This window comes from Microcoleus vaginatus PCC 9802 (assembly GCA_022701275.1).
Taxonomy (GTDB): domain Bacteria; phylum Cyanobacteriota; class Cyanobacteriia; order Cyanobacteriales; family Microcoleaceae; genus Microcoleus; species Microcoleus vaginatus_A.
On sequence record CP031740.1, the window covers coordinates 5,842,399 to 5,900,069 of the forward strand.

The following is a 57,671-nucleotide window of genomic DNA, read 5'->3' on the forward strand; positions in this document are numbered from 1 at the left end:
CGATTTTAGAACCTGCAAAACTCCCTGCAAATCCATTAGCAAATTTTCCAACACCTGCGGGGCCAAATCAATCGCTTCATCCATCCATTCATCCATCCATTCATCCGTCTGTTTCGGCGAGCGTCTCAGATTTCGGGAATTTTTCAACGCTGCTAAAAGCTTGTCAAGCGCTCTCTAGTGAAAGAGAACTCGATCGACTGATTGCCAAACTGATGCAACTGGCGATGAAAAATACAGGAGCTGACAAAGGAGCGCTGATTTTGCCCAACGGCAATCAATGGGATATCGCCGCTACCAGCGCGCTCGACAATTCGGGACTCGAGTGGGCGATCGACTTATCATCGGCAACACTCGATGAAAACAGAGATATCTTGCCCCTCAAAATTGTTGACTGCGTTAAAAATTTATTGAAACCTGTGATTATTCGGGATCTCGCTCAACAACGTGATTGGGATTCCGACTCCTACATCCTCAGATACCAACCGCAGAGCCTGTTGTGTTGGCCGATTCTCGATCGGGGCAACTTAGTCGGCATTTTGTATCTGGAAAATCGCTTAACCGCAAGAGTTTTTACCCGCGATCGCCTGCAACTTCTCAATCTCCTGTGTTCCCAGGCAGCCATCTGTTTGCAAAATGCTCTGCTATATAAAAAATATCAGGATTACAACCAACAATTAGAGCGATCGCTAGTAAAAATTAGCCGAACCGAAGCTCAGCTTGCCGATCAGAAGAAAATGCTCCAAGCGATTCTTGATGTCGCTCCGATTTGGATTTGGATGGTGAATCCCAGTGGTAAAGTACAGTTTTTGAACAAGACATTTTCTCAAGATGTGGGCGTGCCTCTGAGCGATTTCCTAGCTGTTGAGCATTATAAAGATATACTGGGGGAAAATGCAGCGGGCTGTCTGGTTTCCGATGCCGCCTGCCTTGCTCAAGATTTGCCGCATTACTCCAGCGAAATTCTCAGACTTGTTGATGGCAAACTACACGATTTAGAAATCACGAAAGTGCAGTTAAAAAATTCCCAGGGCGAGACGATCGGGATTATTGGTTTGGGTGTTGATGCCACTGAGCGCAAGCGAGCCGCCGAACTTTTGCAAGAGCAAAATCAACAGCTAGAACGAACTTTAAAAAATTTACAACAAGCACAACTGCAAATCGTGCAAAATGAGAAAATGTCGGCATTGGGTAATTTAGTCGCGGGAGTCGCACACGAAATTAACAATCCGATTGGGTTTATTTCTGGCAATTTAAGCGAAGGTAAAAGAAGTTTGGAAGATGTTATCGAACACTTAGAATTGTATCGCTCCGCTGCATCGCAATCCGAAATAGCAGACCACGCGGAAGAGATAGACCTCGATTATCTTTTGGAAGATTTACCGAAGATGATTGATTCAATGCAACTCGGATGCGAGCGCATTTGCAGCATCAGCAACAGTTTGCGTACCTTCTCCCGAGGCGACAAAGACTACAAAGTTCCTTTTAATATTCACGAAGGCATTGATAGCGCTATTTTAATTTTGAAACACCGCCTCAAAGCAAACGAACACCGCCCGCAGATCGAAGTGATAACTAAATACGGCAATCTCCCTAAAATCGAATGTTTTCCCGGTCAATTGAATCAAGTTTTTATGAACCTGCTTGCCAATGCGATCGATGCCTTAGAAGAGTCAAATATAGGACGCACTTTTAGCGAAATTACCGCCAATCCCAACCGCATCACGATTCGCACGGATATAGTCGGCGAAGGGTACATTAAAATTAAAATTGCTGATAACGGCACTGGGATCAAAGAGGAATTTAAACAGCAGATATTCGACCATTTGTTCACGACGAAAGGTGTCGGCAAAGGAACAGGATTGGGGCTGGCAATTGTCCACCAGATTGCGGTAGAAAAACATGGCGGAAGCATTGAGGTGAATGGCGAGCCTGGAGTGGGCACTGAGTTTGCCATAGTTTTGCCTGTGAAGGAATAAATTTGAATTAAAATTCAATGTTTTTTGGGCGATCGCGTAATAAGATATACTGACTTTGATTGGGGTCTTTTTTTGAAAGCCTTGGCATAACTCTTTTAAAGTAGCATCAATTTTTTGATCAAGCAGTCTGGTTTACAAGCTGTTGCTACTGTACTTAATGAACCTGGAATCTGCTGTATTTTAGACACCCTATAAGAAGTGAGCGCGCCACCAATTTTTAGTTGGGAGACGTCTATTATACAAAAAAAATTAATCACCAAGGCTTCGCCCTACAAAAATTTATCTTAAATTTAACCAATCTTGAATTTCTTGCGCTAACCAAGCCGCCTCAACCTCTTTCAAATTTGTTGCTAAAGTATAAAAGTAAGTTCCCCTCTCGTTACCTGAACGAATCCTGATTTGATTTCCCTGATAAGTATGGTATAGAAAAGCACCCAAAATCTCAGAAACTTCCCCCCTTTGTCCTAAATAACTCCAACCAAATATCTGATGTTCCAGTTTAAAGTAGTTCCGGTTAAATGTAATTTTAGTACCATTGCCCAAAATCTTAAGTAACATACTTGCTACAAGCGGAAAAAATCCTAATCCCATACTGACATTTACTTGCAAATATGCTAAAACTATCGGCCAAGATAGCAGTATAGTTAATATTCCTATAAAAGCACCTAAAAAAGGCTTTCTGGCTAAAGTAGACGGAATTTTAATGTTTAACTCCGCTGCTGATTTGCTAACTTGAATGCGACTGTGAGGTGGTTTAGCAATTTTCCAAACAGTCGGAATTTGAAGATTAGCCCCTTGTATTTTTCCCGATTTCAAAGCTGCTAAAGCCTCTCTAGCCTTGCTGAAACGCTTTTCTAAGGCGATTTCCGTCATCTTCTCAATCCAGCTTACCAAAGTGGGATTCACACTCACGCGATCGCTAAACTGAATCCGAGAATCTTTCTGTGGCAAATCCGCAGGAGTCATCCCCGTTAACAAATGAATTAAAGTAGCTCCCAAAGCATACAAATCCGAAGCCGCCACCGCCCGCCCCCAAAACTGTTCTAAGGGTGCATAGCCACTCGTTCCTACCACTGTAAACGTTACACCTGTCACCGCCGCTTGAGCTTGTACCGCCCCAAAATCTACTAGATAAACGTGCTGATCTTCCCCCCAAATTAAATTACTCGGCTTAATATCTCGGTGCAAAACAGGGGGGCTTAATTCATGCAAATAAATTAAAATTTCCAGCACTTCAGTGGCAATTTTGCGTACTTGTTTTTCTGAAAATTTCTTGCCTTTTTCTAACAATTCCTGAAGTGAAAATCCCGGAATATAATCTTGCACTAACCCAAACCAAGGCAATCCTGCTCCGGCTTCCCGCTCTAGGGAAAAATAATCTCGATAGCAAGGAATGCGGGGATGATTTAGCGCCTGCAAAACTTGTGCCTCTCTTTCAAAAAGCTTGAGTTCTTCCCAGTGCATTTCGGGGCTGAAAGCTAACATTTTCAGCGTCACCTGTTCTTGAGACTCTAAATCCACTGCTAGCCAAGTTTGATGACCGGCCGCTGTGCGTCCTAAACGCTGTTGCAATTGATAACGTTCTTGTAAAATTTTTCCTGTATCTAACACAGCATTGCCCTCCAGTTGTGAATGCTACAAAATGGCCTTAACTATTAAATTAATGACGGCTCTCCTACCCAGCTTATTTTTACTAATAATTGTTAAATCACAGGGTGGAAGATTAACTCTTTTGGCGACAGCCTTAAATTGCTACTAGAAGTAATTACCCGTGCATTTCTCCATTCGGCATAATTGTACCGCGCAATTGAGCACCCGCTAAATTAGCCGTGCTCAAGTCTGCCCTAATCAAAGTTGTGCGGTGCAAATTTGCCTCCCGCAAATCTGTTCTAGCCAGGTAAGCATCAGTCATATCAGCTTCACTCAAATTTGCCTGATTAAAATTAGCTCGACTCAAATCAGCCCGCACCAAATTAGCTCGACTCAAGTCAGCCATAATTAAATTAGCATTGCTCAACTTAACATCAGTCATAAATGCACCGCGCAAATTAGCGCCCGCCAATTCAGCATCAAGTAACACAGCTCTTTCCAACTTAGCATTGGCCATTACAGCCCAGGAAAAATTTGTTTCTACCAAAGTTGCTTCAGTCAAAAATATGCCATCTAAAATAGCTTCGCTCAAATTTGCCTGAGTCAGATTTGCTTCTCCCAGAAATGCTTCAGTCAAATTAGCGTGACTGAGATTAGCTTTAGTCAAATCTGCACCTTGTAAATTGACGCCCCGCAAATCTGCACCTTGCAAATTTGCACCCCGCAAATTTGCACCCTCAAAAAGCCGCAGCTCCTTCCGCAAATTTGCACCCCGCAAGCACGCACCGCGCAAATCTGCACCCTGCAAGTTGACACCTCGCATATCTGCATCGCTCAAATTTGCATCAATAAAAACTGCCAAAGAGATGTTAGCTTTGCGAAAGTCTGCACCTTGCAAAGTCGCTCCGTGGAAGTCTGCATCGGACAAATTTGCTCCGCTCAAGTTTGCCTGATTTAAGTTAGCACCGCAGAGCTTTGCATTAGTTAAATTGGCGCGCTGAAGGTTAATTCTGCTCAGGTACGACATCGCTAAGTTTGCACCCCAGAGGTCAGCACTGCTTAAATTGACGCCAATTAAATCGGCACCGCTCAGGTATACCCCTCTGAGATTCATACCTTGAAAATCTAGTTCTCCTGATGTATATCGCCTTAAAATTTCGCTGGCATTCATATTGGTTTTTGTTGTTAATTAGGTACAATCTGCTATTTCTAGACTTGTTAAATGTCTGTTCGCGCAAGCGGACTTAGTTTTTGTAGCGCCAGACTTGAGTCTGAGAAATTTGATGAAATTTCTTGAATTTCAGTTGACGCAAGCGGACTTAGTTTGTGTTACCCCAGACTTGAGTAGGGCATTTAATGAGTTTGATTGACAAATTCTTGAGTCCAAAAGACTGTTTTATTACCTAACTGTCGCCCGTGAATTTTCACATGAGTAAGATATTTTGATTTTAAAGTACAGAGTTTTTTGTGAATGTATGTAGCTGTCGCCTGTTGGTTTGGTACTTCAGCAGACTCTAGAATCACATGGAGCCAACCGTCTTTAAATCCCGCTGTAGCAGCAATTCCTTTAGGCTGTAGCAATTGATTAATCAATTGGGCGATCGCCTTTGGTTTGCCTTGTTTTGCCATTTCCAGAAGCTGATACTGATTTGCTTTATGGGTAGAGTTTTCCTGCGGTATGTCTGAAATATTGTCATCCAGGTTTTCTGTGATTTCAGAAGGATATTTACCGCTTTCTTTTGACTCCAATTCGATCAAAATTTCCAGCATTTTATCGGTAAACTTCTGAACTTTTCCTACATACTCTCTGAGATTTTTATATTTCCAGTACAAACGCTCCTCTGGACTTCCCGTAGAAAATTTTCCGTTCAAAGCAGCTTCTAACTTGGTGAATATATTTTCTATTTGCGCCGTTGCGGAGTTAGCACTTTGACTGACTAATTCTGTCATTTCTTCTTCCAATTCCAACTTGCGTTTGATGGAATCGCTAATATTTATAATAACAGGAGCCGCCGGTTCTAAAGTTTCGATAATAGTCGGCATTTCTGCAACGGGGAATGTTTCTACCATTTCCGGTCTGAAATCGGTAGCATAATTATTGCTGGTTTCGGGTTCTTTAAACGGTACATTTTCTGCCGTGTCCGGCACTAAATAACTCTTTTGGGGGTCATAATGATAGTGAGATGGAGCAGCTTGAAGGATGTGAGTAATCTCGCCTGGATCAAAATAATCGCTGCGTCTGTCCACCAGCTCCCTCTCTTCATAAACACTGTTGTTTAAATGTGTCTGATCGTAATCTTCACTAGCCGAAGATTCGGCTTCATCCGGTTCTTCCTGTTGCATTTTTGCGTAACAATGATTCATCGCTTTGATGATTACGCTCGCAGCTTGGTCGTTTTCATCTCTGTTGTCGAGATTGCTAGCAGTTCTGTACAACTGAGATTCCAGTTCGGCTAGGCTGCCACAGACATTAAACAGTTGTCGCAGTAGATTGTCAAGTTCTTGAGTTTTCAGCAGGAGCCAATCGCGATCGCTAAAAGTAAACTCGTGATAAAGAGTAGAAAAAATTAGGATCTTCGCCCTTAGCGGATTTGTTTGCTGCAAAATTTTTTGTCGGACATCAAATAATTTGCCGGGGTTTCTTGCACTTTCTTCGCTGCTGGGTATTTCCGAACTAAAGTGCTCTTCAAATGCGGGAGCTTCCTGACCGCCAAAACTCGATATGTTTATTTCTAATTTGGTGAAATCTTCAAATTCATACAGCCTGCTAAGTTGACAGACTATGAGGTCTGCTACTAAAGCATACTCGGTTTTTTTATTAACCTTAGAGACTATACTATTTAAAACTGCTTCAATATCTTCTAACCTGCTGTATTTGGCGCACAGTTCTTCAATTAAAATCCTTAGATCTGCGCTGGCGAGTTGGGCCGGATCGTTTTCCCAGGACTCTTTACAAGCAAAAAATATTATTTTTTTAATGCGCGAGATATTGAGGTCTTGTTCTAATTCGCGAACAACTTCATCTAAAATAGATAAAGCTTTCATAGTTTTCCTCCCATAAAACTACCCTGTCAACAGTAAGTAAGAAATAATACAATTATACCATATTTGATAAATGCAAGACTTTGATGCGATCGTAATTGGCAGCGGTATTGGCGGCTTAGTCGCCGGCTCGATGCTAGCTCGCTACGGCAAGCGGGTGCTCGTCTGCGAGAGCCACACAATAGCGGGCGGGGCAGCTCACAGCTTTTCGCGCCGGGGATTTCACTTTGATTCGGGGCCTTCTTTTTATTGCGGTTTGACTGACCCCCGGTCGTTCAATCCTTTGCGGCAAGTTTTTGATGTTTTGGAGGAATCGATCGCAGCAATTTCCTACGATCCGCTGGGGCATTACCATTTTCCAGAGGGAAGTTTACCGGTTTATGCTGATGCGAGAAGTTACTTAGATGCTATAGCTAAGTTCGCACCGCAAGGTGCTGTAGAATTACAGCAATTTCAACAAAACTTATTAGTTTTGTATGAAGCTTTGCGTGGAATTCCGGCTTTAGCGCTGAGATCCGACTGGCAGTTAATACCTGTTTTGCTGTCTCGGTACTCGCCTGCTTTGCTGAAGCTGTTGCCGCTAGTAGGTGCGATCGCGGGCTCTGCCGGTTCCTTGATGGATCGGGATGTGCGCGATCCTTGGGTGCGGCGTTTGATTGATTTGGAGTGCTTTTTGCTGTCGGGTTTGAAAGCGCACGGAACTGTCGCGCCGGAAATAGCTTTTATGATTGGCGAACGATCGCGCTGTGCGATCGAATATCCTGTAGGTGGCAGCGGTGCGATCGTCGATGCTTTAGTGAGAGGTTTGCAGCGCTGGGGAGGAAAGTTGCGCCTGGGAACTTCTGTCGAGCAAATATTAGTTGAATCCGGCAAAACCACCGGCGTTCGCTTGCAAAATGGCGAAGTTATCAGCGCCCCAATTGTCATTTCAAATGCCACAATCTGGGATACTTATACAAAATTACTGCGACCTGAAGATTTGCCGGAAAGCTACCGAAAAAACGCTTTGTCGATGCCCGCAGTAGAGAGTTTCATGCACCTGCATTTAGGAATTAAAGCCGAAGGACTCGAAGGTTTGACCGGCCACCACGTCGTCGTTCACGACAGCAAGATTGACATTACAGTACCCGGAAATACTTGCATGATTTCGATTCCTACGGTGTGGGATGCAACTCTGGCGCCGCCCGGACATCACGCCGTTCACGCTTATACATTGGAACCTTACGAAGGTTGGGAATATGGCGAATTGTATCACCAGAAAAAGCAAGAGCGATCGCAATCTCTGTTTCAAGCTTTAGAAAGAATTATACCGGATTTGCGATCGCGAATAGTTTTAGAGTCGCTCGGCACACCGCTAACCCACGCCCGATTTTTGCACCGATATCAAGGAACTTACGGGCCTGCAATTGCCGCCGGAAAAGGCACATTTCCCGGGCCGCAAACACCAGTCAAAGGCTTGTATCGGGTGGGAGACAGCACCATGCCGGGAATTGGCGTCCCCGCCGTCGCAGCATCGGGTATTTTGTGCGCGAATACTTTGGTAAATTCGGATGTGACAGCACAATTTTTGTAAATTGGTAGAGGAAGCGGGCGGGTTTTGCCCAAGATATTTCCGGCAACTCAACAAATAGATAAACCCGCCCTCTCGGAACCAGTAAACTGCTTGCTGGAGCGCTGATGAGTGCTAAAGACTGATTATCCACCAGCGGCAAAAGCGCCCAGAATTGCGATCGACAAAGCCAAACCGGGCAACAGCAGCAATCCTAACATCAAAGCATCGTGTCCACTCATCACTTTCTCCTGATATTGACGTTCAACATTATACTCTATAAACTGCCCTCTTGCCTCGGCCTTAATAATTAAAACCGACATATAGATTCAGGATTGACAGGGCAAATTTTATTAACAATGGGATTCCCGCGCAAGTCCAGTGTAGTTAACTTTTGCAAAGATTGCAGGGAACTGATATCAGAGATTTGATTGTTGTACAAGTCTAGCAAAAATAAATTATTTAAAGCTTGCAGCGCGCTGGTATCGGAAATCGGATTGTTGAACAGATAAAGTTCAGTCAAATTAGTTAACGATTTCAGCGGGCTGATGTCGGATATTTGATTGTTACCGAGGTTTAGTTCAATTAAATTAGTGAGCGATGTCAAAGGACTAATATCAGAGATTTGATTTTGGAATAAAACCAATTTATTTAAGTTAGTTAGCGATGCCAGCGGAGTAATGTCAGATATTTTATTTCCGAATAGAAAGAGCGTAGTGAGATTTTTTAAAGAACTAAGCCGGGTTATATCCGATATTTTATTATTGTAAAGGTATAGTGTATCGAGGGCAGTCAAATTTGTCAAAGGAGCGAGATCAGAAATTTGATTGTTGTAGAGGATCAGCGCATTTAAGTTCGTTAAAGCTTGCAACGGAGTGATGTCGGAAATTTTGTTGTCAAACAAGACAAGTGCGGTAAGATTAGTTAGACCTGCTAGGGGACTGATATCTGAGATTTGATTGGTATCGAGAACGAGTTGACTCAGATTTATTAGAGATGAAAGCGGGCTGATATCTGATATTTGATTAACATCCATAATCAAAGTTTTCAGATTGGTTAAAGATTGCAGGGGAGCGAGGTCAGATATTCGATTGCTGCCGAGGATAAGATTAGTAAGTTTAGTGAAAGATGAGAGGGGACTGATATCGGTAATTTGAAGATTTTTGAGGTTAAGTTCTGTTGTATTAGAAAGCAGTGCGTTGGCTCGATCGCACTCGGGAGTATCTGATATTTGCAACAGTATTTCTACCGTATGTTTAGCATCAAGCGAGAGATTCTCTTTTTGCTTGCACAAATCGGGAAAGTTATTATAAGTTGTCATGGGCTGTGCTGCCTTAATCGATTTTAGATGCGAGATTTTAAATTTTAGATAAGTATAGCAATTCTATTTCATTTGTGAATGACATTTTTTTCGGCTTTTGAGAAATTTCGGCAAAAATTGTGTAAAGTAATCTTAACATCCTTAATTGAATTGCATTCGCAGGAGCCAAGAGCCAACTATGACACCAGAACTAATTTTTAATGTCGGTAATCTGTTCGTTGTGCCTTTCTGGGCAATTATGATTTTATTACCAAACTGGGGAATTACCCGAAAAGTGATGAATTCCTTTATTCCGTTTGCAGTGCTAGCCGTTTTGTACATATATTTGTTTGGTAGCAGTCTGACTGCGGAAAATGCGGCTGCTTTGTCCAATCCCAAGCTAGCAGATATTGCTAAGTTTCTGGGGGAGGAAACGGCGGCGGCTACGGGATGGATACATTTTTTAGTGATGGACTTGTTTGTCGGGCGCTGGATTTATTTGGAAGGACAGCGGACAGGAGTTTGGACGGTTCATTCTTTGGCTTTGTGTTTTTTTGCTGGGCCGATGGGATTGCTTTCTCATATTGTAACTGCTTGGATTACTCAAAGGTTTTTCCCGAGTTCTGAGGCGGCGGAAACTGTTACTTCATCGGTTTAGGCAGAGGGTTTTTAATACCTTGGATGTTATATCGCATCCGGTTGCATCGGAATGATTAAACCGCGAAGGCGCAAAGGACACGAAGGAAGAGAAAGAAGAAGGTGCAGTTCTTCCTTCGCGCTATGAGCGTCTTCGCGGTTCATTTAATCTTACGACCTAACAGAACTCGATCTAATACAAGTCCGAATCAAACCGAGTTGATATCAATTATCCACTCTTGGACGCAGAACCTAATTATGTAGCGTGCACCTGAAGCACTTTACCGCTAGAAGTTAGGTAGGGGCTGGTTTATAAGTACCTCGTATGTGAATTACAGATTGGGGTGAAATCGCCGGTACAGAATTTTAAGAATGGGCTAGGGGCAGCACCAAACGAGCCACAATTAAATTGTTTTCTAACATTTCTATAGAAAAGTTTCCCCCCATTAAGCGTACCGCTCGCTGATAAACTAAGAGATTTTGCACGATCGACCTATTGGAAGTAGAAACGGCTAATATGTCCGGCCCGGAACCGCCGTTGAAGGCAGCAATTAACTGTCGATCGCACGCGCCGCTATCGCTCACAGACAATTCTAGCCAATCTTCTCCCAACAACTGAGAGCGAATCTCAATCTTGGCGCCAACAGCAGAGCGCCTGCAAGCCGCCGCGAGCAATTCGCACAAGATCAAATCCAGCTTGATGCTGTCGCCGCGAACGCTCAAAGTCTGACCCGCAGGCATCGACACAGCAATTTCTCTGTGCACTTCCAGCAAGACTTGCGACTGTTTGACCAGGGAGGCCGTTCGATCGAGCGATCGCCTGAGCCAAGCGCTCACAGGCACCGCATCTTGTCCGAATTGCAGCCGCCACTGTTCCTGTTTCAGCAGCAAATGAGTTGACCCCAAAGCATTGCCAATTTGCCGCAAAACCTGTTGGTAGCGCAAAATTTTCAGAGCATCCTTTTGCTCCTTCGCCGACTGCAAAATCGACTGACTCAACTCCCCCAACTCCTTCACCCCCGCTCCCACAGTGCGGTAAAACTCCTCAAAACGGCGCTGTTTGTACCAGTTGAGCAGCTCCAGATCCAATCGCTGCGACTCCTGGGCCGATTGCACCGCCAAATACCTGCGCCACCAAGCCAACTGAGACGCCATCGAGCTGAGTAAACTCACCGACAACTCCGACCACTGGCGGCCCGGAGCGTCCGCAGCCACCACAATGCCCGCCGGAGCGTGTTCTGGGGCAGTCCGCAGCGCCACCGTCAGAATCTCGCCAATTCCCGGACTGCGGAGCCACCGCTTCGTCGCCAGCGGCAGTTGGCTCGTGCTCTGTTGCAGCACGCCCGCTTCTGCCAGGGTTTGTTGGATCAAGGCATCTGTTTTGACAGGAATCACCGCCTCGGGATTGAGGGCAAATACGGGATTGGCAGCTACCGTCGCCACGATGGAACCTTCCTCCTGACCGGGATTCCAAGTAATTAGGGCTACTAAAGGACAGGAAAGTGTCTGGGAAACGTGTTGAGCAAAGTTACGATCGAGCTTTTGTAGCGGCAACTCTGGGAACATCGTCGGTGAAGCAGCAGATATCTCTTGCTCAGATTGCTCATCAGGAGAATGGTGCAAAACCGCCAAACCCGATTTGAGCAATCGCTCAAAGTGCTGATATTTGTCGATTTCCGCACTCTGCTGCCAGGAGTGCAGGATCAATCCTAGCTGTTGGCCCACTAGCCGAACTAATTCTTGCTCAGATCGCCTCCAAGTGCGAGTTGCATTGTGTCCGACAACCAGCAAACCCTCGATCGATTTTCGATTAGCGATTTTCGATTTTAGATTCGGGTTTTCTCCCTCTTTCTTTTTCCCCCTCGTGTTCGATGCCAAAAGCGATCGCACCCCCGCCTCCCCCAACACTTCCCGCCAAGCACCCAACCGCCCGTCTTCCTCCCAATTTTCAATCGCCACAGGTTCGCTTTCTTGCAACAGCCCCACGTCAGCCACATCGAGGGCGTTGAGTGGCGACGGCACTGATCTGCGGTTGCGGGGCAGATTTTGGCAGACAATTTCAAAGCGATTTTGTTCTTCGCCGTACAGCAGCAGCAAAAAGTATTCGCATTTGAGCCGCTCGCACAACTGTTCGGCGGTATTTTTCAAAGTCGCCTCCCAGTCAGCATCGCTGTAGATGGCGTGAGCTATTCCGGCAGTTAAATCTCGATCGATCTCAGTTTGCTGAATCCTCTCCTCCATCTCCGACACCGGAGCCGTCAGAGCCACTAACTGCGCCACTCCCTGCAGGTAATGCTTTTCATTGTCTTGCCAAATCCGGGGCTCGCCGGCTTCGACTGCCAAAAATCCCAACAATTCCCCTTCTGAAACAATCGGCGCAGCCAACAGAGAGCGAGCGCGGATTTGCTGCATCAACCGCCCCGTCAGCTCAGTTTTCAGAGAACTTTGAGATTCACCGATCCAAACCATTTCTTCTCTGCCCAAAGCCTGATAAAATTCGCCCAAGTCTTGAACGGTGATGCCCGAAGCCGCTCGGCTCGGCCCGCCCAAACCCGGAGCAACTTCGCGGTTGCTGACTCGGCGCCAAAAATAGCGTCGCTCTCGCTCAAACCAATAAACATTGGTGCGCGTCGGCTCGATAAATTCATGAGTTTGTTCGACCACCGCTTGCAAGTATTGGTCGAGCGATCGCAATTCTCCCAACTGCGAAAGCAGCGCTAAAAGAGACTCATCTGGGTGTTTAACTTGTTGTCGCTGCCAGTCTTTTTCTATTTGATAAAGAGCAGTTGCCAGCGCTCCAAATACGATCGCCAACTGGGTTTTTTCCCCCGACTTTGGCGACGCTCCCCACAGGTCTGTGCCGAGCAAAATCACGCCGTAGCAGCGGTCTTTGTAGCGGAGCGGAAACAGAGTCGTGCCTTGAATATTGAAAGTTTGAGCTGCTTTGCGCCATTCTCCGGCTCTACTTTCCGATCGCAAATCCGGGACTCCCACCGGCCGGAGCTGAATCACCACTTGTTCGAGCAAATCCCCCGGACTGAGAGCAAAGCGCTGTTTGAGAAAAGACAGGTCGCCGTTAGGAGTCATGCCGCCTTTTCCGAACAATCGGTGGGCCTGTCGATCGTACAACCCGATCCAAATCAACCGCCAGTCAAATTCCGTTTGCAAGTAACCGAGTGTGGTCGAAAGTAGCACTTCAACGTTCTCCTCTTCTCGGAGAGTCTGGAGAACGCGCTCCAAGGTCGCGATTTGTTCGTCTAAATCCTTTGGTCTTTGCTGCTGCCCCATTTCCAAGCTTCCCCGCACCTTTGTCTAATTTAAAATTACTAACTTAAAAATTCAAAAAATTAAAATGCAAAAGAATCAACTTATAATATAATCGTCTCACTTATCCCTCAATCTAAAACATTGGATAAAGTCGATCGAAGTTGAAGTAAAAACTTCGCCTTCACTGTCTGCTCCTGAATATTTTTATTTCCCTTCTCATTTCTAATTTGTAAATTGCCCCAGTACAAATCATTGGATATTTATCAATCAAGTGTACGCCCGCTGTTGTTTTCCGTATTGAAAACCGATGCCGAGTGGCTGCACAACCGCACTCTCCAAGTTCTCGAACTCGCAGCCAGAACCCAGTCAAACCCCGCAACCAGCCAAATGCTCTGGCGATTGCAGAAATCTTTGGGAGTTCAAGATTCTCGCCTCGAACAATCTTTGTGGGGACTGAGCTTTAACAATCCTGTCGGCTTAGCCGCCGGATTTGATAAAAACGGCGTAGCTGCCGATATTTGGGCAAATTTTGGCTTTGGCTTTGCCGAACTCGGCACTGTCACTTGTCAACCACAGCCGGGAAACCCCCAACCTCGCTTGTTTCGATTGACTCAGGACAGTGCAGCCCTCAACCGCATGGGATTTAACAATCAAGGAGCCGCGGCAATGGCAGCCCGGTTTCAGGCAGCACAGAAACACTCAAAATTCGATGCCTCGCGCCCCATGCCTCAGTCTCGATTCCCCTTGGGCATCAATCTCGGTAAATCTAAGGTAACACCGTTAGAGCAAGCCGCAGCCGACTATTTGGAGAGTTTTAAGCTGCTGAAAGATTGGGGCGACTATTTTGTAGTGAACGTTTCCTCTCCGAATACGCCTGGGTTGCGATCGCTCCAAGATGCTGCTGGGCTAAGCACAATTTTGGAAATTTTGCAACAAGAAAATCAGGGAAGCAAGCCAATTTTAGTCAAGATTGCGCCGGATTTGGAGTCGGAGGCGATCGTATCAATCCTCGACTTAGCAAAAACCTACCAACTAGCAGGAATTATCGCCACAAATACCACCATCCGCCGCGATGGATTGAAAACACAAATATTGCGAGAAACAGGCCAACCAATCGCCGAAGAAGCCGGGGGAATTAGCGGACTTCCTGTGCGGGAGCGATCGACAGAAGTAATCCGATTTATCTGGCAATATACAAAAGGCGAATTACCCATAATTGGAGTTGGCGGCATTTTCACCGCCGAAGATGCTTGGGAAAAAATAGCCGCCGGTGCGAGTTTAATTCAAGTTTACACCGGTTGGGTTTACGAAGGGCCTTGGATGGTGCGCCGGATTCTACAAGGGTTGTTGCAAAAGTTAGAAGAAGGGGGATTTAGTTCTATTTCTGAGGCAGTAGGTTCGGACAATCAATACACATAGGAGTGAAAAGCAAGTCTTGGGCAGGCAGGATGCCTGCCCCACAAGAATTGTTGAAGAAGTCTCATAAATTCTGGCAGGAATCAGCCATTGAGGGGTTTGGTTAATTGCTTGTGCTTTTCCTTTCCGATCGTGATAGTGAGCTTATCCAACAGCTAACCAGCTTTGGCAGTCTCGTCTAATATCCATGAGTTCGCCCAGAATCTGGCTCACAGTGCGATCGCTAAAAACACTATCAGGCGACACCCTACCAACAGTTTCCTAACATTAATAATACAAGAAATCTTCTTTTTTCTCTATTTCAATCAGTATTACATCCAAAGTAAATTGGTAATCTAAATTTTCCACAGTCTTAACAATTCAATTTATATAACACGCATCTAATCAAATATTTGTGCTAATTTCAAAGCATTAACTTGAGCTTGAGCTTTATGCAGCGATTCCTGCCATTCCCTTTCTGGATCGCTATCAGCAACAATCCCTGCACCCACTTGTCCCCAAACAATTCCCCCGGTCGTACCGTCACTTTTTGGGGCATATAAAAGGGTGCGAATCAAAATATTTAAATCCAGGTTGCCGCGCCAGTCCAAATAACCGCAGGAACCGTAAAATAAATTGCGCTTCACGGGTTCCAATTCTTCGATAATTTCCAGACAGCGCACTTTCGGACAACCTGTAATCGTACCGCCCGGAAATACCCCTCGAATTAAGTCGATCGCGTCACAATCTCCTCTTAATGTACCGATAACATTACTGACGAGGTGCATCACGTGACTGTAGCGTTCAATCGTCAGAAATTCGTTAACTTTTACCGAGCCCCATTCACACACCCTCCCGATATCGTTGCGCTCTAAGTCAACTAACATAATATGTTCGGCTCTTTCTTTGATATTCTCTATTAATTCCTGTGCTAACTGCTCATCTTGAATGCCGGTTAAACCTCGCGGTCGCGTTCCCGCGATCGGTCTAGTATCCACTTTTTTTCCTAATAATTGAACGAGTCTTTCCGGCGAACAACTAACTATGGCCCCCCACGGAGTTTGCCAATAACTTGCAAAAGGCGAAGGATTGATCCGTTGCAAAGCGCGGTAAATTGACCAACTACTGCAATCTGTACGGGCTTCAAACCGCAAAGATAAATTAGTCTGAAAAATATCGCCGGCATGAATATACTTCTGAGCTTTTTGCACTATTTCTTTATACTGACTCTGAGATAGGTGAAAAATAGGAGTAGCGGAATTTTGTTGATAATTCTCCGGTAAATTATTCTCGATTATTTCTCGATCAGTTTGCTCTAATTGATGCTGCATAACATCGAGGTGAGAAGGTTGACTCGCAGCCAACCAGAGAATTTGCGTTTGACCGTCTAAAACCGCAAAAGATTCTGGTTCGTACCAACAGCTAACCGGGAAAGGAAGCGGATCGGTATTGAGTTGGGGCAGGTGTTCGATTTCCCATGCTAAATCATAACCTAGCCATCCCAACCAACCCCCAGTAAAAGGAATTTCCGGCGGTACATTCACTGCTAAATTTTGCTTTTGAGAGTCCAAAAGAGCGCGTAAAAAAGGTAAAATTTCACCGACTGGCGGTGTCCATAGCTGAGATTGACCATCAATTATCCGGGGAGAACCTGCACAAATAGAATATCGTGCCAAGTTAGTAGAAGATGTAACTGGACTTTCTAGCAGAACGGCCATATCGCGGGGGACACAATCCGATATTGAGCCTGCACGGTGGGCAGTTTGACCGAGAAATAAAATTTGAAAAATCTCAGATCCGCTGCGCTGATTTAGGGGAAGCTTTCGCCAATACCAAGGTTGTATTTGTTTCATAATATATTGCACTCTGGTTAACACTTTCAAGACTTACGCAACGAGTCAATTTTGACACTATCTGTAGTAGTAATGTGCAGAGTTTGCACGCTACTAAAATCGATTGAAAGCGTTATCTCAGTCATTACTGACAACTTTCCAAACATCTCGGATTACTTCTTTTTTGAGGCGTATCCAACCCCTAACGGAGTTAATGAGAAATAGAGTTTGGGTACTGTGCAAATCATCTAAGGTAATTAATTCTTCTCTGATTTTTCCCTCCTCTAAAAGTTGAGAACGAAACGTCCCCGGTAATAAACCGCACTTGACGGGAGGTGTGATTAGACCTGCGGGTGTATCGATCACGATATTGGCGATCGTGGATTCGGTGATAACTCCATCTTGATTCCACAGAAAGACATCCTGATATTCGGGCTGCGACTCCAAAGCCATTGTATAAGGCAATCGGTAAGTTGTCTTGTGGTAAAGAAATGGGTTTTGAGAATCGATCGGTTTGCGGGCAATTCCCACAGATGCACCGATTTTTAAGATACCGCTATCTAGTGTCTGAGCTTGTAATGTTATGTTTCCCTCACAAGATATTGTTAACCGTATTTTTTGTTTGACTAACCCGCAAGTCATACTTAATGCTTGTAAAGCTTTGCTTGCTTCTGTTAGCGATAGGGGGAAATTAAAATAATCAGCCGATAGCTGTAATCTTTGAAGATGTCTGTCTAGCAAAAAATAGCCGTTTTTGGGTTCCCATAAAAGTGATTCCAGCAATTCAAAGTTTTGCTGTTGTTGAATCATATTTTTGTCAATATAATGTAAATTAGGTAACTTGATAATTTTTAGACCCGCGAAGGTTGCTGTTTGTGTAATTATATAGGAAGTTAACTTGAATTTATGTGGCCTAAATCCTTTATATTTCAATGGCGCCTTGCCATCGGGCTGTTAATATTAACCTCAGTGCTCACACCCCTAGCCCTCAACTACTACGTCCGACTTGTTACCCGCAACTACCGCCACAGCGATATAGCTAACGTGCCTGCTGAATCCATCGCTATAGTTTTTGGTGCCGGAGTTTGGGAAGACGGCACTCCAACCCCAATGTTAGCCGATCGAGTCCAAGCAGGCGTCGATTTGTACAAAGCGGGGCGAGTGGACAAACTTTTGATGACAGGAGACAATAGCAGCGTCGATTACAACGAAGTCCAAGCAATGCAGGACTACGCCGAAGCACAGGGCGTACCGACTAATAATATCATTCTCGATTATGCCGGATTTAGCACCTATGAAAGTTGCTACCGGGCGAAAGAGATTTTTGGCATAACCCAGGCTGTTTTAGTTACCCAAAACTTTCACTTAGCCCGCGCTGTTTATACCTGCCGCCAGTTGGGCGTAGAGGCGATCGGCTTAGGAACGCCAGATTGGGGCAAATTTCGCCAAAATAGCATGATTCGCTACAGTTTCCGCGAATTTCTGGCAGTCCTCAAAGCGCTTTGGGAAGTGCGCGTTACCCGTCCAGAACCGACTTTTTTAGGGCCGTTTGAAGGAATTAAAGAAAAGTTATGAGTGCTCTGTTGAAAACTTTAGTCCTTGCTTTAAGGACTAAAGTTTTCACTAAAAACGGATTTTCTTACAACTAACCTGACATCATGTAAGTCGGGGAGTTGTAAGTTTTGTTTAACTCAAAACTTACAACACAACTCACAAATCATAACTCGCCCGTTGCGGTAGGGTTCTATAACTTACTCGCGTTTGGAAAGCCCCGCCAGCGACCAAGTTAGGCTCACCATCATTAAGCGCCCTAGAGCCTTCAAACGGTCTTCGGCGTTATTTTCAACCGTTTGAGACAGAGTTTCAGACTTAAGATTTATCGAGAATTCTTCAGCGGTTTCTGCTGACTTTTCCAACTGAGGTTGTTCAGAAGATGTCTCAAGGCTGACTTGTGGCTGCTGATTTTTTTCTTCGGTCATTTTCTGAGTCACCTCCTGGAGTTATTGCATACATAATTCTTACTACAAATGTAATTTGTTTGTATCCGGGATTTGGGGAGTCAAGTTTTTCTTACCCGACAATCGCAGTTACCAACTGACTTAAAAGTTTTGATTTCAGTTGTTAGCTATCTTAAATAGCACTTAGCCAATTTTCCGCAGAAAGCCGATTTATTCACAGATAGGTCGTCCTCCACCCATTTTTTGTAAGAAACGGGGTTTCTGAGCCTAAGTCCTGTTAAATTCAAAACTCACGCACTACTACCGATGATGCACATCACTGAAGTGTTATATTTACTTAACAGTAATATTTCCGAGATTCTGATATTGTTAAAAATTAACAATTAATTTCGCTCGGATTTATATCAATCTGCAAGCAACCATCTGGGAAATATTAACAAACTGAAGGTGTAGAGCTGATGGCAATTTATGTGGATACTGCAATTGTAGCGGAAGCCGCACGGGCGAGCAAGTTCGGATGGATAGGGGGAATTACTACTAATCCGACACTTTTGGCAAAAAGCGAGTTATCTCCTGAGCAAACCCTTAAACAACTGGCACAACTGATTCCTGGGGAAGTGTATTATCAGCTAATGGCATCTGATGTTGATGGCATGGTAGCAGAAGGAAAAGCCGCTTTTGAGTTGATCGGGCGGCAAACAGTTTTGAAAGTTCCAGCAACGGCTGCGGGTTTCCAAGCAGTAGCGCATTTGTCACCGGAAATTCCTTGCGCGGTGACGGCGATATACAGCGCATCACAAGCAGTTGTCTCAGCAGAAGCGGGGGCTAAATATGCGATCGCCTACGTGAATCGCGCCACCCGACTCCTAGGAGACGGTTTTGCCTTAGTGCGGGATATGGCAAATGTGTTGCAGAGAACTAATACTGAGATTTTGGCAGCTAGCATTAAATCGCCCGAAGAAGCGGTGAAGACTTTATTAGCTGGAGCACATCATTTGACACTGCCTTTTGACCTGTTGCAAGCGATCGCAGTTCATGAATTATCGCAGCAAACAGTTGATGAATTTGCCAAAAACGGCCGGGGAATATGAGCAGGGCTATCTTGTCTGCTGTGGGTAACATTAGGAAATCTCCAAACTTGTACTCTTAAATGTGAGGGCTTATGACCATTACTCCCGTCTCTGTAGACTCAGCAGGCAATCTGGGGAACCGTGGCTCCTATAACCCCTCCATCTCAGCCGACGGGCGGTTTGTGGCGTTTTCTTCTCTTGCCTCCAACATAGTGCCGGGGGATACTAACAATAGCTTCGACATCTTCGTGCGGGACACGCTTACCAATACCACCACCCGCGTCTCTGTAGACTCAGCAGGCAATCAGGCGGATCGTAACTCCGGCAGCCCCTCCATCTCAGCCGACGGGCGGTTTGTGGCGTTTAATTCTGATGCCTCCAACATAGTGGCGGGGGATACTAACAATACCTACGACATCTTCGTGCGGGACACGCTCACCAATACCACCACCCGCCTCTCTGTAGACTCAGCAGGCAATCCGGGGAACAGTAACTCCACAACCCCCTCCATCTCAGCCGACGGGAGGTTTGTGGCGTTTTCTTCTCTTGCCTCCAACATAGTGCCGGGGGATACTAACAGTAGCTACGACATCTTCGTGCGGGACACGCTCACCAATACCACCACCCGCCTCTGTTTTGACTCAGCAAACAATCAGGGGAACAGTGGCTCCGGCAGCCCCTCCATCTCAGCCGACGGGCGGTTTGTGGCGTTTTCTTCTTTTGCCTCCAACATAGTGCCGGGGGATACTAACAGTGAGTCACACATCTTCGTGCGGGACACGCTCACCAATACCACCACGCGCGTGTCATTAGACTCAGCAGGCAATCAGGCGGACCGTTTCTACTACAACCCCTCCATTTCCGCCGACGGGCGGTTTGTGGCGTTTTCTTCTCTTGCCTCCAACATAGTGCCGGGGGATACTAACAATAGCTTCGACATCTTCGTTCGGGACACGCTCACCAATACCACCACCGGCGTGTCAGTAGATTCAGCAGGCAATCCGGGGAACCTTCAGTCCGGCAGCCCCTCCATCTCAGCCGACGGGCGGTTTGTGGCGTTTTCTTCTAATGCCTCCAACATAGTGCCGGGTGATACTAACAATAGCCGAGACATCTTCGTGCGGGACACGCTCACCAATATCACCACTCGCGTCTCTGTAGGCTTAGCAGGCAATCAGGGGAACATTTTATCCAGCAGCCCCTCCATCTCAGCCGACGGGCGGTTTGTGGCGTTTTCTTCTAATGCCTCCAACATAGTGCCGGGGGATACTAACAATACAGACGACATTTTTGTTGTGGACACCAGCCGCACTCCAAACGTCATCAACGGCACGGACGGCAACGACAACCTGACTGGCACCAGTGGCAACGATATCATCAACGGTTTGGAAGGTGATGACGTGCTGACCGGTTTGCGGGCTTCGGATCTCTTAAATGGCGGCGACGGCAACGATATCCTTTATGGCGGCAAAGGTTCTGACACTCTCAACGGCGGTTTGGGCAACGATAATCTAGTCGGCGGCGCGGGCAACGATGTATTTGTTTTAGGTGCAGGGTTGGGATTTGATACAATCTCTGATTTCGCCAACTCTCAAGATACCATTCAATTAATCAATGGCTTGACCTTCGGACAGCTATCAATTTCCCCTGGAACTAACGGCACATTAATTAGAGTAGCCAGCAGCGGTGAAGTTTTAGCTTCTTTGACAGGCGTTGCTCCCAATCTCCTCGGTTCTGAAAATTTCATCTCTCTCTAGAGATAGATGGTAAACTGGTCATTTGTTAAATCACTTTTGCTCAGAGGAACATCATGATTAAACTTGGCAAACCATCACTCGCATTAATAGGCACATTTCTTGCAGTTTTGCAACCAGCATTTACCGCTCATTCACAAGAAAGCAACAGCGAATTTAGCAAACTTCAATCCTTATTAGAAGCCAAAAAATGGTACGAAGCCGATCAAGAAACAGTCTCTCTGATCCGCAACAACTCCGCCAATCTGTCTTGTCCGAACCTCCGCGCGATCGATCAGATGTGGATGCAATCGAGCAATGGCAAATATGGATTGACTCCGCAGTTAGAGATTTGGCAGAAAGTGGGCGGTTCTAGCTGTCGAACTTGCGAAGGTCAAATCCAAGAATTTAGCAAGCAAGTAGGATGGAACATGAGCTCCCAAGTAAGTCCTATACCAGGGGAGTTTCCTGCCCAGTATCCAACTGTTGCTTCATTAAGTTGGCAAAGTTATGTGGACAGCGATAAAAGCATAACTAGGTACAGTCTTTTTGCTGGCGCCCAGACATGGCAAGCGTGGAGAGTTACAGAATTTAACCTGTTTTCTACTTTTGCCAATTGCGGCAAGTAACAGTTGTAGGACGGGCAATGCCCAGACTTCCACCTCGGAGTCGGGATGGGATTTCTCGCTCGCCTCGACTCTTCAATCTAAAATCTAAGATCTAAAATAGTAGGACTATGGCATTCGCCAAATCTTAATAGTGCGATCGGGACTGCCGCTCACAAAAGTCTTGCTATCTCTGCCAATAGCAACAGAACTCACAAACTGACTGTGACCAGGAAGAGTGCTTCTTTCTTTTCCCGTCTTCAAATCCCAAACTATAATATCTCCGCCCCCGCTGATCAAAGTGCGGCTGTCCGGGCTAAAGGCGATCGTCCTCACCCAGCCCGAATGCCCTTTAAAAGTGCGGGTGCGCTTCCCGTCTTGCACGTTCGACAAACGGATCATATTGTCGGTGCTAGCACTAGCGACAATTTTCCCGTTCGGGCTAAAAGCCACAGCAGTAACCGGGCCCCCGTGCCCTGTGATAATTCTTCTGACTTCTCCGGTGCTGAGATTCCACAAACGCAGAGTCTTGTCATCGCTGCCACTAGCCAGAGTTTTACCGTCCCGGCTCAAAGCGATCGCGTTTACTCCTCCGGCGTGGCCGCTCAACGTCCGCAACCTGCTGCCAGTTCTGACATTCCACAAGCGAACAGTTTTGTCATCGCTGCCGCTAGCGAGAGTTTGACCGTCCCTACTAAAAGCGATCGCGTTGACGGAGGCTTTGTGAGCGGGAATCGTCCGTCTCCGTCGCCCCGTCTTCAAATCCCAGATAATCACATTATTGTCGTCGCCCCCGCTGGCCAAAAGCGAGCTGTCAGGACTCACCGCCACCGTATTGACCGATTTTTGAGAATGCACCGACTTGAGAGTCTGCTCCCGTCCCGTCCTGAGATTCCAAATTCTAATCGTCCCAGAGCTTGCGCTCACCAAAGTTTGACCGTTAGGCGACAGGGCGATCGCATTTACACTCCCGGCATTATTTAAACTTTTTTGCAATAAATGAGTGCTAGGTAAAGTAGAAAGCAGCCACACCGGGTTTGCCGGAAACACCCCGTAACGCAGCGAACCGTAAATTTGAGACGCGCCAATACTCACCATCAAAACAGCGGTACCCGCCAGCAACTTCTTTTTCCAATCAAAAACATCTTTCTCGGTCTTGTTCAATCCCGAATTCAGAGGTCTGAGGCGGTTTATGGAACTCTGCTTTTTCGCCCCAGACGCCCCGGCAGTTGCGCGAAGTTTAGTTTGCCCCGTCGTCGGCAACTGAGTCGGCAACTGACTTTCCGCGCCATCGAGTTTAATTTCCTCCAAGCACTGCAAAACCATCTGCGGACTTTGAGGTCGATTTCCCGGAAAAGGCGCCATCAGATAATCGATTACATTAGCCACGGCGTCGGAAACCTGAGGAGCTCCTTTGCGCCACATTAATCTGCCCGTGCGCGGGTTCTCTGGAAACGCAGTCGGGGGCTTTCCAGTCAGCAAATAAACAAAAGTGCGCCCCAGAGCAAAAAAATCTGACTGCGGAACAGCCTTGCCATTAGTTTGTTCCGGTGGCGTGTAGCCGGGGGACACAATACCAGTCACATTTTGCCCCTGGCCCACCTTAGCGAAATAAGTCGCCGACACTTCCCGAGCAGTCCCGAAGTCAATCAGCACTAACTGCCCGTTTGGCTTGCACATAATATTGTGCGGCTTGATATCGCGATGGAAATAGTTGAGGCGGTGAACTTGGTCTAAAATTTCCGACAGTTGTTTGAGCCAGTTCACAGCTTGTTCTTGGCTAATCGGGCGGCCCCGATGTTTCAGCCAGTCTTGCAAATTGGCCCCAGCAATTTTCTCCATCACCAGACAGTGAAAAGACTCTGTGCTGTGAGCGGGCGTAAATATAAAATAACCGTCGCGATCGACTTTTGGAATACCTGGATGTCTGAGCCTGACCAACACGTCGGCTTCTTGCTTAAACAGTTCTACAGCTTTGGGATGTTCTTTGAGGAGGACTTTGAGCACTCTTCGGGCGCCGTTGTCGTCCACTTCAAATGTTCTGCCAAAGCCGCCGCCTCCGAGAGGCGCGACTAGCCGATATCGACCTTGCAACAAAAGTTCTGACCCGCAGTGGATACACGCGGATTTGCCAGAGTTGGCTGGATCGGAGGGATTCGGGCATTTGGGATTGAGGCAATAACTCACAGAAGCCACATAACCCTGATTGAGGTTGCTCTATCAAGTTTTACTTTGACACTGCTATACAAAACTTGGCTAAACTTATCTAAGCTTCACCATTCAACTAGAAGTATTTTCTAGAGGGTCTGATTCCTGCTTCTGCCAAGAGAGTCGGCTCTTACTTGTCCACAGGCGTAAATTCGGGTGGAGCAGCACCCTATTTTTGAAGTCTGTACAACTATTTATTATTGTGGAAGCTTTTAGCCATTGTTTAACCATTATTTTCAACCAATTTAACGAATCGTGGTATCCCGTTCGACCTTTTTATAGGCTGGTCAGTTTTAAATCGACCGTCGTTTACTCTTCCTGAAAATTTTTCCTGCATATTTTGGGCATTATTCTGAGAATGTTGCACAAAACTGCGCCTCTGTCAATATGCTTGTCATCAGCAGCTCGGAGGAAGTTTAATCAAGTATTAAGCGATTAGATTAACCTCTGTGCACTCTTGGTGAGTGAGATTTTTGATTCAGCTTGGGTTACTTGCCTTGACAAGATTACTCAAGCCGCATTAGAGGTGTCTTCTCTAAAATCGTTAATTCTGGTATGGCATACCGTATTTGATTAGTCCTCTTTATCTAGTTCGGTTTTTGTTCAAATACGAGTTTTCCTAGACGGCAACACCGTGTTTGTGGGACGACGTACTCAACAATAAGAGTACGAGGTTTTACGTTATCTAGTTAGACTCAATTTTCAACTTATGACGATCGTAGCACACCTAGTAAAAGACTCATGAGCACCCTTGATTGAAATCTCGCAGCGTCTCTGAAGTCAAGGGAGGCTTTAGTCTCGCTTGACTTCAGCATCCCGTGTTTTTGTATAACCTGTGGCACCGCGCTCTAATGATCGGGTTGATGCCAAAGGTTTTGTAGTTGGTCACAGTCGATCAAGGTCACAAATCCCTGATGACAGCAAATAATGTACAAACACACCAGAACTAATAACGAGAGAGCAGCCACATTTCAATTGTACGATCGCAACCACCACTCTCGAAGAAAGAAGTGAGAGTAGGCGAGTGGGGGAGTGAGGGAGTGAAAAAATCTGCCTTCTTCCTTCTTCCCTCTTCCCTCTTCCTTCAGCAGAAGAAAGCGTTTTAAACAAGTCCCTCAATTACCGGATGGAAGTAGAACGCCAGCGCCAAAACCGTATAAGCTGCCAACAGCAAAGTACCTTCTAGCCAGTTAGAGTTGCCGTCAGAACTGATAGAATTGGCGATTAGCACCGACACCGCAACCGCTACAAGTTCAAACGGGTTGAAATTCAAGTCCATCGGTTTGCCCAAGACAAAACCTGCCAAAACCAACACCGGGGCAACAAACAAAGCAATTTGCAAACTCGAACCCACGGCCACAGAAACTGACAAATCCATTTTATTTTTCATCGCCACCGTCACCGCCGTCGTATGTTCGGCCGCATTACCAATAATCGGCACTAAAATCACCCCAGTAAATAGTGATGTCAGCCCCAAACGCGCCGTCGCTTCTTCCAGAGTACCCACCAGCAGTTCCGACTCGACAGCTACCATCAGGGTACAGGCCAACAGCACCCCAATCCACAGCGGCAGATTGACTTTGTGGTCTGGACTGTCTGGTGCTAAGTTACTTTCGGCTAATTCTTCAAGCATTCCTATTTCTGCCACCCCTGCATCGTACAGATAACTGTGGGTTTTCATCGAAAACAGCAGCGTCAGCACGTAGACTATAATCAGGACTACAGCAACAGCGCTAGAGAGGTTCTGCATAGTTTCGGGAGGGATGCCAATAGAGGTGGCATTAACTGCCGTCGGCACCAAAATGGCAATCACCGCTAAGTTCATCGCTGAAGCGTTCAACCGGGCGACTGTCGGCTGAAATTCTTGTTCTTTGTAGCGCAAGCCGCCCAGCAGCATCGCAAATCCCATCACCAGCAGCAGGTTGCTCATAATTGAACCGGTGATGCTGGCCTTGACAACATCTATTAGTCCGGCGTTGAGGGCGACGATGCCGATAATTAGTTCCGTGGCATTTCCGAAGGTAGCGTTCAGCAAACCCCCCAAGTTGGCACCGAGGACGACGGCGATTTCTTCGGTGGCTGTTCCCATCCAGGCGGCTAGGGGGATGATAGCTAAAGCCGAGGTGATGAAGATTGTGGAGGATTCCCAGCCGAGAAAGTGTCCGGCGATGGAAACCGGGATAAATAACAGCAGACTGGAAATTATTGTATTTGTGTTTAGCATTTAGATTCTCAAAAGCTGCCAACCGTCAATCATAGCCTGCCACACAGTTTAAGAAAGGGGGAGGGTTCGATATTTGGGTGTTGGCTTAAAGCTGGGGGTGGGCGATCCTCTTCGAGGGCTTCGCTAACGAGCGATCGCTGCATTGCCGCTTTCACGGATGTGACAAACTAAGAGAGCGATTTGTTTAGCCGATCGGTTCAATGGATTTTTGTATTCGATTAGCTTCCTTAGAAGACATTCCTAAGCTAACAACTTTAATTCCTGATTCTGCTAGAGCTTTGCAAGCAGGCTACTATAGTTCAGAGCAGATTGAAGGCGCACTGGGCAAAGTTTTTGGGGTTGACAGTCAACTGATTCAAGACCAAACATACTTTGTTGCTGAGAACAATCACCAAATTGTTGGTTGCGGTGGTTGGAGTAAGCGTAAAACGCTTTATGGAGGTGATTCAGGCAAAAATAATCCAGAAGACAGCCTGCTCAACCCAGACAGCGACTCGGCAAAGATTCGTGCATTCTTTGTTCATCCAGCATGGGCACGTCGAAGAATTGGAAGTCAGATTATGCGAGTATGTGAACTGGCTGCTGAGCGTGCTGGATTTAAGGAAGTTGAGATGATTGCGACGCTGGCGGGAGAGCCATTTTACACAAAATTTGACTATCAGGTGATTGAGCGGTTTGAAATTTCTCTCCCAAACAGTCAGTTTCTCCCCGTTGTCCGTATGTTTAAGAGCTTTGGGCGCCGCCCGTAAAATATGAGGCATAATAAAATCAGTTTCGGTTAAATGCGATGGTAAATCAATGAGATGACAAAAAAAGCAAATAATTATCAGCCATGTCAATAAAAGTAGATTTTTTCAAAGTAGAAGTCGTCCCGCACGATCCTAATTGGCGCAGCGCATTTGAAACTGAGTCGAAACTGATTGCACTTGCACTTAGGGAAAATGTGGTTGCTATACATCACATTGGTAGCACAGCGATTCCACAAATTCATGCAAAGCCGATAATCGATATGTTAGTTGAGGTTAAAGATATTATAAAAGTCGATACACAGAGTTCAGAAATAGAGGCATTAGGTTATCAAGCAATGGGTGAGTTTGGGATATCCGGTCGTCGTTTTTTTCGCAAGGGTAATGAAGCAGGGATTAGAACACACCACCTTCACGGGTTTGAAGTGAACTCAGCGCAGATAGAGCGCCATTTAGCGTTTCGAGATTATATGATTTCCCATCCTGAGGACGCGCAGCAATACAGCGAACTCAAACGAGAACTCGCAAACAAATACCATGATAATATTCAGGGGTACATGGACGGAAAAGATGCTTTCATTAAAGCAATGGATCTGAAAGCGGCAAAGTGGCGAGCATCTCATTAAAATTATGATATTGGAAGTGGCAATTCTTGATGTTAAGCCTAATATGACTGTTGAATTTGAAACCGCTTTCAAAACAGCTTCAGCTATTATTTCTTCTATGCCCGGGTATATCTCTCACGAGCTGCAACGCTGTATAGAAACCACAAATCGTTATATTCTGCTTGTGCGATGGCACAGTTTGGAAGATCATACCGTTGGATTTCGACAATCCCCAGATTATCAAAAGTGGCGTTCCTTATTGCACCACTTCTACGATCCATTTCCGACAGTGGAACATTACGAAGTCATTTTGTAAAGTTTGAAGTCTCAGCCGGGAGCAACATAACATATGATTGATATCGGTCTCACACACATCGCACTGCCCGTTTCCGATGTCGATCGCACTATCGAATTCTACTCCAAGTATGCTGGAATGCAGGTCGTTCACCGCCGCATTGATGCAGAAACTGGTGTTACTGTGGTCTGGCTTTCCGATCGCACTCGCCCTTTTGTAATTGTGCTAATTCAAACAGACTCGGTACATCCCGTTCTGTCTCCCTTTGCACACCTCGGAGTAGGTTGCAAAAGCCGCGAATACATGGATTCTCTCTGCGACAAAGCACGTCAAGAAGGCGTACTGCTTGAGGAACCAAAAGATTCTGGATATCCGATCGGCTACTGGGCTTTTTTGCGAGACCCGGACGGTCACACGCGGGAACTATCATACGGGCAAGAAATCGGATTTACAGTGGAGGATGCTAGTTAAAGTTATAATAAACAAATCGCCCTCCAAACCCGATCGTTTCTCATCTGGAAATAGACTGGAGAATCAAATGACCGCAGCAATCATCGCACCACCCAGAAAAGAATCACCCCTTCTGTTTGAGGGACTGACTTGGAGAGAGTTCAAAGCAGTTGAGCAATTGTTAGACCGTCCAGGATATCGACTTTCTTTCCTGGATGGAATTCTGGAGATACGACGAATGCCTGGAGAACCCCACGAAACCGTTAAGAAGAGAATTGCCGCATTGGTGGAACTGTACCTGCTGATGGCGGGGTTTGACTTTACTCCAACTGGCTCAATGACGCTAGAAAGTGAAGGGGTAGCCGTTAAGCGAGAGGCGGATGAATCTTATAAACTTGCCCCTGGTCGTATGCTACCCGATTTGGCGATCGAGGTCGTGTTTTCCAGTGGTGGCATCAACCAACTGGAGGCATACAAGCGGCTGAAGATAAAGGAAGTGTGGTTCTGGGAAGATGGATTGTTAGAGGTTTATCACCTGCGGGGAGAGGGCAATACACTTTATTATGAAAAGGTTTCCAGTAGTGAGGAGGTGAAAGGGATCGATTTGGATTTGTTGTTGCGTTGCATCAATATGGTGAATCATGTTGATGCAGTTAAGACTTTTCAACAGGGACTCCAGAAATAGCTGGGAATAGGGGATTGCGCCTCCTTTTACCACCTTTGTTGACATCTCAATATCCGCAAAAAGCAATGGGGAATGGCAATGACGCAAGTTGTAATTGTGGGAGCGGGGCCAACTGGTGCGGCACTTGCCTTGCTGCTGGTGAAACGAGGTATTGCTGTAACGTTGGTTGAGGCTGCAAAAGATTCCTACCGAGTGTTTCGCGGTGAAGCGTTAATGCCGAGCGGATTGGATGCGATCGCACAAATGGGCTTATCCACTATGCTAGAAGGTGTTCCACACCGACCAATTGATGCCTGGGAGTTCATTGTGGGCGATCGGCAACTATTTCGAGTTGATGAGCCAATGGGGTCAAACCGACCTTGTACACTCGTATCGCAACCGCCCTTGCTAGAAACACTAATTTCAGAAGCTCAGTTGCATCCAGAGTTTGAATTTATCCCAGGTGTTCCCGTAAAAGATTTACTGTATAGCAACGATCGCATTGCGGGTGTAAAGCTAGGAGATGGGCGAGAGATTCCTGCTGCACTTGTGATTGGTACAGATGGTAGAAACTCGGTTGTACGACAGCGTGCAGAATTAGAGTTAGTAAAACAGCAGAATAGTATAGATGTTCTGTGGTTTAAACTTGCCGCTCATCCTCGGTTTGTGGCGGATAATGTATTTTATTCCATCCTGAATGGCGGTAGCGGATTCAGTGTCTTTCACGGGGCAGAATCAGGAAAACTTCATCTGGCTTGGGTGCTATCGGCAGATGACAAAACCGATTGGAAACACACAGACTGGGCAGAAACTTTCGCATCCCTATCGCCTGCGTGGATGGCAGAACATTTCCGCAACTGTGCCGATACGATCGAATCTCCGATGCGATTATCTGTTGTGGTTGGTCGCTGTCCGCGCTGGCATCGACCAGGAATCATACTTTTGGGGGATGCTGCACATCCCATGTCTCCGGTTCGCGCTCAAGGAATTAACATGGCGTTACGCGATGTAATTGTTGCCGCCAATCACCTTGTACCTTTATTGAAAGCAGGGGCTAATTACGAGGATATGGACTTAGCATTATCGCGGATTCAGGCAGAACGCGAACCAGAAATTATTCGCGCCCAACAACTTCAAGCACAAGAAGCGTGGAAAGGCGAACAACTGCGAAAAAATGGATTATTGCGTTTATTGATGATGCAAACTGCTCCGTTTTTGGGTGAAAAAATTAAACAATTTTGGGTAAAAGGACAGTATGAATTGCGCCAAGGAGTAACAGAGGTAAAATTGGTTGTGTGAAAAGAGGAAATTCAAAGTTAGGAGAAAATTGTATGCGATCGACAACTATCAAAGGACCGATCGGCACTATTCACATCATCGAAGCCACCCCCCCTGTCACCGCTGCGGAGTCCAAGCCACTGCCGGTGGTGTTCATGCACGGTATGGCGGTTTCCGCGAGCATCTGGGATGCCCAGCTTGCCCATGTCGCCCGTACCCGACGCGCGATCGCCCTTGACGTGCGGGGACATGGCGATTCCGCACCGCCGGAGGACGGCAACTATGCGCCCGCCTCCTGTGCAGCGGATGTTTTCGCGGTACTGGATGGGCTGGGACTCGATCGAGTGGCGATCGTCGGGCACAGTTTCGGTGCTTGTATTGCCCTCGCCACAGCAGCCAGCGCACCGCACCGCATCGCGCAGTTGATCCTGGCAGACCCACCTGGAGACTTTACCAAGGTGGCTGCAGAGGTGCACGAGGCACGGATCGTCCCCTACCAGAGGGCTCTGGAGACGGAGGATTGGCGGGCTGCTGTGGAAACCAGCTTCAACGAGGCGCTGACAGGAAGCACGGCCCATACGCGCGATCGGATTCTCGCTTGGTTGGCGGCGACTCCACAGGATTGCCTGTGTGGAATGTATCGCGGGATGTTTCCCTTTGAAGCAGTTGATGCTCTCGATCGCTACCTAGCAGCCCCTGGAACACGGGCCCACGCAATTATTGCTCCCTCAAACACTTTTCCGTTCAGCCTCCACATCCTTCGTGCCACACTGACGACAACTACGCTACCCGATACTGGACACTGGCTGATGCTGGATGCGCCAGATGCCTTTGCTAGGGCGATCGATATCTGTTTGGAAGGTGTTTAATATAGATTTCGACAAAATCTGTTAGTTTTACCACAATTCATCAAGGGTTAAGTTGTGGGGGTTTTTGAGGATGAAGGCGTTGTTGTCTTTGATTAAGTCACCGCTACAGAGAATCGGTAAGCGTTCTTGATAAGCTTTAATCGCCAGGATGTAATCTTTGTCTGCAAGTGAAGTTTGAATTTTCCGCAATTTGTCAGCTACAAGGCCGAGGAGAGTAATTTCGCCACTTAATTTTTGGGTATTAGGGGTGTGAATTTGCATAACAATCCCCTGAATTATCATGTTGGGAATGCTGGTAAGTAGTTCGCTTAAAATTTCAATTTGAGGGCGATTTTCGGCGTTTTCTAGGGTTTGGATTGCCTCGCGGATGCGGGCTGCATAATCTCCCAGGTTTTCCCGGTTAGGTAGCAATATTTCAAATTCTTCTGCATCGGCTGTTGGTTTGTGCCAAAGTGTGGCATTATCTAAGAAAGGTTGGTCTTCATGCCAGCCGTGAGTTTGTAAGTAATTTCTCAGTTGATTGAGCTCGATTGTTTCGAGAGTTTGGCTATCTTTTACGGTGACTTTCATGGTTGAACTCCTTGGCTAATTCCCTCCATAATTGACTGAAGGGCGGCGACTGTAAATTGGTTGGTTCTGGGGATGGCGACGGTGACAGCGTTTGTGTTTTGTGTTTTTGGCTTTCCCCGCAGCGAGATCCAATATCCGCACTTTCTGATGCAGAGTTCTGTTTCCGACTGGGTGAACCAGTCTTCCGGTGTTTCCGGGATTAAAACGACAACTAAAATTCGGGGAATGGCGAAGTCATCCATTCTTAAGTCGTCGTAGTTTTTGAGCTTGAGAGGGTAGCGGATGGAGTTATCGTCTTTGATATCTCTTCAGGTAGATTTTAACTGCAATTCTAAGCGAGGTGCTCTAATGGGGCCTGTCCCGCCTTTGGCAGCTACTCCCCAGTCTACGCTGTCATCGTCTACGGAAGGTTTGTAGACGGAATAGCCGGCAACGGTGGTGACAGCTTGCAGGTAGATGTTGCTGAATTGTTCTTTTTGTTGGTTGATGTCCACTTTTTACGTAGCGATTATTCTTGTTAATCTATTTGGTAGGACATTATAGATAAATTCATATCATGTGGGTTGCCAAAAAATTATTAATTCCTTGAATCATCAGATCCACCTGGCTACGATTAAACTCATCAAAATGTCCGTGAGCGGCACTATTCCGAATATCAGCCCAACCTCTAAGCTGCTTAGCTGTTAGTTCATTAAATAAGTTATTTTTTTTCAAGACATCAATCAAAGGGGTGAGTGTTAGGGGTTTACCGTTATTATTGACTCTTGATATGGACGGACTCTGCTTATCACAGAGAGTTCGCAGAGATTTCTCTAAAACAGCTCCAGCTAATACGGCTGCTGGTACATAGTCATATTTACCAGACTGACCCTCTGCTAACAACTGTTCTGCTTGACCCATATAATCTGCGACTATTGCAGCTTCTATCTCAAGTCCCAAATCTCCTAAATAACCTTTTTGAAAGTCCTCTTTCAATCCTTTTAATCTATAAATGTAGGTATTCAATTTATCGGAAGCATCGTAATAACTTTCTGTTTCATCCAATAATTTTCGATGAACACTCCTTGGAGGAATGATTTGATCGAGTAACGATAAATAGTTTAAATACCACCCCTGTAGTTTTTGTCGAGCTTCAAGTTCTTGTTGAGTCAACGGTCTAATTACTTCACCCGGGGCGCTGAACTTAACAGTGGGAATATCTTTAATAACTTTATAAATCCTTTCTCCTTCTTGTATAAGTTCATCAAACCGATCGAGATATTTGTTTAAAATGCTCGGCGGTAGTCTCATTACAATGATGCCTCCCAAAAAAATCCGTATCTTTCATACGAAGCTCGCCCGAGAGAACCTTGCGGAGTAGGGTATCGCGAATGGCTCCAAGTCGGCGCGATTTTGGATAAGAGTTATCTTGACTTCGCACTCTCCCATTTTATCATTGCTCCTCAATTTCCACATCCACCGCTTCTAACTCAGCTTCCAACTGCTCAATCGTCGGCAAACATCATTTCAGGCAAAGCTGTTTCTAAGTCAACACCTAAATTGTCTATAACTTTTGCTCCCCATCCTCGCTGCTGTTGCCTGTTTAAAATATTCCGTCCAATTGGCCAGTAAAGCAACACTAATTCGCAGTTGACAGAAAGTACGGCCCGCACTTGATATTGCACAATAGGTTCCTTAAGTTCTCGCAAAAAATCATGATAATCTTCAGCAATTGACGAACTATCCGCCAGAACCCACCCTCTGCCGATTTTCCCGAATCATCGCCTCTAACTTGGGACTCTCGGCAAATTGCCTCTCCAACTTCGCCGTCAAATGCAGCATCTTCTCGTCCAAACCCTCCTCCTCCTCCTCCCATGCCTCCGCCCCCACATACCTCTCAGGAGTTAAAACATAACACTTACCGTTTTGCTTTTTTGTTGCCTTTTGACTCCGCACCAGTGTTACAACTCTTCTGGAAAGTACATTTGCAGCAAATCTGCCCCGCCCTAACTCAACTAGCCTAACTTCTCCAGAACTTAGCTAAAAAGCACCTAAAGTATGATGCGAAACTCGGGCAATACTCTTATTCTATAAATTCATCGGGCATTAAACCGATATCCACAACCGCCAAGATTTATTGCCAAAAATTAAATCTTTCCGGCGAAAAGTTGCTATTTAATGAATAAGACTTTACAATCCAGCAAGGTAAATGAAACTCTCAATGAGCAGCCCTGCAAGCACGAACCCGAAATGGGTCGCAAGTGCCAAAAAGCAGCAAAAGCTACCTTTTTTAACTCTTTCAACAGCAAAGCATTGGCAAAAAAACCAGGGATCGACGGTTGGCATCTTGGAACGAATGCTTTGCTCGCAATACTACTTGAAATGTATCAAAACTTGTCAGCCAAATTTAGCCCTAACAGATGCCTAGCTGTAACTCTTGCTGCGTAAGGTTTCAGTTTCTAATTAGGCTGGTTTTATTGTCTTTAACTACTTGAGTGAGGATTTGCTCGTATGATTTCGATTTCTACAACTCAATCCGATGTGCTACCTTTGTCTTCGCCAACCCTAACTGCTGCAACCCAAAGCAGTGCGGCTGCTGCAACTGGGGTGTGCGTGACGGTTCACGGTCACTTTTACCAGCCACCCCGGGAAAACCCTTACTTGGACGCGATCGAACGCCAAGCCAGCGCCTCTCCTTCCCATGACTGGAACGAACGCATTGACAAGGAGTGCTACCGCCCGAACGCCTTTGCCCGCATACTCAACGATCGCGGCGAAGTCGCGGGGATCGTGAACAACTACGAGTATATGAGCTTCAACATCGGGCCTACACTGATGAGCTGGCTCGAACGCTATGACCCGGAAGTCTACCAGCGGATTCTGGAGGCCGATCGCAAAAGCTGTAAGCGCCTCAACGGTCACGGCAACGCGATCGCCCAAGTCTACAATCACATCATCATGCCCCTCGCTAACGAGCGAGACAAATACACCCAAATTCGCTGGGGGATCGCAGATTTTCGCTCCCGGTTCAATCGCGATCCCGAAGGAATGTGGCTCGCCGAAACCGCCGTAGACTACGCCACCCTCGAAGTTTTAGTCGCTGAAGGCATCCGCTTCATTGTCTTAGCCCCCTCCCAAGCAGAACGCTGCCGCCCGCTAATCGGGCAAAACCACGAAGGGCAACCAGCGGAAAATTCCGAATGGCACGAAGTCGGCGGCGGTCAAATCGATCCGACTCGCCCGTACCGCTGCTATTTGAAACCAGAAATGCGGTTGATGGCTGACCACCAACTCTCGCCGCTGAGCACTCACTATTTTGGCCGCCAGCACTCCCAAAATTCTGCAGCCGCACCTGCCAACACTCCCTACATCGATATCTTTTTCTACGACGGCCCGATCTCGCGGGATATGGGCTTCAATGACGTTCTCAGCAGCAGCCACCACTTAGCCGGGCGCTTGGGTCAAGCAGTACGGGGAGACCACCGCCCGGCTCAATTAATCTGCGTGGCGACGGACGGCGAAACTTTCGGCCACCACAAAAACAGTACCGAAAAATGCCTCGCCTACGCCTTCACAGAAGAGTTTCCCCGCCGCGGCTGGACGGTGACGAATTTTGCTCATTATTTAAGTCAAAATCCGAGCGCTTGGGAAGTGGAACTCAAACCCGTGACGGCATGGAGTTGCTCTCACGGGGTCGATCGCTGGCAAGATGATTGCGGCTGCGGTGGTGGCGGCGGATGGCACCTCAAATGGCGCCGCCCTCTGCGGGATACTCTCAATTGGCTGCGCGATCGACTGATTCCGATTTACGAAGAAGCGGGGCGCAAGCTGTTGAGCGATCCCTGGAAAGCCAGAGATGAATATATTGAGGTTATCCGGGATCGATCGCCCGCTAAGGTTGACAGTTTCCTTCAACGCCATCAAGTTCGCCCCCTCGACGACGCCGAACAGGTGGACGCCCTGCGACTGCTGGAAATGCAGCGCCACGCCCTGTTAATGTTCACTAGCTGCGGCTGGTTTTTTGAAGAAATCTCGCGGCCAGAAGGCGTGCAAATTCTGCGCTACGCGGCCCGGGCGCTGGAATTGGCGGGGGAAGTTACCGGCATCCAGCTAGAAAAGGATTTTGTGGCTCAACTAGCCCTCGTACCCAGCAACGTTGACTGTTTTAAAACAGGGGCAGAAGTTTACCGCCAACTGGTGGTGACAGCTCAAATTAGTCTCCGACAAGTGGCCGCCCACTACGCAATCAGTTCTCTATTTGCCAAATTTCCCCGCGAAGAGCGAGTTTACTGCTATCAGGCCGAGCAGCAAGATTTCCAAATACAGCGCATGGGCTCGATGACTCTGGCTGTGGGTCAATTGCAGTTAACCTCGGAAATTACCCGGGAAACAGAGATTTTTGTGTTTGCTGCGTTGCACCTCGGCGGCTGGGACTTCCACTGCTGCATTCAGCCTTTTGGCAGCCGCCGGTCTTACACTATGCTCAAAGAGCGGTTGTTTGGAGTTATGCAAGAAGCTTCGGCGTCCCACGCAATTCTGGAAATGGTGCGGCTGTTTGGGGATCAGTCCTTTAGCTTGCGGGATTTATTTGCTGAGGAACGCCACCGGATCGTGCAGTTGCTGAGTCAGGAAAATTTGACTCGCTTGGATCAGCTTTACACTCAGGTTTACCGCGAAAATTACGGGGTGATAATGGCGTTCCACCGAGACGAGTTGCAGGTGCCGGTAGAGTTGCAGGTGGCTGCTGAGGTGGCTTTGGGACACCGCTGTTTGACCGCGGCCAAGGCCCTGGAAGTGGAAACGGAGGATGTGGAACCGCTGCTGGCCGAAATTGAGGCGATCGCCACTGAAAGCGGCCATCTCCGCTGTCGGTTGAACGTTCCCGAAGTCAAGGAAATTTTGGAAAAGATGGTTTGGCGATCGCTTAAGGCGCTGCTGCAACCCGGATCGGGCATGGAGGATCGCTCGCCTGTCAACTTAGAAACTGACATCCGCACGATCGAGCGTTTGATTGCGGTGGGCGATCGACTGAGTTTGGGTTTGTGTCTGGATCGATCACAGGAACTGTATTTCAATTCTCTGTACAGTCAAATTGTGCCTCTGTGTTTGGGCTGGCTGCAACTGCAAGATGTCTCGGCGGGCGACAGTGTGGTCGCTGCCGTTGCCTTGGGGATTGCAGGTTCCGGCGCCGGCTGGGACTTGCCTTCGATCCGGCAGTTGCTGGAGTTGGGTCAAACCTTGGCCGTTGATGTTGAGTGTTGGTTAAATCAGTTAAGTTAATCGTTTCTCGATTAGCCGGCATCAATTCCCGCCCTTGAGAATCCGCCCGATCGCAGTTTAAATCTCGATCGGGCCTGCCGGTTCAACCGAGAATGGATCAACATTTCGGCTGACGTGGATCGCGGCTGGGGATCGAAGCAGCGACAGGGAACTGCCAACTTTGTTTAAGTTTTCGCTCTACTTGTGGGAAGATAAGAAGACTGTCGGCAAAGCCTACAAGTGTTAAGCACCCGTAAGCTTTGCAGAGTTTTGAAGAGAGAACACTAAATATAAGTCTATGAAAGTTGGCGATCGCGTTTGCATTAAAAACTCTGTTGTTGTCTACCACCATCCTGAAAATCGCAGTCAACCATTTGATATTAAGGGTATGGAAGGAGAAGTCGTGGCGATCGTTCACGAATGGCACGGCCGACCTGTCAGTGCTAATTGGCCGATTCTAGTACAATTTGACAAAAAATTTCGAGCTCACCTGAAAGAGGATGAGGTCGAATTGATATCTTCGGAAGTCTAGCTGTCTCCAAAGTAGAAGCCGGAGCCCAAAGACAATATCAAATCCCGTCAGTCGATTTTAGATTTTAGATTTTAGATTTTAGATTTACTCCACAGATGAATCTGGAAGCTTGAACTAAGGTCTAAAATTTTGCGCTGATCACGACTTCTGTGGGAAAGCAAGTATCCGTTTTTGGGCGGGAGTCATATAGCTGTTGTACAGTTTGTAGTGAGGACTTCAGTTTTTTCTGTAGCTTTTAGTCGCTCGGCGGGGATAAAGTCCTTACTACAAACCATCTTTTTTATTTAACCCTTAATTTTTCGACCGTCCCCGGCTAAACCAACCTAAAATATTCCAATCTCCCTGCATTTTCTGCAATTCCTGCTGATGCTGCTTGGCTGTAGCGTAATACCACTGGCAGTGAAGTTCTAGTTCTTGACGGTACTTAATTTCTTCGTAAAACTCGCGGACAATTTGGTGTCTCTGAAAAATTTCGGCCGCGGGAGTCGGTTCTGGGGCAATGTTTTGCAACTCGTGGGGCAGCATGATTATTTGGGGGCGAGTGTGGCAAATCTTGGCTGTGATTGCTCTAGGCTAACACATTTCTAAGTGAGGCGCGATCGCACAACTCTACCTTCAAGATATTGCTGCGATCGTTAACAGTATTGAACTGGTCGATAAACTCATTGCTAATTTGTGCGATCGCAGCAGCATCTTCATCTATATTACAGCTCGTACCTAGCACTGCACTAACTAGATTTTGTCTTCTCATAATTCCCGGCCGCGGTCTGACATGGATATTAAGTTTTTGCTCTAAATTAATCGCTAATCCGATGGTGTTACCTTCAAGCCAGCCGCCGCATTTTTCTAACTCCCCAACTTCTGCACTACTTACCGTCAATACTAAAAACGCATTCGATTGTTCGGGTAAATCGGCTGACTCAAATAGAGTTGTCCAAGCGGTATTTCCCGCCAATACTTCCTCGGCAATTTCTGCACCGCGCCCCAATTCGCGGCGCAATATTTCTGCGGTCGATCTCGTGACATTTCGGGTACTATTTTGACAAGGTTCGATCGATGTTATTACAGGAAACCATTCCCGCGATTTTCGCACTGGATACTGTTTTCCGCCTTCAGTTAATGCTATTGGTTGAGTCCAATCGTGTTGGCTGAGGATTTGGAAAAAATGGGCAAGTAATATGTCCAGTAATTGATCGTCTCTGAGGCAGGGCGGGCAGGGGGACACCGCCCCTACAAAACCATCGTTTTCCTGAGAATGTAACAGCCTAGGGGAATCGGGGGTTATATCTCCACATTGAATGGAAGTCCAAGCTGTCAGTAACGCCCAAGAAAAATTACCGAGAAATCCCCAAGCATTACCGTGAATTTGACGTGCTTTCGCCCAGGTTCGCACCGCCCTTAACAAGTTTGTAAATAAATCCCAGGACAGATGTGGGCTGACTATATCCACTATTAAGTCCGCTTCCAAAATACCGACTGCGGCACTCCAACTGGCGGCATCGAAAAATGGTCTGGCGGCTTCAGATAACGGTTCAATTATCTGGGATTGTCCCATGGTTGTAGCAGAGAGTAAATCGACGGCGACTCCTTCAATTTCCATTCTCAATACTGGCACTCTTGCCGATTTTACCAGTTGGGAGCGATCGCACAATCCTGCTAGTCTATTTTGTACCTGTTTGAGGAATGTTTCCCCTGTTAAAGGGACGGGAATTATACAAATTAAGTCTAAATCGCTGTGGGTGCTTTGTACGCCTATACGTCCCGATCCGATTTGCTGCAACAATGGTGGGTAGCCCAAACATTCTCGACAAGCTTGGGCGACGATCGATTGAATTGCTTCTCGATGCTGTAGCTGTGTTTGGGTTAGTTTGGGATCGAGTTGGTTGATTATTTCTATTAGCGATAGGTTAGATCCATCTTCTCCTGTTTTGGCGCTGGAAATTTCTGGCTGATTTTCTGCTTTTAAAGGTATGCAGTATCTAACCTGGAATGGTTCGTTATCGCGGCGGCTAATTAGGGCGATCGAGTCTACTTGAAATTGTACGGGATGCCATTGGGAAAGTTCGGTTTTGGCGGTTTGGGCTGTGGCAAATTGACCGACGGTTAAATGCGGTGTGAATCCGTTAGCCGATTTGGTACTTTGTTCGTTACATTGGGGAAATATTTGTTGGAGTACGGTTTGCAATCGATTTAGTGAATCAGCAGGTTCGGGAATAGGATTTAACCATGCAGTACAGCTAGAAGAGTGGGTAAAAATTTCAAAGTTTGATAGAGTGATGGTAAATGGTTCTAGTTGTTTCAGTGCTTGGGCGATGGCTGCTGCTGCTTCTGGAAAATATGCCTCTGGCACAAAACCATACAGTAGATTGATATGCGGCATCCAGCGGTGGAATTGCCGATCGCAGCGGCGGCGAATTGTTTGAATTGCGGGTAAAATTTCATCCGGCGGAATTATGACAACTGCGCTTCGATAGACAGGTGGGATGGTTTGCAAAAAGGCTGTAGATTCTAGCTGGGTAAGGATACCAAAATGATCGGAGGGATAGATTTTTCCTTCTGTATCGGGTACGGGATTGCAGGCAAATAATTCTATTTTACGAGATATCCAATCTCGATCGTGGCTCCGCAACACCATCCTATCTAACCGTGCCGCAAGTTTAGTTAGACTCATTAATTCTGCCAAGGGATTAGCCTGGGGATTGAAAGTGTATCCCGGATCGTCTGGATAAAGTGTTTGCCAAATATCGATAAAATTGTTTTGAGTTAATATCTCTGCTTGTTCGTTGCCTATAGCATTAAAATCGCCAACTATCAGGCAATCTCCGGGCTGTGAGTTTAGATATTCTAGCAAGATCTTAAGTTGCTTCAATCTCACTTGGAGAGCATTTTTATGGTAATCGCTGGTGAAATGAACGGCGGCGACATTTAGAGTTTTCCCGTTAAGCAGCCACTTTCCTACTAATACCCGCTTCCGCTGCGAGTAGCGATATTCTACTAAGTTAAACCGCAATCTGGATAACAGCAATAAACCGTGCCATTCCAGCGTCTCGCCTTGGGGAGATTCGGAGATATTATAACCCTGCACCCAATCTTCAGCTAACAGTATTTCTAAGAGGCGCGGCGTTACTTCTTGGAGGGCGATAATATCGGCATCACACTGACGCAGATGTTCTATAATTATGGGAATTCGCTGGGCTGTCTGCGTATGCTCGGATTCGTAGCGATCTGATAATACGTTAAAACTAACAATTTTTAATGTTGTTACTGTTACCGACTTTAAGAAATAATCGATGGCTTGCCAATTTTCTCTATCGTACTTGTAAATAGGTGTAGGGTGGAAGTCAGTAACAGAGATCGAAGGTAGCAGGTGAGGGGAAATTTGCTGTTTCTGGTTTTCCGATTCCTCGTTTCCCGCTGCCACCACCCATGCTGTGACTGGTAATTCTCCAGTAGCAAACAAATCTAGCAGCCGATCGCGATCCCAAACAATTGTTTCCCCGCATTTAACATAACGAATCCGATGCCAGGGAATATCTCCGTCTACTTGCCATTCTGACAGGCGTTTTTCCCGGATATTGCCAGAAATGCGATCGCTAAAACCCAGACTAAAGGCGCGATGGTCTAAACGACTATCCCATAAAATGCGATGGTAAACCTCGCGGATTGTCGCCATTTTTTGTTTTGGAGACTTTGGCTTTGACATTATATTATTTTGTTATAGTTACATTTGTATGACAAGCGTAACTCTATTGTACTACATAAAGAGCGATCGTGTAGGGTGCGCTCAATATTGGCACAACTTTAGTCCGGGACGCAGAAACCGGATTATTTGACGGAAATAGTGCATCAAGGCTTTTTATTTTGGTAAAAAACCCGGTTTCTCAGTCTTGATGGGCAATACTAAATCCGGGTTTGTCATCTCCTTTATGAAGGAGGCGATTGAAATATCCCCCTCTCCCTCTCCCTCGCGCTTGGGAAGGGTTTTTTAACCCCGATTTGGTATAATTCCTGAACTTGTGTACGGGCGACGGCTATAAGTCCTAGATTGAATCCACAATCTAAAATCTAAAATTCTGTTAAAGCCATCCCCGCAGCCGATAAACGATTAAGCCGATGTATTCTTTCAAAGCTTTAGTTGACTGGTTTAACTGATAAGTATCCGGCAATAAATCCAGTGCGACTGCTTGCCAATTGTTTTGGGATGCTGCGATATCCTGCTGCGTTATCTGGAAGTCTGTTGGTGCCACAATAGCTTTTATTCCCTGACGCTGGAAAATTAAGAGCGATCGAGTCATGTGCATCGCCGATGTCACTAGCAAAACCGGCCCTTTTATGCCTTTAGCATCTAAAATTTTCCGCACGTTGACGGCATTTTGATAAGTGTTGTGTGAATCTGGGTCTTGCAGAATTGCTGATGCCGGTACACCCATTGTTTGGGCAATTTCTGCCATGTCTGCCGATTCGGGAGCCCCGCCACCTTTCCAATCTACTCTACCGCCGCTGAGAATTAGCAGGGAAGCTTTGCCTTGCTTGTAAAGTCGGGAACCATAGATTATTCGATCGCCCGCTTCCGCTAATTCTACCCAAGGACGGGGAGGTAAAGCTGCTTTGACGCCCCCGCCCAAGACGATAATCGCTTCAGCTTGGGGGAGTTCGGCGGTTGGTAAGTTTTGCCATTCGAGCGATCGAACTAACGATTTTGAAACCCAACCGCTACTTCCGAGCAGTAAAATAATTAGAGCCGCAGCAATTGGCGCCGCCGCCCATTTGGGACGCTTCCAAAGTGTTATTAAAGCCGCCATCATTAACAGGCAACTCAACCCCAAAGGATAAATAAACAGCGGCAGGAGTTTCGACAGAAATACAAACATTCAGCAAGTAATTCAAATTGCTAGTTAGCGGTAATGGGTAATTGGTAATGGACTATCGTTACTCGCTAATCTGTAATTAGTAATTTAGGTGGCGGGAGTTGTTAATTTTTAGTATTGAGTTTTGAATTGTGAACTCTTTAACTTAAAGCTTAAAACTCAATACTAAAAACTATTTTCGGTGCTAGCGACGATCCTCTGGCCCAGACAACCAGTCTAACAATGTAGGAGCTTCACGCCTAGAGGTTTTGCTATATAGTTTGCTCTCGGTTTCCACTACTTCTTTATTGAGGATAGCATCCGAGGTTTTATCCTTGGAACGCATATTCGGGTTGAGTAGTAGTTCGTTGTGCCACCAAGCGACAATTAAACCTGCTGCCACGCCGCCGATGACACCAAGACCGAGACTCACGGGCAGGTTACATCCTACTAAGCGAAACCCAACGGTAAACAACACAAACCATATCAGCGCGGGGTTAAACCCCTTGGAGTCTCCGGTAAATTTTGGCATGAGCTGCAAGTTGTGTTTGTAATAACACAGAAAGATATTGACAATATTAGCAGACAATCAAATTGGCAAGGGCGATCGATCTGCAACTACTCCCTACAAATCAAGTTTAATTGTACCTCTAAGTCTTGCGCGGTATCTACAATGTTTACAGAAATTTGCTCTAATTCTGTACAAGGTTCAAAAGCTGCTTGCTGCGAACTCAATAGTTCTGCTGTCGCGTCGGCAATATCGCCCCTGCGCTGTTGCAGTCGTTCTCGCAATACTTCAATTGGTGCGGTGCAGTAAATAATTTGCAGGGGCAAGCCGTGGGATTGAGCCCGATCAATCGCATCGGTTCTCAAGTTTTGGCGATCGAACTTTGCATCTAAAATCACATCCCAACCTCGGTCAGCCAGAATTATCCCCAACTCTAACAATCTACCATAAGTCTGTGCCGTCATTTCATCCGAGTACAAATTTTGCCCCCCGCGTTCATTTAAAGGAATTCCGCCTAAATGTTTGCGAACAGCATCGGATCGAATGTGAATTGCCCCAGTGCGGCGAGCCAAATATCGCGCTGCTGTACTCTTGCCAGAACCAGACAAACCCGACATCAAAGTTAACTTTCCCCGGCGCGGTTTTGTGTATTGCCAAGCCAGTTTATAGTAATGAGTGGCAGTCTGGGAAATCTCTGCTTTTTGGGCAGTTGAAATAGCGGGATCGTCCAACATTAACGAAGTTACTTTTGCTCTAACATAAGCTTGACGACTCAAATAAAGTGGCAGCAGTTGTAGCCCTTCCCAATCTCCTGTTTGTTCAAGGTAAGTATTGATAAAAGCATTGCCTAAATCTCTGCGCCCCCGCGATTCCAAATCCATTACTGTAAAAGCGACATCGTACATGACATCAACAAAGCGAAAAGGCTCGTTAAATTCAATGCAGTCGAACAGCAATATTTTATCTTGCCAGAATGCTATATTCCGCAAGTGCAAATCTCCGTGGCACTCGCGAATTTTATTGGCAATCCGCAGCTTAAATAACTCTTGATTTTCCGCAAAAAACGCATCACTATAATTTTTAGTTTCCTCATATTGTGTCTGAGTCTGCGGCCCGCCGATATATTTTTGGGAAATCAGGTAATTGTTGTCTATTGCAGTCCGAATCTGACTGACTTCGCCAAATGTCCGAATATAGCTATTACTAATTGCCCTGCTATGAAAGTTGGCAACTTCGCGCCCTAAGTCGGCCATAAGTTGCTCGGTCAACAGTCCGCGTTCCAACAAACTGAGCAACAGCGAATCTTGAGGAAATTCTCGCATTTTCAGCACGTATTCTACAGCAATTTCGCCAGAAGCTATAGCAGGTAAGCTGCTGCCCAAGTGAAAAGAAACGCCAGTTTGAAGAATTGGCAAAACTTCTAGATAAATTTCCGGTGCAGTGCGGTGGTTCATCAGCAATTCTTGATTGCAAAAATGCTGTCTCTTCTCCAAGGTTGAATAATCGAAAAAGCCAAAATTAACTGATTTCTTGATTTTGTAAACATAGTCTCCTGTGAGGAGAACAAAGGAGGCATGAGTCTGAATTAGCTGCACTGGTTCTGTCACCCCGTGCGGGTAAAACGCGGGCTGCAACATTTGCTGAATCAGAGGTGGGAGACAAGTCATAGCGATTTTAGATTTTGGATTTTAGATTTTAGATTGGGGATTTTGGATTTTGAATTTTAGATTTTAAGTTAGGGACTTTAGATTGGGAGTGGGGATGTTGACTTTAATCCGATTTATTATAGAGTTGATAGTTAGTGTAAAAAAAAGCAGCGATGACAGAAAATAATCAAGAATCTGGTTCAGTGGATGTGTTTGGCGTGGGAAATGCCCTGGTAGACATCCTAGCATTGGTAGAAGATGAATTTGTACTCGGCCACGGGCTGAATCGCGGCGGGATGACGCTGATGAATTCGGAAACGCAGGGGGGGATTTTGCACGATTTAGAACACAATTCGCTGCAAATGCGATCGGGGGGTTCGGCGGCAAATACTATGATTGGTTTGGCTCAGAGCGGCGGTAAAGCTTATTATTCGGGGAAGGTTGCTAAGGATACTAACGGCGAATTTTATCGGCAAGATTTGCTGGCGGCGGGGATTGATTTTAATGTGCATCCTGCTGCTGAGTCGAAGGAGCCCACTGGTACTTGTGTAGTGCTGACTACGCCGGATGCGGAACGCACGATGTGTACTAATTTGGGGGTTTCTACTACTCTGGCGGCGACTGATATTGATGTCGATCGCCTGAGTCACTGCAAGTACAGTTATGTTGAGGGTTATCTTTGGGATGCTCCCGATCCGAGAAAGGCTAGCATTGAGACGATGGAACAGTCTAAGCGTCTGGGTGTGAAGGTGGCTTTTACTTTTTCGGATGGCTTTTTAGTCGATCGCTTTGCTGATGATTTTCACAAGGTGGTTTCGGAATATTGCGATGTAATTTTTTGCAATGCTGATGAAGTTCGCAGCTTTTTTAAGGAGGAATCTTTGGAAGAGTGCGCTCGGAAAATGAGCGAGATTTCGGATTTGGCTTTTATCACTAATGGGGATAAAGGCTGCATGGTGGTGGAGAATAAACAGATTGTTGATGTGGCTGGATTCCCGGTAAAGGCGATCGATACTGTGGGTGCTGGCGATGCTTTTGCGGGCGGTGTTTTGTTTGGAATTACTAACGGTTTGAGTTCTGTACAAGCGGCTCGTTGGGGCAATTATTTGGCTTCTAGGGTGGTGCAGATTCACGGGCCGCGTCTGGAGGGTTCTCAGGCTCATCTTTTGAGTGAGGTGATTTCTGGTTAGGAATTGAAAGGGGCGATCGCTCTTTTTGTCATAAAGGGCGATCGCACTTTTTTGCACCGCAGATGAAGGCGGATGAACGGGGATGAACGCAGATGGGAGAAGGGTAATTTATATGTATCAAAAAAATTGATATAGCCTTTCTCAGAAAAATGAGGGACAATAACAGCAGTGAGTAAACCAATTCCCAATATTTTCTGATGTAACTTCATTAAATGCCAACTTTCTCGCTTTTCCTAACTCTTGATAATTAGTGGTCTTGATAGAACGGAGAAGATTTTTAAGTTGTGATCCTAAATTTTCAAGTGGTAACAAATCAGGCTAATAGGGCGACAAATATATTAATTTTGCCCCTTTATTTTTGATGGTTTTCCTATTTGTTTTCCGGTATGAATAGTACAATTATCCATCACTATACAAGCACCTTTTCCTAATTTTGGTACGAGCTTTCGGATGATAACAGCCTCAAATGTAATTGCATCGGTTGTAGCTGTTAAATTGACTGATGTTAGGAGTTCATTAACCGATCTGGCTCCACTTATTGAGACATTATCAGAGGAATTAGCGGAAATGGGCGATCGCTATTCACGACATCCCAAAGCGTTACAACTCGTCGCAGCCTTGATTCGAGATGATACCGAGTTTCAGGGAAATGTCGGGATTTTCCTGCACCAGAGAGACTGGTTGCTGACTCGAGATATTGAAAGAGCGATCGATGAAATGATAGCCCGTCTGGGCGACGGCGAGCAAACTTGTCTCAGCCGAATTTCTGTCTATCAAACCTCAGAATATCCGCTATCTTTTGCAGGGATTAGCGCTCAAATGCCAGAAGTTAGCCAATATGAACTTAAAGAAAATATTATTCAGGCACTCAAGCGCCGACAATTGCTATATTACGATCGCCACCTCAAATCCTATCAGTTGCATCCGCTAGTGCGAGAAAAGGGCGAGTACCTGCTAAATCCAAACGCTGAAAATCTCCGTACCGCCCACAGCCAAGCCTATCACTATTATATCAGCATTCCCCTTAAACCTAAATCAGAATGGCAAGAAATCGAGGATATTAAGCCGCTAATCAGAGCGCACTATCATGCTTCTCAAGCACAAGATTTAGATGCAGCAAATGGGATTATTTCTGAAGTCTATGAGTATTTGCGGCAGTGGAATTGTGCAGAGTTAGTATGTGCAAATCTACAGTTGCCCTTGTTAACGGAAGTAAAAAACATTAGCCTTTCAGAGGCGGGAAAGATGCCCACCCCACAAGAAATTTAATGTGTTGTGGAACGGGCATCTTTCCCGTTTTCTTATTATTAATCAGGGCGGGAATGATGCCCACCTCACCTGGGGGGGTGACGACCCGCCCCAAACCCATAGTTAGTAAGGATTGAGCCAACTTGTGGTAAAAAAAGATAGGCAGCAGAGTTGTTACACGCTTGCCTATCCAAAAAAATAATGATACCAAGATTCTACCAGACTCATTTACAAAAACACCTGACGCCATCTCAGTTTTTGGTGATGACAATTTTGCTATCCTTGATGCAATCAGAAAAACAAGTGAGATTAGAGCGGCTCTCCCGAGTATTTCCCTGTCTAATTACAGCCGAAAGTCGGCGACGTAAATTACAAAGATTTTTAGATTTACCGAACTTAACAATCGAATTAATTTGGTTCCCATTAATTACTTATTGGTTGACCACTTATTGCCGTGTTGGTACTCGCTTATCAATCGCAATCGAGATCAGTCAATGGGGCTGTATTAATCTGTTCATGGTTAGCTTAATCTGGGAGCGAAGAGCAATTCCATTGTACTGGTCATTGTTGCCGAAATTGGGCAGCAGCAACTTCGAGGAACAAACTACAAATCTACAGCAAGTTTTACCATTGTTTTCAGAATATAAAGTCATCGTTTTAGGAGATCGTGAATTTTGTTCGGTCGATTTAGGAAACTGGCTGAAGGAAAAGGGTGTGTCTTTTTGCTTAAGAATAAAGAGGAATCATTGTATCGAAATAGAACATTTAGTTTGGCAGCGGTTAGATGAATTAGGAATAGTACTCTTAAACCTCTTTATATTTTCAAGGTAAAAGAGTTAGGAAAACTCGACCTGGCACGGGATTTGATGTTGCTTGTAAGTGGAAAAGAAACTATGGAGCATGGAAGGTTGATGAAGCATGGTTTATTCTCACAGATTTAGGTTCATTATCGGCAGCTATCGATGCTTACAAGCAACGGATGGGCATTGAAGAAATGTTTAGAGATTGTAAAACAGGAGGCTACGCTCTGGAAGGAACTAGCTTAAAAGAAAATCGACTGATTAACATAATTCTGCTCATGACACTCGCCTACAGTTCGGCAATATTTGAAGGCACATCTCTTCGGAAAAAGCAGGTAGAAAAATATGTATGTCGGCGTCAAGAACCTAAAAAAAGATATCGAAGACGGAGTACATTTGGTGTTGGCTTAGATGGAGAAAAGTGGGTTAATTATCTCGAACAATATTCTGATGTGGTGGAACAGTTAATAAAGTTAACTCCAAATAAACGTCGCTTTTATCAACAAGGTATGCGGGCTGCAACCCTGATTCGGTCTATCTCCTAGGCCTCTTTGTCACCCCCCCAGCCACCTCACAAGAAACTTAATGTGCTGTGGAACGGGCATCTTGCCCGTTTCTATAAGTCAGGGCGGGCAAGATGCCCACCCCACAAGAAACTTGATGTATTGACTTCAACTACTAGAATAAATCCCTCTTTCTTGCAGTTGCTGCATAAAAAACTCTTCCAAACTAGGCTTAGCCAAATTCATCCCAATTAGCTGCCCTCCCGTACCGCTCAGACTAGAAAGAAACTCCTTCGGATCGCCCTGCAAATGACCGTACCACAAATCATTATCAACTTCCATATCCGGTATCCATTTTTTCAGGATATTCAAGTGGCCGCCCCTACCTTCAACCCGGTAAGTTTCAGTATTACCTAGGATTTCGTCGATCGCACCAATGCAAATTAACTCACCTTTCGCCAAAATTGCCACTCGATCGCAAATCTTCTCCACATCAGACAATATATGCGAATTAAAAAAAATTGTTTTTCCTTGATTTTTCAGAGATAAAATTATCTCCCGCATCTGATAACGTCCCATCGGATCTAAACCAGACATCGGCTCATCCAAAAATACCACATCTGGATTGTTAATCAAAGCTTGAGCCATGCCGATCCGTTGCAGCATTCCCTTAGAATACTGGCGCAACTGTTTTTTAATTGCCGCCGATTGAGATAGGCCAACTAAGTCTAGCAAATTCGGAATTCGCTGTCGCTGAATTGAGGGGGGAATTTGAAATAACCCCGCCGCAAATTGCAAGAATTCCCAGCCGGTGAGATAATCGTAAAAATAGGGATTTTCTGGCAAATAGCCGACTCGCTGCTTCACGGTGCGATCGCCCAAAGGCCTCCCCAACAGCAGCGCCCTGCCAGAAGTCGGCCGTACTATACCCAGCAAAGTTTTCAGCAGCGTAGTTTTCCCCGCTCCATTTTGCCCTAATAACCCGAAAGTTTCCCCCTCAGAGACAGTCAGAGTGCAATTTTTGAGCGATTCAATTTTTTCATTCATCCAGAAGCCGGTACGGTAGAACTTCCCCAGATTAAATGTTTCCACCACTGGGGTAGCTCCGGGCATCTCGGTGAAAGTTGGCGCATCTATAAGAGGTTCCATTTTTGTCAGAGAAATAACTAGCACCTGATTATATTCTATTGCATAAGTTAAGTAATAATTGCTGTTTTTAATGTTAAACTAATATTAGCTGTACTTAAAATTGGCAGAATATGGATCGTTCAAAAATTATTGCTATTATCACTGGGGTGATTTCTATAATTTTAGCAGTTGCCTACCTGGTGCTCGTCACCCTCCTCGACTTCCGAGGCGAAATGCTGCCCGCACCTCAAAGTCAGTTGCCAGTCTCCATGCCACTTCAGCAATTAGGCACGGCTAACCCGACTTTGCGAGTACATTAGTTATTGGTTATTGGTTATTGGTTATTAATCATTGCAATAGCAACTAACAACTAACAACCAACAACTGCCAACTAACAACTAACAACTAACTAATAAACATGAATTGCTTTCATCATGTGATATGCAACTAGCAACTGCGTCAAAGCTAGCGGGTAACTTTGCAAAACTTCGCCAGTGGTGCCGATCAGTTTGCCAATTTCCGGGTTGCCTTGGGCGGTGCAAAATCCCCGCAGGTGTGGCAACTCGCTGCACAAGAGCATTTCCAGTTCGTTTACTTGATCGCTGGTAGCGTGGGAGTCTACTTCCAAAACGTCAACAGGTTTGCCCATATCCCGATCGAGTCCCAAGCGAATTGCAGGTTTAAAACTCTCGCTGCCTCGACCTAAAATCTCAGTAAAATCAGGGTGAGGAATTGTCGGTCTGAGCACTAAACGCACGCTCAAATTCGATTCATTGTCCGCTTCTGGCGGGTAAAAACTAACTACAACGTCTGCCGATTTGCGCTGAGGGCGAATGAAGTCTTCAGAGTCCGGTTCCCGTTTTTTTATTTCTGCAAGCACCTGTTCTTCAGTATAGCCGCGCTTCATAATATCGCGCTTAACTTTCCACTGAGTTCGCAACTCTTCGGGAGGAGCAAGATACACTTTTACGTCGTAAGAATCGCGGATTGTTCGAGTTGCGTAACCCAGCAAACCTTCAACTATTACAAATTTGCTGGGCTTGATGTATTCCGGCGGGTCGAATGTACCTGTCGTGTGGTTGTAGATGGGTTTGAGAATTGCTTGTCCGGTACGCAGCAGGCTGAGGTGCTGCTGCATGATGTCGAGGTAATTGCAGTCGGGATGCAATGCTGTGATTCCGATTTCGGCCCGCTGCTTTCTGTCGTAGCGGTGATAGTCGTCAGTGCAAATCACCGTGACATTTTCTGGCCCCAATACTTGGGCAATTCCCCGCGTGAGGGTGGTTTTGCCCGCTGCGCTATCTCCGACAATACCGAGAATAATTGGTCGATCGCTCATTGTTTTTACCCGGACGCACAATAGCAAATTTTGTTGTGAATCTTCAATTTTATCAAAATTGTGTTCCATCCGATCGCTCGGTTTGACTTGATCCCCCCCGGAGTCTCTCCCATGTGTAAAATTTTTGTAAAACTTCTTAATAAAATTCAACAAAGCATACTCAGGGAACATCTCATTGAACGATCGTAATTACCCAATTCTCAATTCCCTGTTTGCCCAATTCCCTGTTTGGCCCATTACCACTCATCCTTTCGTTTGTTGCTGTGGGTTTCCCAATCGTCGTCTTGCGGCCGCTGATACAATGCTTCTGGTTCTATTTCTGATTCCAATTCGGCTGACATTTCTAATTCTGGTTCCGATTCTTGCTGATAAATATTCAGAGGTTCGACAACGCGGGCGATCGCATCTTTGACAAATGCTTTGACAAACTCGTCTTTCCTATTTAACTGAAACTGCCTTTGCACGACTTCGGCGATGCCGCCGTCGCCCCAATCTTGGTCATGGCGGAAATATTCAATAAAACTTTTACCGGCAATTCTGGTTAAATAAGCCGCACTCACTGCTTGAATTGCTTTGCCCAGTACAAACCCGGCTACGCTTAACTGCAGCGCCCTTGACACTACTTGAATTACGCCTTCAACTATTCCCAAACTTGCTAGGGTTTTTGCTAGAGACAATGCCAATTCTTTCGCGCGATCGATATTTAATTCGCAGCCGTAAATTTTGGCAATTTCTACTACCATTTGAGCGTTAACTGCTGCTGTCGCTAACAAATCCACCACTGGCAAAGGCGTTACGGCAATTACTCCGGCTCCGATCCACTGAAATCGCTCTACTGCCTTATCCGCTTGCCGCCTTCTTTGAGCATCAATTAACTTGCGCGCTTGGTCTCCCAAGTGCTGAGATTGCAGCAAAATATTGTCCGCAATTAAGTCTTCGCCTTCAGCTCGCAAAATCGCAGCGACGCGCCGAATTAATGGCATAATATCCGGGTCTGGCTGAAAAATTGTGCCGTCTTCTAGTACAACTTTTTGCGGATTGGCGCTAATGGCTACTACATCCATTGCTGATACAAAACCTTTGACTCGCTGCCGCAGCCGATCGAGAATTTCATCTCTGTCGGTGTCGGGATAAAGGTCAACTTTATTGAAAACCACGATCGACCTTTTGCCAATTTCCGCCAAAGTCCGCAGCGGTTCGTACTCGGATTTTCGCAAATCGCCGTCCAAAACAAATAAGATCAAATCTGCCCTCGCCGCCAACTGCCTCGCCAATTCTTCTCTGTAAGTCCCCGCTACTCCCGCTTCCAAGATGCCTGGGGTATCAGTAATTGCTAATTCTCGATCAATTCCTTTCAATTTCAGAGTGTAAGTTTCCCCAACTTCGGTAGTTCCCATCGGCGCGCCCACCTGTCCCGCCATCCGCCCCACCAGCGCATTCACAGCGGAAGTTTTGCCCGCAGAACCGGTGCCGAAAACAACTACTCGAACGCTGCCCCGAGCCATGCTAGCTTCAATTTCGCGGGCTCTCAACAGCAAAGCTTGCCGCGCTACTTCATCTTGAATGCGATCGACTTGTTGCCTGATTGCTTTGAGATTTTCGGAAGCTGCTTCACTTTTGACAACAGGAACCTTCGGAGTAATCGGCCGTTTTCCCTTAACTTTCTGAGGGCGTTGCAGCAGCCTAAAATAGTAAACCAGTGCAAAAATTAGGGTTCCCAAAAGTACAATTATCAGGAAAATCAGCAAATTAGCCAGCAGCGGAGAAGCAGACCACGCAACTTGACTGTAAAGCCCTGTTAAGGAACTCACCAGCCCAATAATCAGCCCCAGGGCGAGGCAGAAAGCAGCAATTAAGGTTAACAGGCGCGGCAAAGGCATGAGGGGAGTGGCAAATAAAAGGGTTATGCTTTGATTTTTACATTACGCCGATAGTCATCAGTCATTGCAAATCTAAAATCTAAAATCTAAAATCTCAAATGGCGAAGCGCCCGTTAGCGAAGCCCTCGAAGAGGATCGTACTACGCGAACCCGCAAATCCCGATTCTGTGCGACTGCGGGCGCGATTTGCGGGGTTTTAGTGGTAGCGGGTGCAGATGGAGTGCGATCGCGCCGGAGTCTGCAATTGTAGCTTGCACGAGAACTGAGTAAGTCGGTGGGAAAATTCGCCACCAGTATGTAACAAAAGATTAAGTAAGGTGATTCGAGTTAAATTTAATAGGTTGTGTAAGGTTGTGTACGGTTTTTTCTTTACCTTCTACCCCATGAATTACCGCAGAAGCAAGCTCTAATTCGGAGTCAAATATTTGTCCTGCTCGTTCATCTTTTTTGATGTGTTGCCATTCCCAGGCAAAGCAAATTTATTCCTTCTCATATCAATTCCGGCTGGGCCGGAATGATATCAAATCCGCGCTTCATCGTCGGGCGTAAAGTCGAATCAAGCTGTCAACAAATAATTCGCGCAATTTTCAGTTTTTTGACTCACAGTCAACAGTCAACAGTCAACAGTCAACAATGATTCCGGTGCAACCGGAATCGATATCATTCTCCATAACGATGCCACCGGACTTCATATAAAAACTCATGCTAATTGCAGACAATCGGCAGAGTGAGATGTACCGTTGTTTCCTTTTGATAGATACTGGTAATTGAGAACTCTCCTCCTGCCAGTTCGACAATTTTCTGGACAATTTTTAAGCCGATACCGGTGCCCTGTTGCTCATACTTCTTGCGCTCAAACTGCATGAAGGCACCAATTTTAGCAATTTGCTCTTCTGTCATGCCCTGCCCCGAGTCTTGTACAGATAAATGCAGCATCTCCCCTACGACTTGACTACTAACTTTAATAGTTGTCTCTGGTGAGGAGAATTTCAGTGCATTATCAATTAATTCATGGAGCATCGTTGATAGATATCGCTCTGATAGAGCGATCTCGGCTTCCTCAAGAGTTAACACCAGATCGTTGCTACGGTTGACCTTCTGAGCCTGGTATGTCAACTCGGCTTCAATGGCGGAAGCTGAAAATTGAGTCCGGGCAGATTCGATCTTGTGCTGTTGACTTGCGGATAGTTCTAATCCTAAATAAATCAGGAATTTTTTCGTTAATGTTTCTAGGCGACGGGCAGAGTCATGTGCCCAGCCTAAGATCTCACGGATTTGGGCGAGCTCCATGTCTTCGAGCTCGTCCTTGAGCCACGCGATCGTGCCTAAGATGCCATTGAGGGGCGTATTCAGTTCGTGGGATAGAGTAGAAGCTAAGTTGCCACGCAGCTCATTGAGGGTGCTGTCCAAGAGATTGATGGTATTTTCTTGGATGTGGTATAAGTTCTGGATATTATCATACTGTTGCTTGATTCTGAGCATTGAATGCACGCGAGCACGCAGTTCAATAGCATTTACAGGTTTACTGATGAAGTCGTCGGCTCCGGCAGTTAGACAGTTGGCAAGGTCTGATTTTGAGCTTAATGCTGTCACCATAATGATGGGAACGGCTTGCCATTTTGACATGGCTTTGATTTGCCGACAAATCTCGATGCCGTCTATTCCCGGCATCATCACATCCAGCAAAATAAGATCCGGATCAAATAGGTCGAGGGATGCGATCGCTTCTTGCCCGCTGGCAGCGTAATGCAATTGATAATCCTGCTCTGATAACAGGGTTTCAATCACATCAAAGTTATCCGGCTCATCATCAACAATTAAGAGAGAGAATTGAGACATAATTGCCACCCTTTCAATAAGGTAAAAAGTTTTATGAGTTGATGTGATAGCCATCAGCTAGGCTGCCAAAGTGATTTCAAAAATGGCTCCTTGTGGTTGGTTACTTCTTACACAGATGTCACCCCCATGTGCCTCAACTACCATTTTGCAGAAAGCTAAACCCAACCCTATTTGAGAGACATCCGACATCAGATTTCCAATCTCGTATTTCTCAAAAATCTTGTGCCGCAATGTATCAGGAACACCCGGTCCCGAGTCTATAACCTGGATTTTGGCGTTGCCCGATGTGAGGAATTCTACATTCAGTATGATTGGACTATTGGGTGGGGAAAACTTAATGGCATTCGAGAGGAGATTATCCAGCGTTCGATGTATCATCGTGGCATCAACCGAGACTTTCCTACTGTTTTTTTCTGGTAATTGAGCGACCAGCGACTGATTTTTTTTAGCAGCGATAGCTTCAAAGTTGGATATGGCAGAATTTACGAGATCGCACAGATAAACCTCTGTGTAATTGAGACGAGTTTTACCGGATTCTAGTAAAGCAATTTGCAATAAATCATCAATTAAGAGCTGTATTGCTTGTGCTGAAGAGTAAAGTCGAGCCAGTTGGGTTTGTTGTTTTTCTCTAGGATACTCTATGCTTTTTAGGAGTTCCAAGCCAAGCAAGATACCAGCCAGGGGATTGCGTAAATCGTGGACTACCATTTTCACCATATCTTCCCGCAATTTTAGTAAGCTTTGCAGGTCGTCATACTGGTGCTTAATTCGCAGCATACAGTGAACTCTGGCACGTAGTTCAATAGCATTTACAGGTTTACTAATGAAGTCGTCAGCGCCGGCAGTCAGACAATGGGCAAGGTCAGATTTTGAGTTTAATGCTGTCACCATCATGATGGGAACGGCTTGCCATTTTGGCATGGCTTTGATTTGCCGACAAACTTCGATGCCATCTATTCCTGGCATCATCACATCCAGCAAAATAATATCAGGCTCAAATATGTCGAGGGATGCGATCGCTTCTTGCCCGCTGGCAGCGTAATGCAATTGATAGTCTTGCTCGCTCAAGAGGGTTTCAATTACATCAAAATTATTGGGATCGTCGTCAATGATTAAAACGGATGGTCTGTTCACGGGTTATCTTTACTTAGAAGCTAAAAGTTGTTGAATAGTGCTTGCCAATTGCTTCAGCTTGACGGGTTTGGTGAGGTAATCATTGGCTCCGGCGGCAAGGCAACGATCGCGATCGCCCGTCATGGCTAAGGCAGTTAGGGCAATGATCGGCAGATCAACTAAGTTTGGATCGCTGCGAATACGCTGCATAGCTTCTAGACCATCCATACCAGGCATTTGAATATCCATCAAAATTAGATTGGGGTTTTCAGACTTGGCCAGGGCGATCGCCTCTTCTCCATTCTTAGCCAAGAGAATGCGATAGCCTTTAGCTCTCAGGTAGCTCGAAATCGTAGTGATATTAGCTTCGTTGTCTTCTGCCAGCAAGATTAAGGGAGAGCCCCCCTCTTCGGGCTGGCTGGGTTCGATGCGGGGCTCTGTTTGGGATTCCAGGTAAACAGAGGATGGCGCACAAGCAGTGCAGGGAAGGTCGATCGTGAAGCAACTTCCTACACCCACAGTGCTGGTGAGCCCCACCTGCCCGCCGTGGAGTTCGACAATGCGTTTCACCAGGGCAAGCCCCAAGCCAGTGCCTGTATATTGACGATTCAGCGCGCCATCGATTTGGATAAAGGGCTGAAACAGTTTGTTGATATGTTCTGGGGCAATACCAATACCTGTATCGATGACGGCAATTCGCAGAGTCTCTTTGACCAAAAAATGGGGTGGGGAATCTGCAGAATCTGGGTCGGCAGGGCGCTGTTGACGGCTGACTTCTAGGGTTATGCGTCCTCCGTTAGGAGTGAATTTGACAGCGTTATTGAGCAGGTTGATCAAGACTTGGCGCATCCGCCGTTCATCAATTAATAAGTCGGGCAGATTGAGTGGCATTTGAATCTCTAGCTGGATGCGTTTTTGCAGGGCTTGTTGTTTGATAAATGCCAGACTGGATTGACAGAGATGATTGATTGAAACAGGGGTGCAATCGAGTTCCATTTGACCCGATTCAATTTTGGCGACATCCAAAATGTCGTTGATTAACTCTAGTAAGTGAGAGCTACTGCGCTCGATGGTTTGTAAAGCTTTGATTTGTTGTTCGTTGACGATGCCAAAGACTTGCTCTTGTAGCCCCTCGCTCATGCCCAGAATGGCGTTAAGGGGGGTGCGGAGTTCGTGGCTCATGTTGGCGAGGAATTCGTCTTTGAGACGGGTAGCACGGGCGAGTTCTTCGTTAGAGGCTCCTAGTTGTTGGTTGCGCTCGGTGAGTTGCTGCTGGGCTTGTTGTCGTTCGGTGAGTTCTTGCTGCAACTGCTTAAATAGGCTAGCTTGTTGAATTGCGATCGCCAACTGGTTGGCAATTTGTTGCAGGAGTTGCGCTTCAGACTCTTGCCATACTCGTTGTTCTCGACAGGCATGGACGACTAAAACCCCCCACAGCTTCTTGGTTTGCCCTGGGGCAATCCATCTATGGCTTTCGCTGCTTCGGACTTCTTGCAGGATAGGTGCAACGATTTTGGACTGGACTTGACCAACGCTTGCGTATTCCACCAAGCAATCAGTCCAGATATCGGTCATTACATTGGGGACGATGCGGGGCTTGCCCTGCCAGTACCGGTTGAGGATTTCTTGCGACCACCGTTCGTCCTCCCAGTGATGGTCTTTGAGCGCCGGGAACTCGCTCGACACAGCTTCTTCAACAATTTGACTTCTGCCATCCCCAAATAGCCGGAACACGATGATCCGATCGCCTTGCAAGATTTCTTTGACTTGCTGTGTCACAGCCGCCAAAATTTGGTTAATATCCAACGATTCGCGAATTTGCTGGGCGATCGCTCCCAAAGTTCGCTGCCGTTGCAGTTGTAAAGCGATCACATTTTCTGTTTGCTTGCGGATAGCCAGTTCTGATTGTACCTGTTCGTAGAGGTAAGATTGCTGAATTGCGATCGCTAATTGGTTAGCAATTTGTTTAAGTAAATTGATTTCCCAGTCTTGCCATTG

The 57,671-nt window shown here is 46.1% G+C and carries 45 protein-coding genes and 3 pseudogenes (2 of these 48 only partly in view); 22 read left to right on the forward strand and 26 right to left on the reverse strand.

What is annotated here, in order from left to right:
• Positions 1-1,976, forward strand: partial view of a GAF domain-containing protein gene (locus D0A34_24275; protein ID UNU21545.1) — the 3' portion only. 436 nt of this gene lie to the left of the window's left edge; the window shows 1,976 of its 2,412 coding nt (coding positions 437-2,412); its start codon lies beyond the left edge, outside the window; its stop codon occupies positions 1,974-1,976.
• A 279-nt stretch (positions 1,977-2,255) separates the two neighbouring features.
• Here D0A34_24275 and D0A34_24280 read toward each other — a convergent pair whose 3' ends face one another.
• From D0A34_24280 to D0A34_24290, 3 genes are all read right to left on the reverse strand, one after another.
• The gene (locus tag D0A34_24280) at positions 2,256-3,587 is read right to left on the reverse strand and encodes a serine/threonine protein kinase (protein UNU21546.1); all 1,332 of its coding nucleotides are present in this window, start codon (positions 3,585-3,587) and stop codon (positions 2,256-2,258) included.
• 154 nt (positions 3,588-3,741) lie between these two features.
• Complete coding sequence (locus D0A34_24285) at positions 3,742-4,737, reverse strand: hypothetical protein (protein ID UNU21547.1); 996 nt, start codon at positions 4,735-4,737, stop codon at positions 3,742-3,744.
• Between the two features lie 182 nt (positions 4,738-4,919).
• Positions 4,920-6,611 carry a hypothetical protein gene (locus D0A34_24290; protein UNU21548.1) on the reverse strand — a complete coding sequence of 564 codons (1,692 nt, stop codon included), beginning with the start codon at positions 6,609-6,611 and terminating at the stop codon, positions 4,920-4,922.
• A 70-nt stretch (positions 6,612-6,681) separates the two neighbouring features.
• Here D0A34_24290 and D0A34_24295 point away from each other — a divergent pair, with 70 nt between their 5' ends.
• Positions 6,682-8,181, forward strand: a complete 1,500-nt coding sequence (locus D0A34_24295) for an FAD-dependent oxidoreductase (GenBank protein UNU21549.1) — start codon at positions 6,682-6,684, stop codon at positions 8,179-8,181.
• A gap of 286 nt (positions 8,182-8,467) precedes the next feature.
• On the opposite strand, the gene D0A34_24300 is transcribed toward D0A34_24295, so the two are convergent.
• Positions 8,468-9,478, reverse strand: coding sequence for a leucine-rich repeat domain-containing protein (locus D0A34_24300; protein UNU21550.1), 1,011 nt, complete (start codon positions 9,476-9,478; stop codon positions 8,468-8,470).
• 178 nt (positions 9,479-9,656) lie between these two features.
• Here D0A34_24300 and D0A34_24305 point away from each other — a divergent pair, with 178 nt between their 5' ends.
• A complete protein-coding gene (locus D0A34_24305; GenBank protein ID UNU21551.1) occupies positions 9,657-10,115 on the forward strand; it encodes a DUF4281 domain-containing protein in 459 nt (152 codons plus the stop codon).
• A 344-nt stretch (positions 10,116-10,459) separates the two neighbouring features.
• Here D0A34_24305 and D0A34_24310 read toward each other — a convergent pair whose 3' ends face one another.
• A complete protein-coding gene (locus tag D0A34_24310; GenBank protein ID UNU21552.1) occupies positions 10,460-13,381 on the reverse strand; it encodes a GAF domain-containing protein in 2,922 nt (973 codons plus the stop codon).
• A 231-nt stretch (positions 13,382-13,612) separates the two neighbouring features.
• Between D0A34_24310 and D0A34_24315 the strand changes: the two genes are divergently transcribed.
• Positions 13,613-14,779: a quinone-dependent dihydroorotate dehydrogenase gene (locus D0A34_24315; GenBank protein UNU21553.1), complete on the forward strand. Its 1,167-nt coding sequence runs from the start codon at positions 13,613-13,615 to the stop codon at positions 14,777-14,779.
• A 377-nt stretch (positions 14,780-15,156) separates the two neighbouring features.
• Here D0A34_24315 and D0A34_24320 read toward each other — a convergent pair whose 3' ends face one another.
• Both D0A34_24320 and D0A34_24325 read right to left on the reverse strand, forming a co-directional pair.
• A complete protein-coding gene (locus D0A34_24320; protein ID UNU22447.1) occupies positions 15,157-16,608 on the reverse strand; it encodes an anthranilate synthase component I in 1,452 nt (483 codons plus the stop codon).
• 117 nt (positions 16,609-16,725) lie between these two features.
• Positions 16,726-17,397 carry a hypothetical protein gene (locus tag D0A34_24325; protein UNU21554.1) on the reverse strand — a complete coding sequence of 224 codons (672 nt, stop codon included), beginning with the start codon at positions 17,395-17,397 and terminating at the stop codon, positions 16,726-16,728.
• 96 nt (positions 17,398-17,493) lie between these two features.
• On the opposite strand from D0A34_24325, the gene D0A34_24330 reads away from it, so the two are divergent.
• Entirely contained in the window at positions 17,494-18,162 is a 669-nt protein-coding gene (locus D0A34_24330; GenBank protein UNU21555.1) for a hypothetical protein, read from the forward strand.
• A 176-nt stretch (positions 18,163-18,338) separates the two neighbouring features.
• Here D0A34_24330 and D0A34_24335 read toward each other — a convergent pair whose 3' ends face one another.
• Entirely contained in the window at positions 18,339-18,566 is a 228-nt protein-coding gene (locus D0A34_24335; protein UNU21556.1) for a hypothetical protein, read from the reverse strand.
• A 437-nt stretch (positions 18,567-19,003) separates the two neighbouring features.
• Here D0A34_24335 and D0A34_24340 point away from each other — a divergent pair, with 437 nt between their 5' ends.
• The 3 genes from D0A34_24340 (at position 19,004) to D0A34_24350 (ending at position 21,977) form a co-directional block, all read left to right on the forward strand.
• A complete protein-coding gene (locus D0A34_24340) occupies positions 19,004-19,636 on the forward strand; it encodes a transaldolase (GenBank protein UNU21557.1) in 633 nt (210 codons plus the stop codon).
• A gap of 71 nt (positions 19,637-19,707) precedes the next feature.
• A complete protein-coding gene (locus D0A34_24345) occupies positions 19,708-21,372 on the forward strand; it encodes a calcium-binding protein (protein ID UNU21558.1) in 1,665 nt (554 codons plus the stop codon).
• A 53-nt stretch (positions 21,373-21,425) separates the two neighbouring features.
• Complete coding sequence (locus D0A34_24350) at positions 21,426-21,977, forward strand: hypothetical protein (protein ID UNU21559.1); 552 nt, start codon at positions 21,426-21,428, stop codon at positions 21,975-21,977.
• 105 nt (positions 21,978-22,082) lie between these two features.
• On the opposite strand, the gene D0A34_24355 is transcribed toward D0A34_24350, so the two are convergent.
• Together D0A34_24355 and cax are read right to left on the reverse strand one after the other, a co-directional pair.
• The gene (locus tag D0A34_24355; GenBank protein UNU21560.1) at positions 22,083-24,149 is read right to left on the reverse strand and encodes a serine/threonine protein kinase; all 2,067 of its coding nucleotides are present in this window, start codon (positions 24,147-24,149) and stop codon (positions 22,083-22,085) included.
• 1,114 nt (positions 24,150-25,263) lie between these two features.
• On the reverse strand, positions 25,264-26,385 hold the full coding sequence (gene cax / locus D0A34_24360; GenBank protein UNU21561.1) for a calcium/proton exchanger: 1,122 nt from the start codon (positions 26,383-26,385) through the stop codon (positions 25,264-25,266).
• Positions 26,386-26,585: 200 nt separating this feature from the next.
• Between cax and D0A34_24365 the strand changes: the two genes are divergently transcribed.
• The 7 genes from D0A34_24365 to D0A34_24395 all read left to right on the forward strand — a co-directional run bounded on the left by D0A34_24365 (position 26,586) and on the right by D0A34_24395 (position 31,292).
• Positions 26,586-27,134 carry an N-acetyltransferase gene (locus D0A34_24365; GenBank protein UNU21562.1) on the forward strand — a complete coding sequence of 183 codons (549 nt, stop codon included), beginning with the start codon at positions 26,586-26,588 and terminating at the stop codon, positions 27,132-27,134.
• A gap of 89 nt (positions 27,135-27,223) precedes the next feature.
• Complete coding sequence (locus D0A34_24370; protein ID UNU22448.1) at positions 27,224-27,757, forward strand: GrpB family protein; 534 nt, start codon at positions 27,224-27,226, stop codon at positions 27,755-27,757.
• 4 nt (positions 27,758-27,761) lie between these two features.
• The gene (locus tag D0A34_24375; protein UNU21563.1) at positions 27,762-28,052 is read left to right on the forward strand and encodes an antibiotic biosynthesis monooxygenase; all 291 of its coding nucleotides are present in this window, start codon (positions 27,762-27,764) and stop codon (positions 28,050-28,052) included.
• 33 nt (positions 28,053-28,085) lie between these two features.
• Entirely contained in the window at positions 28,086-28,502 is a 417-nt protein-coding gene (locus tag D0A34_24380; GenBank protein UNU21564.1) for a VOC family protein, read from the forward strand.
• A gap of 67 nt (positions 28,503-28,569) precedes the next feature.
• Positions 28,570-29,166, forward strand: a complete 597-nt coding sequence (locus D0A34_24385; GenBank protein ID UNU22449.1) for a Uma2 family endonuclease — start codon at positions 28,570-28,572, stop codon at positions 29,164-29,166.
• Between the two features lie 78 nt (positions 29,167-29,244).
• Positions 29,245-30,444 (forward strand): monooxygenase, encoded by a 1,200-nt coding sequence (locus D0A34_24390; GenBank protein ID UNU22450.1) that lies wholly within the window; start codon positions 29,245-29,247, stop codon positions 30,442-30,444.
• Positions 30,445-30,476: 32 nt separating this feature from the next.
• Positions 30,477-31,292: an alpha/beta hydrolase gene (locus tag D0A34_24395; GenBank protein ID UNU21565.1), complete on the forward strand. Its 816-nt coding sequence runs from the start codon at positions 30,477-30,479 to the stop codon at positions 31,290-31,292.
• Between the two features lie 27 nt (positions 31,293-31,319).
• On the opposite strand, the gene D0A34_24400 is transcribed toward D0A34_24395, so the two are convergent.
• The 5 genes and pseudogenes from D0A34_24400 to D0A34_24420 all read right to left on the reverse strand — a co-directional run bounded on the left by D0A34_24400 (position 31,320) and on the right by D0A34_24420 (position 33,797).
• A complete protein-coding gene (locus D0A34_24400) occupies positions 31,320-31,862 on the reverse strand; it encodes a hypothetical protein (GenBank protein UNU21566.1) in 543 nt (180 codons plus the stop codon).
• Positions 31,859-32,356: pseudogene (locus tag D0A34_24405) on the reverse strand (DUF4365 domain-containing protein). Before D0A34_24405 ends, D0A34_24400 begins: the two are co-directional and overlap by 4 nt.
• A gap of 55 nt (positions 32,357-32,411) precedes the next feature.
• On the reverse strand, positions 32,412-33,152 hold the full coding sequence (locus D0A34_24410; protein ID UNU21567.1) for a DUF4145 domain-containing protein: 741 nt from the start codon (positions 33,150-33,152) through the stop codon (positions 32,412-32,414).
• 194 nt (positions 33,153-33,346) lie between these two features.
• Positions 33,347-33,592, reverse strand: a complete 246-nt coding sequence (locus tag D0A34_24415) for a DUF1016 family protein (protein ID UNU21568.1) — start codon at positions 33,590-33,592, stop codon at positions 33,347-33,349.
• Entirely contained in the window at positions 33,582-33,797 is a 216-nt protein-coding gene (locus D0A34_24420; protein UNU21569.1) for a hypothetical protein, read from the reverse strand. Before D0A34_24420 ends, D0A34_24415 begins: the two co-directional genes overlap by 11 nt.
• A gap of 222 nt (positions 33,798-34,019) precedes the next feature.
• On the opposite strand from D0A34_24420, the gene D0A34_24425 reads away from it, so the two are divergent.
• The 3 genes from D0A34_24425 (at position 34,020) to D0A34_24435 (ending at position 37,632) form a co-directional block, all read left to right on the forward strand.
• The gene (locus tag D0A34_24425; protein UNU21570.1) at positions 34,020-34,289 is read left to right on the forward strand and encodes a hypothetical protein; all 270 of its coding nucleotides are present in this window, start codon (positions 34,020-34,022) and stop codon (positions 34,287-34,289) included.
• Positions 34,290-34,352: 63 nt separating this feature from the next.
• Positions 34,353-37,121, forward strand: coding sequence for a DUF3536 domain-containing protein (locus tag D0A34_24430; GenBank protein ID UNU21571.1), 2,769 nt, complete (start codon positions 34,353-34,355; stop codon positions 37,119-37,121).
• 277 nt (positions 37,122-37,398) lie between these two features.
• Complete coding sequence (locus D0A34_24435) at positions 37,399-37,632, forward strand: ferredoxin--nitrite reductase (GenBank protein UNU21572.1); 234 nt, start codon at positions 37,399-37,401, stop codon at positions 37,630-37,632.
• A gap of 291 nt (positions 37,633-37,923) precedes the next feature.
• On the opposite strand, the gene D0A34_24440 is transcribed toward D0A34_24435, so the two are convergent.
• The 5 genes from D0A34_24440 to D0A34_24460 all read right to left on the reverse strand — a co-directional run bounded on the left by D0A34_24440 (position 37,924) and on the right by D0A34_24460 (position 44,654).
• A complete protein-coding gene (locus D0A34_24440) occupies positions 37,924-38,157 on the reverse strand; it encodes a hypothetical protein (GenBank protein UNU21573.1) in 234 nt (77 codons plus the stop codon).
• 43 nt (positions 38,158-38,200) lie between these two features.
• Positions 38,201-41,335 (reverse strand): poly(A) polymerase, encoded by a 3,135-nt coding sequence (locus tag D0A34_24445; protein ID UNU21574.1) that lies wholly within the window; start codon positions 41,333-41,335, stop codon positions 38,201-38,203.
• Between the two features lie 373 nt (positions 41,336-41,708).
• Positions 41,709-42,503: a YdcF family protein gene (locus tag D0A34_24450; GenBank protein ID UNU21575.1), complete on the reverse strand. Its 795-nt coding sequence runs from the start codon at positions 42,501-42,503 to the stop codon at positions 41,709-41,711.
• Between the two features lie 181 nt (positions 42,504-42,684).
• On the reverse strand, positions 42,685-43,011 hold the full coding sequence (locus D0A34_24455) for a hypothetical protein (protein UNU21576.1): 327 nt from the start codon (positions 43,009-43,011) through the stop codon (positions 42,685-42,687).
• A gap of 86 nt (positions 43,012-43,097) precedes the next feature.
• A complete protein-coding gene (locus tag D0A34_24460; GenBank protein UNU21577.1) occupies positions 43,098-44,654 on the reverse strand; it encodes an adenylyl-sulfate kinase in 1,557 nt (518 codons plus the stop codon).
• A gap of 152 nt (positions 44,655-44,806) precedes the next feature.
• Between D0A34_24460 and D0A34_24465 the strand changes: the two genes are divergently transcribed.
• The 3 genes and pseudogenes from D0A34_24465 (at position 44,807) to D0A34_24475 (ending at position 48,416) form a co-directional block, all read left to right on the forward strand.
• Positions 44,807-45,823, forward strand: a complete 1,017-nt coding sequence (locus D0A34_24465) for an adenosine kinase (protein ID UNU21578.1) — start codon at positions 44,807-44,809, stop codon at positions 45,821-45,823.
• Positions 45,824-46,333: 510 nt separating this feature from the next.
• Positions 46,334-47,092, forward strand: a pseudogene (locus tag D0A34_24470) (ATP-binding protein).
• Between the two features lie 180 nt (positions 47,093-47,272).
• Positions 47,273-48,416: pseudogene (locus D0A34_24475) on the forward strand (IS4 family transposase).
• Positions 48,417-48,542: 126 nt separating this feature from the next.
• On the opposite strand, the gene D0A34_24480 reads toward D0A34_24475, so the two are convergent.
• On the reverse strand, positions 48,543-49,523 hold the full coding sequence (locus D0A34_24480; protein ID UNU21579.1) for an ABC transporter ATP-binding protein: 981 nt from the start codon (positions 49,521-49,523) through the stop codon (positions 48,543-48,545).
• A gap of 110 nt (positions 49,524-49,633) precedes the next feature.
• Here D0A34_24480 and D0A34_24485 point away from each other — a divergent pair, with 110 nt between their 5' ends.
• Entirely contained in the window at positions 49,634-49,822 is a 189-nt protein-coding gene (locus D0A34_24485) for a hypothetical protein (protein ID UNU21580.1), read from the forward strand.
• Between the two features lie 89 nt (positions 49,823-49,911).
• Here the strand turns inward: D0A34_24485 and D0A34_24490 are convergent, their stop codons facing one another.
• The 5 genes from D0A34_24490 to D0A34_24510 form a co-directional block, all read right to left on the reverse strand.
• Entirely contained in the window at positions 49,912-50,841 is a 930-nt protein-coding gene (locus D0A34_24490; protein UNU22451.1) for a phosphoribulokinase, read from the reverse strand.
• Positions 50,842-51,077: 236 nt separating this feature from the next.
• Positions 51,078-52,721 carry a DUF697 domain-containing protein gene (locus D0A34_24495; GenBank protein ID UNU21581.1) on the reverse strand — a complete coding sequence of 548 codons (1,644 nt, stop codon included), beginning with the start codon at positions 52,719-52,721 and terminating at the stop codon, positions 51,078-51,080.
• 705 nt (positions 52,722-53,426) lie between these two features.
• Positions 53,427-54,560 (reverse strand): hybrid sensor histidine kinase/response regulator, encoded by a 1,134-nt coding sequence (locus D0A34_24500; GenBank protein ID UNU22452.1) that lies wholly within the window; start codon positions 54,558-54,560, stop codon positions 53,427-53,429.
• Between the two features lie 57 nt (positions 54,561-54,617).
• Positions 54,618-55,694, reverse strand: a complete 1,077-nt coding sequence (locus D0A34_24505) for a hybrid sensor histidine kinase/response regulator (protein ID UNU21582.1) — start codon at positions 55,692-55,694, stop codon at positions 54,618-54,620.
• A gap of 9 nt (positions 55,695-55,703) precedes the next feature.
• A protein-coding gene (locus D0A34_24510; GenBank protein ID UNU21583.1) for a PAS domain S-box protein crosses the window boundary here: on the reverse strand, positions 55,704-57,671 show its end. Its footprint extends 6,270 nt past the window's final position; the window shows 1,968 of its 8,238 coding nt (coding positions 6,271-8,238); its start codon lies off the right edge, out of view; it ends in the stop codon at positions 55,704-55,706.

What these genes read in the sequence shown, in the direction of transcription:
- D0A34_24385 (UNU22449.1), top strand. Translation starts at nt 28,570, where the DNA reads ATGACCGCAGCAATCATCGCACCACCCAGAAAAGAATCACCCCTTCTG.
- D0A34_24375 (UNU21563.1), top strand. Translation starts at nt 27,762, where the DNA reads ATGATATTGGAAGTGGCAATTCTTGATGTTAAGCCTAATATGACTGTT.
- D0A34_24345 (UNU21558.1), top strand. Translation starts at nt 19,708, where the DNA reads ATGACCATTACTCCCGTCTCTGTAGACTCAGCAGGCAATCTGGGGAAC.
- D0A34_24495 (UNU21581.1), bottom strand. Translation starts at nt 52,721, where the DNA reads ATGCCTTTGCCGCGCCTGTTAACCTTAATTGCTGCTTTCTGCCTCGCC.
- D0A34_24365 (UNU21562.1), top strand. Translation starts at nt 26,586, where the DNA reads ATGGATTTTTGTATTCGATTAGCTTCCTTAGAAGACATTCCTAAGCTA.
- D0A34_24310 (UNU21552.1), bottom strand. Translation starts at nt 13,381, where the DNA reads ATGGGGCAGCAGCAAAGACCAAAGGATTTAGACGAACAAATCGCGACC.
- D0A34_24435 (UNU21572.1), top strand. Translation starts at nt 37,399, where the DNA reads ATGAAAGTTGGCGATCGCGTTTGCATTAAAAACTCTGTTGTTGTCTAC.
- D0A34_24455 (UNU21576.1), bottom strand. Translation starts at nt 43,011, where the DNA reads ATGCCAAAATTTACCGGAGACTCCAAGGGGTTTAACCCCGCGCTGATA.
- D0A34_24425 (UNU21570.1), top strand. Translation starts at nt 34,020, where the DNA reads ATGAATAAGACTTTACAATCCAGCAAGGTAAATGAAACTCTCAATGAG.
- D0A34_24320 (UNU22447.1), bottom strand. Translation starts at nt 16,608, where the DNA reads ATGAAACAAATACAACCTTGGTATTGGCGAAAGCTTCCCCTAAATCAG.
- D0A34_24330 (UNU21555.1), top strand. Translation starts at nt 17,494, where the DNA reads ATGTGGCCTAAATCCTTTATATTTCAATGGCGCCTTGCCATCGGGCTG.
- D0A34_24295 (UNU21549.1), top strand. Translation starts at nt 6,682, where the DNA reads ATGCAAGACTTTGATGCGATCGTAATTGGCAGCGGTATTGGCGGCTTA.
- D0A34_24285 (UNU21547.1), bottom strand. Translation starts at nt 4,737, where the DNA reads ATGAATGCCAGCGAAATTTTAAGGCGATATACATCAGGAGAACTAGAT.
- D0A34_24410 (UNU21567.1), bottom strand. Translation starts at nt 33,152, where the DNA reads ATGAGACTACCGCCGAGCATTTTAAACAAATATCTCGATCGGTTTGAT.
- D0A34_24305 (UNU21551.1), top strand. Translation starts at nt 9,657, where the DNA reads ATGACACCAGAACTAATTTTTAATGTCGGTAATCTGTTCGTTGTGCCT.
- D0A34_24300 (UNU21550.1), bottom strand. Translation starts at nt 9,478, where the DNA reads ATGACAACTTATAATAACTTTCCCGATTTGTGCAAGCAAAAAGAGAAT.
- D0A34_24450 (UNU21575.1), bottom strand. Translation starts at nt 42,503, where the DNA reads ATGTTTGTATTTCTGTCGAAACTCCTGCCGCTGTTTATTTATCCTTTG.
- D0A34_24430 (UNU21571.1), top strand. Translation starts at nt 34,353, where the DNA reads ATGATTTCGATTTCTACAACTCAATCCGATGTGCTACCTTTGTCTTCG.
- D0A34_24290 (UNU21548.1), bottom strand. Translation starts at nt 6,611, where the DNA reads ATGAAAGCTTTATCTATTTTAGATGAAGTTGTTCGCGAATTAGAACAA.
- D0A34_24350 (UNU21559.1), top strand. Translation starts at nt 21,426, where the DNA reads ATGATTAAACTTGGCAAACCATCACTCGCATTAATAGGCACATTTCTT.
- D0A34_24480 (UNU21579.1), bottom strand. Translation starts at nt 49,523, where the DNA reads ATGGAACCTCTTATAGATGCGCCAACTTTCACCGAGATGCCCGGAGCT.
- D0A34_24335 (UNU21556.1), bottom strand. Translation starts at nt 18,566, where the DNA reads ATGACCGAAGAAAAAAATCAGCAGCCACAAGTCAGCCTTGAGACATCT.
- D0A34_24485 (UNU21580.1), top strand. Translation starts at nt 49,634, where the DNA reads ATGGATCGTTCAAAAATTATTGCTATTATCACTGGGGTGATTTCTATA.
- D0A34_24460 (UNU21577.1), bottom strand. Translation starts at nt 44,654, where the DNA reads ATGACTTGTCTCCCACCTCTGATTCAGCAAATGTTGCAGCCCGCGTTT.
- D0A34_24380 (UNU21564.1), top strand. Translation starts at nt 28,086, where the DNA reads ATGATTGATATCGGTCTCACACACATCGCACTGCCCGTTTCCGATGTC.
- D0A34_24445 (UNU21574.1), bottom strand. Translation starts at nt 41,335, where the DNA reads ATGTCAAAGCCAAAGTCTCCAAAACAAAAAATGGCGACAATCCGCGAG.
- D0A34_24395 (UNU21565.1), top strand. Translation starts at nt 30,477, where the DNA reads ATGCGATCGACAACTATCAAAGGACCGATCGGCACTATTCACATCATC.
- D0A34_24440 (UNU21573.1), bottom strand. Translation starts at nt 38,157, where the DNA reads ATGCTGCCCCACGAGTTGCAAAACATTGCCCCAGAACCGACTCCCGCG.
- D0A34_24490 (UNU22451.1), bottom strand. Translation starts at nt 50,841, where the DNA reads ATGAGCGATCGACCAATTATTCTCGGTATTGTCGGAGATAGCGCAGCG.
- D0A34_24390 (UNU22450.1), top strand. Translation starts at nt 29,245, where the DNA reads ATGACGCAAGTTGTAATTGTGGGAGCGGGGCCAACTGGTGCGGCACTT.
- cax (UNU21561.1), bottom strand. Translation starts at nt 26,385, where the DNA reads ATGCTAAACACAAATACAATAATTTCCAGTCTGCTGTTATTTATCCCG.
- D0A34_24465 (UNU21578.1), top strand. Translation starts at nt 44,807, where the DNA reads ATGACAGAAAATAATCAAGAATCTGGTTCAGTGGATGTGTTTGGCGTG.
- D0A34_24500 (UNU22452.1), bottom strand. Translation starts at nt 54,560, where the DNA reads ATGTCTCAATTCTCTCTCTTAATTGTTGATGATGAGCCGGATAACTTT.
- D0A34_24325 (UNU21554.1), bottom strand. Translation starts at nt 17,397, where the DNA reads ATGATTCAACAACAGCAAAACTTTGAATTGCTGGAATCACTTTTATGG.
- D0A34_24340 (UNU21557.1), top strand. Translation starts at nt 19,004, where the DNA reads ATGGCAATTTATGTGGATACTGCAATTGTAGCGGAAGCCGCACGGGCG.
- D0A34_24400 (UNU21566.1), bottom strand. Translation starts at nt 31,862, where the DNA reads ATGAAAGTCACCGTAAAAGATAGCCAAACTCTCGAAACAATCGAGCTC.